Annotated in this window: 57 protein-coding genes, 1 tRNA gene and 2 rRNA genes (1 of these 60 cut by a window edge); 26 read left to right on the top strand and 34 right to left on the bottom strand. The window is 69.5% G+C overall.

Annotated elements, in window-relative coordinates; genetic code table 11:
* Window positions 1-363, bottom strand: partial view of a formimidoylglutamate deiminase gene (locus tag RTL41_RS14600; RefSeq protein ID WP_312165740.1) — the 5' portion only. 1,008 nt of this gene lie to the left of the window's left edge; only the first 363 of its 1,371 coding nucleotides appear in the window; the start codon lies at window positions 361-363; its stop codon lies off the left edge, out of view.
* 65 nt (window positions 364-428) lie between these two features.
* Between RTL41_RS14600 and hutI the strand changes: the two genes are divergently transcribed.
* The 5 genes from hutI to RTL41_RS14575 are packed head-to-tail and all read left to right on the top strand — an operon-like array spanning window position 429 to window position 6,193.
* The gene (gene hutI, locus RTL41_RS14595; protein WP_312165739.1) at window positions 429-1,634 is read left to right on the top strand and encodes an imidazolonepropionase; all 1,206 of its coding nucleotides are present in this window, start codon (window positions 429-431) and stop codon (window positions 1,632-1,634) included.
* A complete protein-coding gene (gene hutH / locus RTL41_RS14590; protein WP_409418341.1) occupies window positions 1,631-3,163 on the top strand; it encodes a histidine ammonia-lyase in 1,533 nt (510 codons plus the stop codon). The genes hutI and hutH overlap by 4 nt, the downstream gene beginning before the upstream one ends.
* Window positions 3,163-3,972 carry an N-formylglutamate deformylase gene (hutG, locus tag RTL41_RS14585; RefSeq protein ID WP_312165737.1) on the top strand — a complete coding sequence of 270 codons (810 nt, stop codon included), beginning with the start codon at window positions 3,163-3,165 and terminating at the stop codon, window positions 3,970-3,972. Before hutH ends, hutG begins: the two co-directional genes overlap by 1 nt.
* A gap of 8 nt (window positions 3,973-3,980) precedes the next feature.
* A complete protein-coding gene (gene hutU, locus RTL41_RS14580) occupies window positions 3,981-5,648 on the top strand; it encodes a urocanate hydratase (protein WP_312165736.1) in 1,668 nt (555 codons plus the stop codon).
* Window positions 5,648-6,193, top strand: coding sequence for a HutD family protein (locus tag RTL41_RS14575; RefSeq protein WP_312165735.1), 546 nt, complete (start codon window positions 5,648-5,650; stop codon window positions 6,191-6,193). Before hutU ends, RTL41_RS14575 begins: the two co-directional genes overlap by 1 nt.
* Here RTL41_RS14575 and RTL41_RS14570 read toward each other — a convergent pair.
* Together RTL41_RS14570 and RTL41_RS14565 are read right to left on the bottom strand one after the other, a co-directional pair.
* Window positions 6,190-6,633, bottom strand: a complete 444-nt coding sequence (locus RTL41_RS14570) for an FKBP-type peptidyl-prolyl cis-trans isomerase (RefSeq protein WP_312165734.1) — start codon at window positions 6,631-6,633, stop codon at window positions 6,190-6,192. The two genes, RTL41_RS14575 and RTL41_RS14570, sit on opposite strands and share 4 nt — an antisense overlap.
* A 14-nt stretch (window positions 6,634-6,647) precedes the next feature.
* Window positions 6,648-8,525, bottom strand: a complete 1,878-nt coding sequence (locus RTL41_RS14565; RefSeq protein WP_312165733.1) for a M1 family metallopeptidase — start codon at window positions 8,523-8,525, stop codon at window positions 6,648-6,650.
* Window positions 8,526-8,698: 173 nt separating this feature from the next.
* Here RTL41_RS14565 and RTL41_RS14560 point away from each other — a divergent pair, with 173 nt between their 5' ends.
* Entirely contained in the window at window positions 8,699-9,253 is a 555-nt protein-coding gene (locus tag RTL41_RS14560; protein ID WP_312165732.1) for a DUF2239 family protein, read from the top strand.
* Between the two features lie 204 nt (window positions 9,254-9,457).
* Here RTL41_RS14560 and RTL41_RS14555 read toward each other — a convergent pair whose 3' ends face one another.
* Window positions 9,458-9,826: a hypothetical protein gene (locus RTL41_RS14555; RefSeq protein WP_312165731.1), complete on the bottom strand. Its 369-nt coding sequence runs from the start codon at window positions 9,824-9,826 to the stop codon at window positions 9,458-9,460.
* A 72-nt stretch (window positions 9,827-9,898) separates the two neighbouring features.
* Here RTL41_RS14555 and RTL41_RS14550 point away from each other — a divergent pair, with 72 nt between their 5' ends.
* Window positions 9,899-10,186, top strand: a complete 288-nt coding sequence (locus tag RTL41_RS14550) for a S24/S26 family peptidase (protein WP_312165729.1) — start codon at window positions 9,899-9,901, stop codon at window positions 10,184-10,186.
* Between the two features lie 63 nt (window positions 10,187-10,249).
* A complete protein-coding gene (locus tag RTL41_RS14545) occupies window positions 10,250-10,654 on the top strand; it encodes a hypothetical protein (protein WP_312165728.1) in 405 nt (134 codons plus the stop codon).
* Here the strand turns inward: RTL41_RS14545 and RTL41_RS14540 are convergent.
* Window positions 10,651-10,830, bottom strand: a complete 180-nt coding sequence (locus RTL41_RS14540) for a hypothetical protein (protein ID WP_312165727.1) — start codon at window positions 10,828-10,830, stop codon at window positions 10,651-10,653. The two genes, RTL41_RS14545 and RTL41_RS14540, sit on opposite strands and share 4 nt — an antisense overlap.
* 121 nt (window positions 10,831-10,951) lie before the next feature.
* Here RTL41_RS14540 and RTL41_RS14535 point away from each other — a divergent pair, with 121 nt between their 5' ends.
* From RTL41_RS14535 to RTL41_RS14525, 3 genes are all read left to right on the top strand, one after another.
* Window positions 10,952-11,389 (top strand): MarR family transcriptional regulator, encoded by a 438-nt coding sequence (locus RTL41_RS14535; protein ID WP_312165726.1) that lies wholly within the window; start codon window positions 10,952-10,954, stop codon window positions 11,387-11,389.
* A complete protein-coding gene (locus RTL41_RS14530; protein ID WP_312165725.1) occupies window positions 11,386-12,819 on the top strand; it encodes an MFS transporter in 1,434 nt (477 codons plus the stop codon). The genes RTL41_RS14535 and RTL41_RS14530 overlap by 4 nt, the downstream gene beginning before the upstream one ends.
* Window positions 12,820-12,880: 61 nt before the next feature.
* Window positions 12,881-13,306 carry an OsmC family protein gene (locus RTL41_RS14525; protein WP_312165723.1) on the top strand — a complete coding sequence of 142 codons (426 nt, stop codon included), beginning with the start codon at window positions 12,881-12,883 and terminating at the stop codon, window positions 13,304-13,306.
* Here the strand turns inward: RTL41_RS14525 and RTL41_RS14520 are convergent.
* Together RTL41_RS14520 and RTL41_RS14515 are read right to left on the bottom strand one after the other, a co-directional pair.
* On the bottom strand, window positions 13,303-14,688 hold the full coding sequence (locus RTL41_RS14520; RefSeq protein WP_312165722.1) for an HWE histidine kinase domain-containing protein: 1,386 nt from the start codon (window positions 14,686-14,688) through the stop codon (window positions 13,303-13,305). The two genes, RTL41_RS14525 and RTL41_RS14520, sit on opposite strands and share 4 nt — an antisense overlap.
* Window positions 14,689-14,756: 68 nt before the next feature.
* Window positions 14,757-16,109: a dicarboxylate/amino acid:cation symporter gene (locus RTL41_RS14515; RefSeq protein WP_312165721.1), complete on the bottom strand. Its 1,353-nt coding sequence runs from the start codon at window positions 16,107-16,109 to the stop codon at window positions 14,757-14,759.
* Between the two features lie 368 nt (window positions 16,110-16,477).
* Between RTL41_RS14515 and RTL41_RS14510 the strand changes: the two genes are divergently transcribed.
* Complete coding sequence (locus RTL41_RS14510; RefSeq protein WP_312165718.1) at window positions 16,478-17,311, top strand: flagellin; 834 nt, start codon at window positions 16,478-16,480, stop codon at window positions 17,309-17,311.
* 70 nt (window positions 17,312-17,381) lie between these two features.
* On the opposite strand, the gene RTL41_RS14505 is transcribed toward RTL41_RS14510, so the two are convergent.
* A complete protein-coding gene (locus RTL41_RS14505; protein WP_312165717.1) occupies window positions 17,382-18,389 on the bottom strand; it encodes a nitronate monooxygenase family protein in 1,008 nt (335 codons plus the stop codon).
* 135 nt (window positions 18,390-18,524) lie between these two features.
* On the opposite strand from RTL41_RS14505, the gene RTL41_RS14500 reads away from it, so the two are divergent.
* A complete protein-coding gene (locus tag RTL41_RS14500) occupies window positions 18,525-19,952 on the top strand; it encodes a methylmalonyl-CoA mutase family protein (protein ID WP_312165715.1) in 1,428 nt (475 codons plus the stop codon).
* On the top strand, window positions 19,952-22,102 hold the full coding sequence (gene scpA, locus RTL41_RS14495) for a methylmalonyl-CoA mutase (RefSeq protein WP_312165712.1): 2,151 nt from the start codon (window positions 19,952-19,954) through the stop codon (window positions 22,100-22,102). The genes RTL41_RS14500 and scpA overlap by 1 nt, the downstream gene beginning before the upstream one ends.
* Window positions 22,103-22,109: 7 nt before the next feature.
* Here the strand turns inward: scpA and RTL41_RS14490 are convergent, their stop codons facing one another.
* From RTL41_RS14490 to RTL41_RS14460, 7 genes are all read right to left on the bottom strand, one after another.
* Window positions 22,110-22,478, bottom strand: a complete 369-nt coding sequence (locus RTL41_RS14490; protein WP_312165710.1) for a VOC family protein — start codon at window positions 22,476-22,478, stop codon at window positions 22,110-22,112.
* A 25-nt stretch (window positions 22,479-22,503) separates the two neighbouring features.
* Complete coding sequence (locus RTL41_RS14485) at window positions 22,504-22,935, bottom strand: DUF4112 domain-containing protein (protein WP_312165708.1); 432 nt, start codon at window positions 22,933-22,935, stop codon at window positions 22,504-22,506.
* Window positions 22,936-22,971: 36 nt separating this feature from the next.
* Window positions 22,972-23,955 (bottom strand): N-acetyl-D-Glu racemase DgcA, encoded by a 984-nt coding sequence (gene dgcA / locus RTL41_RS14480; protein WP_312165706.1) that lies wholly within the window; start codon window positions 23,953-23,955, stop codon window positions 22,972-22,974.
* The gene (locus RTL41_RS14475) at window positions 23,952-26,474 is read right to left on the bottom strand and encodes a polar localization protein TipN (protein ID WP_312165704.1); all 2,523 of its coding nucleotides are present in this window, start codon (window positions 26,472-26,474) and stop codon (window positions 23,952-23,954) included. Before RTL41_RS14475 ends, dgcA begins: the two co-directional genes overlap by 4 nt.
* A 143-nt stretch (window positions 26,475-26,617) precedes the next feature.
* Window positions 26,618-26,869, bottom strand: coding sequence for a hypothetical protein (locus RTL41_RS14470; RefSeq protein WP_312165702.1), 252 nt, complete (start codon window positions 26,867-26,869; stop codon window positions 26,618-26,620).
* Between the two features lie 93 nt (window positions 26,870-26,962).
* Window positions 26,963-27,487, bottom strand: a complete 525-nt coding sequence (locus RTL41_RS14465; RefSeq protein ID WP_312165700.1) for a methylated-DNA--[protein]-cysteine S-methyltransferase — start codon at window positions 27,485-27,487, stop codon at window positions 26,963-26,965.
* Window positions 27,471-28,967, bottom strand: a complete 1,497-nt coding sequence (locus RTL41_RS14460) for an AlkA N-terminal domain-containing protein (RefSeq protein ID WP_312165699.1) — start codon at window positions 28,965-28,967, stop codon at window positions 27,471-27,473. The genes RTL41_RS14465 and RTL41_RS14460 overlap by 17 nt, the downstream gene beginning before the upstream one ends.
* Before the next feature lie 251 nt (window positions 28,968-29,218).
* On the opposite strand from RTL41_RS14460, the gene cysD reads away from it, so the two are divergent.
* Window positions 29,219-30,148 (top strand): sulfate adenylyltransferase subunit CysD, encoded by a 930-nt coding sequence (gene cysD / locus RTL41_RS14455; RefSeq protein ID WP_312165824.1) that lies wholly within the window; start codon window positions 29,219-29,221, stop codon window positions 30,146-30,148.
* Entirely contained in the window at window positions 30,148-32,052 is a 1,905-nt protein-coding gene (cysN, locus tag RTL41_RS14450) for a sulfate adenylyltransferase subunit CysN (RefSeq protein WP_312165697.1), read from the top strand. The genes cysD and cysN overlap by 1 nt, the downstream gene beginning before the upstream one ends.
* 9 nt (window positions 32,053-32,061) lie before the next feature.
* Here cysN and RTL41_RS14445 read toward each other — a convergent pair whose 3' ends face one another.
* The 5 genes from RTL41_RS14445 to RTL41_RS14425 form a co-directional block, all read right to left on the bottom strand.
* On the bottom strand, window positions 32,062-32,295 hold the full coding sequence (locus tag RTL41_RS14445; RefSeq protein ID WP_312165695.1) for a Txe/YoeB family addiction module toxin: 234 nt from the start codon (window positions 32,293-32,295) through the stop codon (window positions 32,062-32,064).
* A 34-nt stretch (window positions 32,296-32,329) separates the two neighbouring features.
* Window positions 32,330-32,971, bottom strand: coding sequence for a carboxymuconolactone decarboxylase family protein (locus RTL41_RS14440; protein ID WP_312165694.1), 642 nt, complete (start codon window positions 32,969-32,971; stop codon window positions 32,330-32,332).
* A 5-nt stretch (window positions 32,972-32,976) separates the two neighbouring features.
* A complete protein-coding gene (locus RTL41_RS14435) occupies window positions 32,977-33,507 on the bottom strand; it encodes a VOC family protein (RefSeq protein ID WP_312165692.1) in 531 nt (176 codons plus the stop codon).
* Between the two features lie 14 nt (window positions 33,508-33,521).
* Window positions 33,522-34,541 carry an NAD(P)-dependent alcohol dehydrogenase gene (locus tag RTL41_RS14430; protein ID WP_312165690.1) on the bottom strand — a complete coding sequence of 340 codons (1,020 nt, stop codon included), beginning with the start codon at window positions 34,539-34,541 and terminating at the stop codon, window positions 33,522-33,524.
* A 77-nt stretch (window positions 34,542-34,618) separates the two neighbouring features.
* Window positions 34,619-35,779, bottom strand: a complete 1,161-nt coding sequence (locus tag RTL41_RS14425) for an MFS transporter (protein WP_312165688.1) — start codon at window positions 35,777-35,779, stop codon at window positions 34,619-34,621.
* A gap of 110 nt (window positions 35,780-35,889) precedes the next feature.
* Between RTL41_RS14425 and RTL41_RS14420 the strand changes: the two genes are divergently transcribed.
* The 4 genes from RTL41_RS14420 (at window position 35,890) to RTL41_RS14405 (ending at window position 39,687) form a co-directional block, all read left to right on the top strand.
* Entirely contained in the window at window positions 35,890-36,513 is a 624-nt protein-coding gene (locus RTL41_RS14420; protein ID WP_312165686.1) for an exopolysaccharide biosynthesis protein, read from the top strand.
* A gap of 67 nt (window positions 36,514-36,580) precedes the next feature.
* Window positions 36,581-37,852 carry an aminotransferase class III-fold pyridoxal phosphate-dependent enzyme gene (locus tag RTL41_RS14415; RefSeq protein WP_312165684.1) on the top strand — a complete coding sequence of 424 codons (1,272 nt, stop codon included), beginning with the start codon at window positions 36,581-36,583 and terminating at the stop codon, window positions 37,850-37,852.
* A gap of 25 nt (window positions 37,853-37,877) precedes the next feature.
* Window positions 37,878-39,302: an amidase family protein gene (locus tag RTL41_RS14410; protein ID WP_312165682.1), complete on the top strand. Its 1,425-nt coding sequence runs from the start codon at window positions 37,878-37,880 to the stop codon at window positions 39,300-39,302.
* A gap of 52 nt (window positions 39,303-39,354) precedes the next feature.
* On the top strand, window positions 39,355-39,687 hold the full coding sequence (locus RTL41_RS14405; protein WP_312165680.1) for a hypothetical protein: 333 nt from the start codon (window positions 39,355-39,357) through the stop codon (window positions 39,685-39,687).
* A 91-nt stretch (window positions 39,688-39,778) separates the two neighbouring features.
* Here the strand turns inward: RTL41_RS14405 and RTL41_RS14400 are convergent, their stop codons facing one another.
* The 5 genes from RTL41_RS14400 to rlmJ all read right to left on the bottom strand — a co-directional run bounded on the left by RTL41_RS14400 (window position 39,779) and on the right by rlmJ (window position 42,990).
* Window positions 39,779-40,450, bottom strand: a complete 672-nt coding sequence (locus RTL41_RS14400; RefSeq protein WP_312165679.1) for a cytochrome b/b6 domain-containing protein — start codon at window positions 40,448-40,450, stop codon at window positions 39,779-39,781.
* Between the two features lie 2 nt (window positions 40,451-40,452).
* A complete protein-coding gene (locus RTL41_RS14395) occupies window positions 40,453-40,911 on the bottom strand; it encodes a cytochrome c (RefSeq protein WP_312165677.1) in 459 nt (152 codons plus the stop codon).
* 109 nt (window positions 40,912-41,020) lie between these two features.
* A complete protein-coding gene (locus tag RTL41_RS14390; RefSeq protein WP_312165676.1) occupies window positions 41,021-41,584 on the bottom strand; it encodes a sugar transferase in 564 nt (187 codons plus the stop codon).
* Window positions 41,585-41,648: 64 nt separating this feature from the next.
* Window positions 41,649-42,089 carry a hypothetical protein gene (locus RTL41_RS14385; protein WP_312165674.1) on the bottom strand — a complete coding sequence of 147 codons (441 nt, stop codon included), beginning with the start codon at window positions 42,087-42,089 and terminating at the stop codon, window positions 41,649-41,651.
* 79 nt (window positions 42,090-42,168) lie between these two features.
* Entirely contained in the window at window positions 42,169-42,990 is an 822-nt protein-coding gene (gene rlmJ, locus RTL41_RS14380) for a 23S rRNA (adenine(2030)-N(6))-methyltransferase RlmJ (protein WP_312165672.1), read from the bottom strand.
* A gap of 94 nt (window positions 42,991-43,084) precedes the next feature.
* Between rlmJ and RTL41_RS14375 the strand changes: the two genes are divergently transcribed.
* From RTL41_RS14375 to RTL41_RS14360, 4 genes are all read left to right on the top strand, one after another.
* Window positions 43,085-44,104, top strand: a complete 1,020-nt coding sequence (locus tag RTL41_RS14375; protein ID WP_312165670.1) for a DNA topoisomerase IB — start codon at window positions 43,085-43,087, stop codon at window positions 44,102-44,104.
* 70 nt (window positions 44,105-44,174) lie between these two features.
* Entirely contained in the window at window positions 44,175-45,392 is a 1,218-nt protein-coding gene (locus RTL41_RS14370; protein WP_312165668.1) for an LLM class flavin-dependent oxidoreductase, read from the top strand.
* A 2-nt stretch (window positions 45,393-45,394) separates the two neighbouring features.
* Entirely contained in the window at window positions 45,395-46,207 is an 813-nt protein-coding gene (locus RTL41_RS14365) for an arylamine N-acetyltransferase (RefSeq protein ID WP_312165666.1), read from the top strand.
* A 96-nt stretch (window positions 46,208-46,303) separates the two neighbouring features.
* Window positions 46,304-46,507 carry a hypothetical protein gene (locus RTL41_RS14360; RefSeq protein WP_312165664.1) on the top strand — a complete coding sequence of 68 codons (204 nt, stop codon included), beginning with the start codon at window positions 46,304-46,306 and terminating at the stop codon, window positions 46,505-46,507.
* A gap of 2 nt (window positions 46,508-46,509) precedes the next feature.
* On the opposite strand, the gene RTL41_RS14355 is transcribed toward RTL41_RS14360, so the two are convergent.
* Together RTL41_RS14355 and RTL41_RS14350 are read right to left on the bottom strand one after the other, a co-directional pair.
* Entirely contained in the window at window positions 46,510-47,490 is a 981-nt protein-coding gene (locus tag RTL41_RS14355) for an aldo/keto reductase (RefSeq protein WP_312165663.1), read from the bottom strand.
* Window positions 47,491-47,556: 66 nt separating this feature from the next.
* Entirely contained in the window at window positions 47,557-47,829 is a 273-nt protein-coding gene (locus RTL41_RS14350; protein WP_312165661.1) for a hypothetical protein, read from the bottom strand.
* 329 nt (window positions 47,830-48,158) lie between these two features.
* Here RTL41_RS14350 and RTL41_RS14345 point away from each other — a divergent pair, with 329 nt between their 5' ends.
* A complete protein-coding gene (locus RTL41_RS14345) occupies window positions 48,159-48,434 on the top strand; it encodes a hypothetical protein (protein WP_312165660.1) in 276 nt (91 codons plus the stop codon).
* Window positions 48,435-48,489: 55 nt separating this feature from the next.
* Here RTL41_RS14345 and RTL41_RS14340 read toward each other — a convergent pair whose 3' ends face one another.
* Both RTL41_RS14340 and RTL41_RS14335 read right to left on the bottom strand, forming a co-directional pair.
* Window positions 48,490-48,699 (bottom strand): YbdD/YjiX family protein, encoded by a 210-nt coding sequence (locus tag RTL41_RS14340; RefSeq protein WP_312165659.1) that lies wholly within the window; start codon window positions 48,697-48,699, stop codon window positions 48,490-48,492.
* A 5-nt stretch (window positions 48,700-48,704) separates the two neighbouring features.
* Window positions 48,705-50,762 carry a carbon starvation CstA family protein gene (locus tag RTL41_RS14335; protein ID WP_312165658.1) on the bottom strand — a complete coding sequence of 686 codons (2,058 nt, stop codon included), beginning with the start codon at window positions 50,760-50,762 and terminating at the stop codon, window positions 48,705-48,707.
* A 92-nt stretch (window positions 50,763-50,854) separates the two neighbouring features.
* Here RTL41_RS14335 and RTL41_RS14330 point away from each other — a divergent pair, with 92 nt between their 5' ends.
* Window positions 50,855-51,325, top strand: coding sequence for a hypothetical protein (locus RTL41_RS14330; RefSeq protein ID WP_312165656.1), 471 nt, complete (start codon window positions 50,855-50,857; stop codon window positions 51,323-51,325).
* Here the strand turns inward: RTL41_RS14330 and RTL41_RS14325 are convergent.
* From RTL41_RS14325 to RTL41_RS14305, 5 genes are all read right to left on the bottom strand, one after another.
* A complete protein-coding gene (locus tag RTL41_RS14325; protein ID WP_312165654.1) occupies window positions 51,322-52,131 on the bottom strand; it encodes an acyl-CoA thioesterase domain-containing protein in 810 nt (269 codons plus the stop codon). The genes RTL41_RS14330 and RTL41_RS14325 overlap by 4 nt on opposite strands.
* Window positions 52,132-52,177: 46 nt before the next feature.
* Window positions 52,178-52,648 (bottom strand): hypothetical protein, encoded by a 471-nt coding sequence (locus RTL41_RS14320; RefSeq protein ID WP_312165652.1) that lies wholly within the window; start codon window positions 52,646-52,648, stop codon window positions 52,178-52,180.
* A 159-nt stretch (window positions 52,649-52,807) separates the two neighbouring features.
* A tRNA-Met gene (locus tag RTL41_RS14315) sits at window positions 52,808-52,884 on the bottom strand.
* 47 nt (window positions 52,885-52,931) lie between these two features.
* Window positions 52,932-53,046 (bottom strand): 5S ribosomal RNA (gene rrf, locus RTL41_RS14310).
* A gap of 67 nt (window positions 53,047-53,113) precedes the next feature.
* A 23S ribosomal RNA gene (locus RTL41_RS14305) occupies window positions 53,114-53,671 on the bottom strand; the annotation flags it as partial.

Here is a 53,671-nt window from a genome sequence, read left to right as displayed (position 1 = left end):
CTCGCCCACGCGCGTGAAGCCGGCCTCCAGCATCTCTGCATAGGCCAAGGCGGCGATCGCCTGCAGGTCCTCGGGCCCGATGCGCTCAAGGAAGCGGTACATCACCTCGCGCCAGGTCCAGAAGCTGTCCGCCGAAGGCCCGCGGACTTCGGCCAACCCCGCCATGCCGCGCTGGAAGGCGTGGCTATGGAGGTTCGGCATTCCCGGCAGGGCTGGGCCGTGCGCCGCTTCGTGGGCGGCCCGCGCCGCACCGGCCTCGACGGCGGCGATGACCCCGTCTCGGATCGTGAGCCGGACGTCGCGGGCCCAGCCAGCGTCCAGCAACGCGCTTTCGAACCAGATCGTTTCCGAATGATCAGCCACTGGACAAGCCTCCGCGCTCGGACTTATGTCTATACATATTAGGAGATGAGGGGAAGGAGGCCAAGATGCGATGCGATCGACTGTGGGCGAACGCCCGGCTGGCCACCCTGGCCGCCGACCGGCCCCGTCTCGGCGAGATCGAAAACGGCGTTGTCGCCGCGCTGGACGGGCGCATCCTCTATGCCGGCGAGGCGGCGCAGGCGCCGCAGTTCACCCCAGACGAAACGGTCGATTGCGAGGGGCGCTGGATCACGCCCGGCCTCATCGACCCGCACACCCACCTGGTCTTCGGCGGCGACCGCGCCCACGAGTTCGAACTGCGGCTGGCCGGCGCTTCCTATGAGGAGATCGCCCGGGCGGGCGGCGGCATCGTCTCGACCATGAAGGCCACGCGGGCGGCCAGCGAGGACGACCTCGTCGCCAGCGCCCTGCCCCGGCTCGACGCCCTGATCGCCGAGGGCCTGACCACGATCGAGGTGAAATCAGGCTACGGCCTGTCGCTGGACCACGAGTTGAAGTCGCTGCGCGCCGCGCACAAGCTCGGCCAAGTCCGTCCCGTGAACGTCAGGACGACCTTCCTCGGCGCCCACGCCCTGCCGCCGGAATATGCCGGTGATTCCGATGGTTACATCGAGGAAGTGTGCAAGCGGATGATCCCCGCCATCGCCGCCGAGGGCCTGGCCGACGCCGTGGACGCCTTCTGCGAGGGGATCGGCTTCACGGCGGAGCAGACGCGCCGCGTGTTCGAGGCGGCCAAGGCGCACGGCCTGCCGGTGAAGCTGCACGCCGAGCAGTTGTCGAACCTGCACGGCGCAGCGCTGGCCGCCGAATATGGCGCCCTGTCGGCGGATCATCTCGAGCATCTGGACAAGGACGGCGTCGCCGCCATGGCGAAGGCCGGCGTGGTCGCGACCCTGCTGCCGGGAGCCTACTATTTCGTGCGCGAGACCAAGTTGCCACCGATCGAGGAGCTACGCGCCGCCGGCGTGCCGATCGCCCTGGCCACCGACTGCAATCCGGGCACCTCGCCGCTGACGTCGCTGCTGTTGACCATGAACATGGGCGCGACCCTGTTCCGCCTCACGGTCGACGAGTGCTTGGCCGGCGTTACCCGGGAAGCCGGCCGCGCGCTCGGCATGCTGGACCAGGCCGGGTCCCTGGAAGCCGGCAAGCGCTGCGATCTCGCCATCTGGGACATCGAGCGCCCAGCCGAACTTGTCTATCGCATGGGGTTCAATCCGCTCCATGCCCGCGTGTGGAGTGGACTATGAACGACGTCGTCTTGCGACCGGGCGAGGTCAGCCTCGCGGAGTGGCGCGCGATCTATCGCGGCGCCAGCGCCAAGCTTGATCCAGCCTCCGCGCCGGCGATCGCCGCCAGCGCCGCCGCGGTCGAGCGCATCCTGGCCCGGGGCGAGCCGGTCTATGGGATCAACACCGGCTTTGGAAAGCTGGCCAGCGTCCGCATCGAGGCGGGCGATCTTGAGACCCTGCAGCGCAACATCGTCCTCTCGCACGCCGCCGGCGTCGGCGAGCCCTCGCCCGTCCCAGTCATCCGGTTGATGCTGGCCCTGAAGCTGGCGAGCCTGGCGCAAGGCGCCTCGGGCGTGCAGCCGGCGACGGTCGCCCTGCTGGAAGGCATGCTGGTGAAGGGCCTGACGCCGGTCGTTCCGGCCCAGGGCTCGGTGGGCGCCTCGGGCGACCTGGCGCCGCTGGCCCACATGGCCGCCACCATGATCGGGGTCGGCGAGATCTTCGTCGGCGAGTCACGCCTGCCTGCGGCCAAGGCGCTGGCAGAGGCCGGCCTTTCGCCGCTGACGCTGGGCCCCAAAGAAGGCTTGGCCCTGCTGAACGGCACCCAGTTCTCGACCGCCAACGCCCTGGCCGGCCTGTTCGAAGCCGAGGTGCTGTTCCGCACCGCCCTGGTCACCGGCGCGCTCTCGACCGAAGCGGCCAAGGGCTCTGACACCCCGTTCGATCCGCGCATCCACGCCCTGCGCCGCCATGCCGGCCAGATCGAGACCGCCGACGCCCTGCGCGGCCTGATGTCCGGTTCGGCGATCCGCGCCTCGCACCTCAAGGACGACGAACGCGTCCAGGACCCCTACTGCCTCCGCTGCCAGCCCCAGGTGATGGGCGCGGCGCTCGACGTGCTACGCCAGGCCGCGGCGACGCTGGGGACCGAGGCCAACGGCGTCTCCGACAATCCGCTGATCTTCCCGGACACCGATGAGGCCCTGTCCGGCGGCAACTTCCACGCCGAGCCAGTGGCCTTCGCCGCCGACATGATCGCCCTGACGGTCTGCGAGATCGGCTCATTGTCCGAACGCCGGATCGCCATGCTCGTCGATCCGGCGCTCTCGGGCCTACCGGCCTTTCTGACGCCGAAGCCCGGCCTCAACTCCGGTTTCATGATCCCGCAGGTCACCGCCGCCGCCCTGGTGTCGGAGAACAAGCAGCGGGCCTATCCGGCCAGCGTCGACTCGATCCCGACCTCGGCCAACCAGGAAGACCACGTCTCGATGGCCGCCCATGGCGCGCGGCGCCTGCTGGCGATGGTCGAGAACGCCACCGCCGTCATCGGCATCGAGTTGCTGGCGGCAGCGCAGGGCTGCGACTTCCACGCGCCCCTGACCTCCAGCCCCGCGCTGGAATCCGTCCGCGCCCTGCTACGCGGCAAGGTCCCGCACCTTACCGACGACCGCCACTTCCATCCCGATATGGAAGCCGCCAACGCGCTGGTCCGCTCGGGCGCGGTGTGCGACGCGGCCGACGGCGCCGCCCTGCCAGGCGTGGCCTAATGGACTGGCTGGAGCTTCATCGCGGCGACGCGCCACTGGTCGTCAGCTTCCCGCATACGGGAACCGAGATCCCGGCGGACGTCGAGACGCAGTTCGTCTCGCCCTGGCTGGCCCGCAAGGACGCCGACTGGTGGATCCACAGGCTCTACGGTTTCGCCCGCGAGTTGGGCGCCACCACCGTGCGCACCGCGATCAGCCGCAGCGTCATCGACGTGAACCGCGATCCCTCCGGCGCCTCGCTCTATCCCGGCCAGGCGACCACCGAGCTCTGCCCGACCACCACATTCGATGGCGAACCGCTCTATCGGAACGGCGAGCCGGACGGGGCCGAGATCGCGCGTCGCGGAAAGACCTATTTCGAGCCTTACCATGCCGCTCTGGCGGCCGAGATCGAACGGCTGCGTCAGCTCCACGGCAAGGTCGTGCTCTACGAGGCCCATTCGATCCGCTCGGTGATCCCGCGCCTGTTCGACGGCCCGCTTCCGATCTTCAACCTCGGCGCCAATTCCGGGGCGAGTTGCGACGACCGCCTGACCGCTGTGGTCGAGGCGGTCTGCGACGCCAGCCCGTTCAGCCGCGTCACCAACGGCCGCTTCAAGGGCGGCTGGACGACGCGCCACTATGGCCAGCCCCAGGACGGCGTCCACGCCATCCAGATGGAACTCGCCTGCCGCGGCTACATGGACGACCCGGCGGAGACGCCGACACCGTCCACCTGGCCCGCCCCCTATTCCGAACTCCAGGCCGCGCCGATGCGTGCGGTCCTCACCGATGTCCTGAAGGCGTGCCTCGCCTTCGCCAAAGCCTGAGCCGTTCCATGACCCGCCTCGACCCCACCCGCGTCATCCGCCCCGCCACCGGGGCCGAACTCACGGCCAAGAGCTGGCTGACCGAAGCGCCGCTGCGCATGCTGATGAACAACCTGCACCCCGACGTCGCCGAGCGGCCCGAGGAACTGGTAGTCTATGGCGGCATCGGCCGCGCGGCCCGCGACTGGGAAAGCTACGACAGGATCGTCGAGACCCTGCGACGGCTGAATGACGACGAGACCCTGCTGGTGCAGTCGGGCAAGCCGGTCGGGGTTTTCCGCACCCATGCCGACGCGCCGCGCGTGCTGATCGCCAACTCCAACCTGGTGCCGCGCTGGGCGACCTGGGACCACTTCAACGAGCTCGATCGCAAGGGCCTGGCCATGTACGGCCAGATGACCGCCGGCTCGTGGATCTATATCGGCGCCCAGGGCATCGTTCAGGGCACCTACGAGACCTTCGTGGAGATGGGCCGCCAGCACTATGCCGGCGATCTGTCGGGCAGGTGGCTGCTGACGGCCGGGCTTGGCGGCATGGGCGGCGCCCAGCCGCTGGCGGCGGTCATGGCGGGCGCCTCCTGCCTGGCCATCGAGTGCCAGCCCTCGCGGATCGAGATGCGCCTGCGCACCGGCTATCTCGACAAGGCGACGGAAGACCTTGGCGAGGCGCTGGCCTGGATCGAGCAATCCTGCGCCGACAAGACCCCGATCTCAGTCGGTCTGCTCGGCAACGCCGCAGAACTGCTGCCCGAGCTGTTCAAGCGCGGCGTGCGCCCCGATCTGCTGACCGACCAGACCTCGGCTCACGATCCGGTCAACGGCTACCTCCCCAAGGGCTGGAGCCTGGAGCGCTGGGCCGCCATGCGCGAGCAGGACCCCAAGCAGGTCGAGGAAGCCGCCCGGGCCTCAATGGCCGAGCACGTCCGCTCGATGCTGGACTTCCAGGCCGCCAGCGTCCCGACCGTCGACTACGGCAACAACATTCGCCAGATGGCCAAGGAAGAGGGCGTCGCCAACGCCTTCGATTTCCCTGGGTTCGTCCCCGCCTATATCCGCCCGCTGTTCTGCCGCGGGATCGGCCCGTTCCGCTGGGCCGCCCTGTCCGGCGATCCCGAGGACATCGCCCGCACCGACGCCAAGGTGAAGGAGCTGATCCCGGACAACCCGCACCTGCACAACTGGCTCGACATGGCCGGCAGGAAGATCAAGTTCCAGGGCCTTCCCGCCCGCATCTGCTGGGTGGGACTTGGCGACCGGCATCGCCTGGGCCTGGCCTTCAACGAGATGGTCGCCTCGGGCGAACTGAAGGCGCCGATCGTCATTGGGCGCGACCACCTGGATTCCGGCTCGGTCGCCTCCCCCAATCGCGAGACTGAAGCCATGCGCGACGGCTCTGACGCGGTTTCCGACTGGCCGCTGCTGAACGCCCTGCTCAACACCGCTTCCGGCGCGACCTGGGTCTCGCTGCATCATGGCGGCGGGGTCGGCATGGGCTTCTCCCAGCACTCGGGCATGGTGATCGTCTGCGACGGCACCGCGGCCGCCGCCAAGCGCATCGAGCGGGTGCTGTGGAACGACCCGGCCACAGGGGTCATGCGGCATGCCGACGCCGGTTACGAGATCGCCCTGGACGTCGCCCGCCAGAAAGGCCTCGACCTGCCGGGCATCCTCGGCTGATGCGGATCCTGCGGGCCGCCGATCGGAAGGCTTCCCCCTGGAAGAACGGAGGCGGCGTCACCTGGGAGGTGGCCGCCTCGCCGGCCGGCGCGCCGCTGGACGACTTTGAATGGCGCGTGAGCCTCGCCGAAGTCGCCTCGCCGGGTCCCTTCTCGAGGTTCCCGGGGATTGACCGGATCCTCACGGTGATCAGGGGTCAGGGTCTTTCGCTCGCGGTGGAAGGTCTCGGCGCGACGGCGCTCGGGGCGTCGTCCGCGCCCTACGCGTTCCCAGGCGACATCGCCGCCACCGCCGCGCTGAGCGATGGCCCCATCCGAGATCTGAACGTGATGACGCGTCGCGGGCGATGGGCCGCTCAGGTGCGGCGCATGTCCGGACCTGTCGCCCCCAAGCTGACGGCCGAGACGGTCATCTTGGTTGCGCTCACGCCGCTTGATGTCGGCGACGCGCACCTAAGCCCCGAGGACGCGATCCTGTTCGAGGGCGCCGTCCCTCCGCCGATTGGCGAAGGCGCGTTCGTCCTCGTCGAACTGCACCGCGCCTAGTTCACCACCTCGACGAGCTCGATACGAAACTCCAGCGGCGTGTTGGGCGGAATGATCTCCTTGCCCGCCGGGCCGTAGGCGTACTCGGGGGGCAGATAGATCGTCCATTCGTCGCCCGGACGCATCAGCGGCAGCACCGTCACCCATCCCGGGATCAACTGCCCCAACGGGAACGTCACCGCTCCATCCGGATCGTCTTTCGACGAGTCAAAGACGCGGCCATCCAGGAACTTGCCTTCGTATCGCACCTTGATCGTCGACGACCGCTTGGGATGAGGGCCGTTCTCCGGTCCCGATTTCAGGACCTTGTACTGAATGCCAGGGATGGTCTTGATCCCGGGCGCCTGAGCATTGCGCGCGAAGAACTCGGCATTGGCGTCCTGCGCCGCCGCCGGGGCGCCTATGGCCATTGCCAGGAAAAGACCCGCCAGTCTGTGCATGTACATCCCTCCGCTCAGCTACCGCTCACGATCCGTTGGAGGCTGGAAGCCACCGTCGGGTGATAGGTCGGCTTCGCCTTGGCGAAAATGCGCTGAGCCACTGGCTGACCCCAATCCCCCTGACGCATCAGCCCTACATAGAGCGGCCGGAGGAAGAGACCACGCCCCACCGTCGTCAGGAACGCCTCGAGCGACGGCAACGCCGGATCGTACCGGTTGGCTATCGCCAGCTCCAACCAGGCCGAACGAATATAGCTGTTCGAAGAATCCGAGAGCTTGAACGTGCTGTCCAGGTCGTCGAGCCGGCTCACAGCCAGCTCGCGAGGCAGGTTGTTCAGGAACCGCAGCCACTCCTGCGTAGTCCAGGCCGACGCGGTCAACTGCGCGGCCGGCGCTCCGCCGACGAACGCCGCGACCTGCGCATCCACGCGCGCCAGCACTTCCGATTTCACGTGCACGGCGTTGTCGGGCAGTCCCGCCGCGTAGGCCCATTGGTCAAGCTCCAGCCTGGCCTCGAGCGCCTTGTCGCCCTTGATCAGGTTGGCGCGCAGATCCGCGAGGAAGCCGGCCGTGGTCTGAGGCTGGAAGGCGTGACGATCGAAGTACGAGCTCAGATAGGCGTCCCAACGCTCTCGACCGACGGTTTGCTCGATCGTCCGCAGGAAGGTCGCGCCCTTGAAGTAGGCCAGTTGCCCGCCGACGTCGCCATAGAGCTTGGTGGCGTCAGCGGTAGGACCGCCGGCCTCGGCGATATCGGCCTGCATGCCGTCCCAGTCGAGATCAGCCTCCATCTGGGCGCGCGGCGCGCCGTACTGCGCCTCCATGATCCGGTTCTCGAAATAGGTGGTGAAGCCCTCGTTCAGCCACCCGTCCGGCCAGGTGGCGTTCGTCACCAGATTGCCCGACCAGCTATGCGCCAGTTCGTGGGCGACCAGACCCACATTCGCGCGATCCCCCGTAATGAAGGTCGGCGTCAGGAAGGTCAGCGTCGGGTTCTCCATGCCTCCGAATGGGAAGGACGGCGGCAGAACCAGCACATCGTATCGGCCCCAACGATACGGGCCATAGAGGCCCTCGGCGGTGGTCACCATCTTCTCGGTGTCGACCAGTTCGGCGGCGGCCCGATCCATCATTGACGGTTCGGTATAGACGCCGGTTCGCGGCCCCAGCTCGCGGAAGGTCAGGTCGCCGACCGCCAACGCGATGAGATAGGGCGGGACGGAGTTGTCCATGCGGAAGCGGTATGCGCGCTTTCCGGCGCCGGCCGGCTCGCCATTCGGGGTAAGGCGCTCACCGCTCATCACCGCCATCAGGTCGTCTGGAACGACGATGCGCGCGGTCCATGTCTGCCGGATGCCAGGGCTGTCCTGGGTCGGAATCCAGCTTCGGTTATTGATGTCCTGTCCCTGGCTGAAGAGATAGGGCTTGGATTTCCCGGCCGTCAGCGACGGCGCCAGCCACTGCAGCGCGCGTGCCCCGGGGCTCGACGCATAGTGAACGATGATGCGCTTGGCGCCCCTCAGTTGCACGGTCAGGGGCGCGCCAAGCTCCTCGTCGCCGGCGCCGAGCGTCCAAGGCAGATCTCGGCCCTGCGCATCCGTCACCTTCGCGATCTTCAGCTCCAGCGTATCGAGCACGATCTCGCGCGCGCCGGGCGCGGCCAGCACGTCCATGGCGGCCTGACCGCTCATCGTCCCGCTGTCGAAGTCTGCGACCAGGTCGAGATCCAGGTGGGTCACCCGCGCGATCAGTGGCCGGGCATAGGACCGCGCGTCCCTGGCGTCAGGCGTCGTCAAGACGGGAGCGACCGTCGGGTTGGCGAGCGCCTCGGAGGCCAAGGCTGCACTGGAGAGCGCCGTGGCGAAGAGAAGGGTCCGCAGGAGAATGCGCATGATTTCGACGCCCCAGGATAGCTTCGGGCTCAAGGCCCCGAGTCGGGGAGCATCCTAGCGGGCGGCCTGGGCAATTCTTCCCTTTTTGCCCCGGAACCGCGCATGAACAAGGCTTGCCTGTGCGCTTTCGGAAATTTACACCCGGGCAATAATGTTGCCCGCGGGATTCCCAGATGTCCGACAATCACACGGCGTTTGCCGGTTCTCACCAACTCGCATCCGGGACGCTTGCGGCGATAGCGCCGGCGGTGAAGGCCGCCTACGATGCTGGCGAAGCTCGTCTCCTGATCTTCAACGACGGCACAGGTCGACAGACGGATCTCGACCTCCGCGGCGATATCGATGACGTACTGGACCGCCTAGCCACGCCGTCCGAACCCACCCCGAAGGCAGCCGCTCGGGGCCGCCCGAGACTTGGGGTGATCGCGCGGGAAGTCACTCTGCTGCCCAGCCATTGGGAATGGCTGGCGAGCCAGCGCGGCGGTGCGTCAGCCGCCCTTCGCCGGCTCGTGGATCAGGCGCGTCGGTCGGGCGCAGGGGTCGATCACGACGCCATGGAAGCGGCGCAACGTGTGATGACCGCCCTGGCCGGCGACTTGAGCGGGTTCGAGGAGGCTGATCGCGCCTTCTATGCAAAGGACAAGGCGCTGTTCTGGGAGCTCAGCGAACCTTGGCCCGCCGACGTCCGCTCCTACGTTCGGCTGTTGGCAGGTCGAGCTCTCGGATAGATTTGCCGCTCCCTCGACGATCACCGTCCCCGCGAACTAGCCGCCGCCTGCTGCGCAAGAAGCGTGTCGACCGCCAGTTGTCGCGCGAGATCGCAGGCCACGAGATCGGCCCCTCGTGCGACGTACCCCGCCTCAAGGTCAGCGATCGAGGGCGCGGGCGATAGCGTGTGGAGCTTGCAGGGCCGCATCGCCGCTTCGGGTATGTCAACGCGCGGAGACGCAGCCTTCCAGGCTCGGGGCGAGCCGGCACAGCTCGTGGTCAGCATTGCGCAGACGAGCAGCCCGATCTGTTGAGAGCGCCGCATTTGCATCCTCCGCTTTGGCGGCTTCGACGGAATAGAGGCGGGCCATGTCGGCGACGTCGGCCTGTCGGCGCACAACGACATCGACGCGCGCGGCGGACTGGCGAGCAAGATCGGCCTCTACTGCGGCGACCTGGGCTTGCGCGATCGCTGCAACCGCCTTGCCTCGCTCGGCGTCGCGGCCGTGGAGCTGCCCCTTCAGATAAATCGCCGAGATCAACAGCAAGACCACCCCGACGCCGCCGGCGGCGAGCCAAAGGCGCAACGTCATCGGATCAGTCCCACGGCGTAGCCCTGTGGAGTCTTGGTCAATACCTGCCGGCGATTGGCAGGTGCGAAGCTGATGTGGGTCCATTCGATGCGCGGGCTGGCCGACGACGGGGCCCTGATCTACTTCGAGGATCAGCGCAGTTCCCCCAGCCCCGACATGCTGGGCCAGGTGGTGGTGGTCGAGACCGACACCGACGAGGTGCTGGTCAAGCGCCTGCTGCGCGGATCGGGGCCTGGGCTCTACGATCTGGAGAGCGTCGCCGGCCCCACGCGCCACGACGCGCGCCTGCGCTGGGCCGCGCACATCACCGCGATCATTCCGCCCTATCAGGCGCGGCGGATCATCATCAGCGAGGGCTAGTTCCAACCGCCTTGATGGCGACATTCGCTTGATGAGGATATGTATGTAATATACATTCTCCTCATGGGATCGCTCGAAATCCACCGCCTCATCGCCGCCGAGACCGCGGCCGAGGCCACGTTGCTCGAACTCCAGGGCCGTGAACTGGGCCGCCACCGCGGGGTGTCGTGGTCCGGCATGGCCGCGGAGCCCCAGCCGCGCTCGCCCGAGGCGATTGAAGCCCGCGCCCAGGCCCGCCTCGCCCTCCGCGACGCCTGGCGCCGGAGCTCCGAGGGCGCGTTCATCAGCGCCGTGGCCGACTGCCAGGCCGCGGCGCGCGCGGCCTTCACGACCGCCGAACGCGCCCGCGCCGGCGCCGCCCGGGGCGAACCGGCCGAGTGGCGGCTCCAGGTCCTCGAGGACTTGGCGGCCCAGGCGCGCGCCCTCGCCGCCGGCCTCCGCCAGGCCCGCCGCGCGGCCGGCCGCTAGAGCATTCTCCGCCTCGCCGATCTCCAGGACCGCTGTTCGCGACGGGCTCTGATTTCGTCGTGCAACAGGTCGGCCAGATCCAGCATCTGCTCGCGCGACAGCTTCCGCGTCGCGCCGCGCACCTCGGCGGTGAGTTGCGCCATCTGCGCCAAAGGCAAACCTCGCTCGGTGTTCATGGCCTTCTGCCTCCGAGAGACAGCCCCACAACCTCAAACGGCGAACGACGTTACGCGTTCCCGTTTACCGTGCGCTCCGACTTGACTCGCAATAGATAGTTCGGCAACCTAACTATTATTCATGCCGAACACTCCCGACACGCTCGCCCTCGCCGACAGCCTCCGCGCGCCGCTGCTCCGGGTCGCCCGCCGCCTGCGCCAGGAGGCGCAGCGCGTCGGCAGCTCGGCGCTCGACGCCCTCATCCTCGGCCACGTCCGACGCAACCCCGGCATCGGGGTCAGCGACCTGGCCGACGCCGAGCAGATGTCCCGCCCCAGCATGAGCAGCCACGTCAAACGCCTCGAGGCGGCCGGCTGGATTCTCCGAAGCGACCACTCCGAGGACGGCCGCCGCTCGGGCTTCGAGATCACGCCGCAGGGCCAGGCCCAGCTCGACGCGGTCCGCCAGCGCCGCAACGACTGGCTGGCCGAGCGCCTGGCGCGCCTCTCGCCCGAGGCCCGCGACGCCCTGGCCGCGGCCAACGAGCCCCTCCTCGAACTGCTGAGCCTCGACCAATGAGCCCCGTCGACGAACCGCTGGGCGAGGCGGGCGGCACGGCGGCCTCGCGCGGCTGGCTGATCCCGGCCATCATCGGCTCGGCGCTGCTGATGCAGACCATGAACGCCACGGTCATCGCCAACGCCCTCCCGACCATGGCCGTCGCCCTGGACGAGCCGCCCCTGCGCCTCAACCTCGCGATCACCATGTTCCTGCTGGCCTCGGCGGTTTTCCTGCCGATCAGCGGCTGGGTGGCCGACAAGTTCGGGGCCAAGCGCATCTTCATGGTCTCGATGGTGCTGTTCGCGCTGTCCTCGGCCGCCTGCGGCTTCGCCCAGGACCTCACCCAGCTCGTCGTCGCCCGGATCTTCCAGGGCATGGGCGGGGCGATGATGGCCCCGGTCGGCCGCCTGGTCCTGCTGCGCACCACCCCCAAGGAGGAACTGGTCGGCGCCATGTCGGTCATGACCATGCCGGCCCTGCTGGGCCCGGTCATCGGCCCGATCGTCGGCGGCGCCATCGTCACCTTCGCCGACTGGCGCTGGATCTTCTTCCTGAGCATCCCCGTGGCCGTCGTCGGCGTGCTGCTGGTCATGCGCTACGTGCCCAACGTCAAGGAACAGGAGGTCTCGCCGATCGACTGGAAGGGCACCCTGCTGACCGGCCTTGGCCTCGCCGGCCTGATCTTCGGGTTCGAGAACCTGGGCCGCGGCCTGCTGCCCGACGCCCTCGTCGCGACCATGTTCCTCGGCGGCGCGGCCGCCCTGGTCGTCTACTGGCGCCACGCGCGCGGCAATCCGCACGCCATCCTCGATCTCTCGGTCTTCCGCCTGCAGACCTTCCGCGCCTCCGTCGTCGGCGGGGCCTTCATGCGCATCGCCATGGGCGCGACGCCGTTCATGCTCGCCATGCTGTTGCAGATCGGGTTCGGCCTCTCCGCCATCCAGGCCGGCCTGATGACCTTCATCTCCGCGGCCGGCGCCCTGGTGATGAAGACCACCGCCCCGCCCATCCTGCGCCGCTTCGGCTTCCGCAGCGTGCTGCTGGTCAACGCCGTCATCGTCGCCGTCAGCTTCGTCGCCTACGGCCTGTTCACGCCGACCACGCCCCACTGGCTGGTCATGGCGATCCTGGCGGTCGGCGGCTTCTTCCGCTCGCTGCACTTCACCAGCCTGAACGGCCTGGCCTTCGCCGACATCGGCCAGGACCGCATGAGCCGCGCCTCCACCACCTCGTCCATGGTCCAGCAGCTCGTCCAGTCCGTCGGCATCGGCCTGGCCGCCACGCTGATGCACTTCTTCATGGTCGCCCGCGGAGACGATCACCTGACCGCCGCGGCGATCTCGCCGGCCTTCGTGGTGATCGGGCTCATCACCCTGATCTCGCTGGCCTTCTTCATCCCCCTGCCCCGCGACGCCGGCGACGAGATGAACGGCCGCGCCCAGCGGTGATCCAATCGCCGCCTGCGACGTTAATCCGTCTCCCAGGGGCGATCCCATTCAGGAGACGAAAATGATCCGCAAAGCACGCGCGGTCTGGCGCGGAACCGGCCGTGACGGCGACGGCGACCTGACCACCGATTCCGGGGTGCTCTCGGCGACGCCCTACAGCTTCAAGACCCGCTTCGAGGACACCCCCGGCACGAACCCCGAGGAGCTGATCGCCGCAGCCCACGCCGGCTGCTTCACCATGCAGCTCGCCTTCCTGATCCAGCGCGCCGGTTCGGCCGCCGAGGAGCTCTCCACCGAGGCGGCGGTGTCCCTCGTGCCCGACGGCGAGGGCTTCAAGATCGACCGCTCGGCCCTCACCCTGCACGCCAAGGTGCCGGGCATGAACCAGGTCAAGTTCGACGAGCTCGCGCGCGCGGCCGAGAAGACCTGCCCGGTCTCACGGCTGCTCAACGCGCAGATCACCCTGGAGACGACGCTGGAATCCTAGCGCCGAGCCAACGGCGTGCTCATCCGGCACTCCGCGCCCTCCGGCGGGAAGGTCAGCTCGACCGACCCGCCATAGGCCTGCAGCGCGCTGAGCGTCAGGCGCGTGCCGAACCCCGTCCGCTCGGGCGGCGTCACCGGCGGCCCTCCGCGCTCGCGCCAGTGCAAGGTCAGGTTATCGCCCTCGACGCCCCAGACGATGCGGACGCGGCCCGCCCCCGACAAGGCGCCGTACTTGGCCGCGTTGGTGGCCAGTTCGTTCAGGACCATCACCAGATTGACCGCCATCTCCGGCCCCAGCGGCGCCGGCGTCTCCACGCCGATGATCTCGAATCCCTCGGCCGAGAACGGCGCCAGCGCCGCCTCGATGACGTCCCGCAGATCGGCCGCCTCCCAGACGTTGCGGGTCAACAGGTCGTGCCCGCGCGCCAGCGACTGGAGGCGGCTGTCGAACGCCGCGCGGAAGGCGACCGGGTCGGTGGGCGCGCTGCGCATGGTCTGGGACGCGATGGCCTGCACCGCCGCCAGGTTGTTCTTCACCCGGTGGTTCAGTTCGCCCAGCAGCAGGTCCTGCCGCTGCCGCGCCGCGACCTGGGCCGAGATGTCCTGCGAGGTTCCGATGACGTGGGTCGGGCGGCCTTCCGCGTCGAACGAGACCCGCGCGGCGCCGCGCACCCAGACCGCCGACCCGCGCGCCCCGGCGCTGGTGGTGCGGTGCTCGACGACGTAGTGCCCGTCGTTCTCGCCGGCCAGGGCCGCCTCATAGGCGATCCGCGTCGCCGGAAAGTCCTCGGGATGAACCGCGGCCGCATAGGTCGCGTAGTTGATGTCGCCTTCGGCCGGCATGCCGAACATCCTGCGCGTGCGGCTGTCCCATTCGACGCGGTCGGCCGCCACGTCGTACTCCCAGAGGCCAAGCTCGGTGGCGTTCAGCGCCAGGGTCAGCCGGGCGCCCTGCCGCTCGGCTTCGACCTGGGCGCGATGCCGCTCGGTGATGTCGATGATGATGAAGGCGACCTGCCCCGCCTCGTCCGGCAGCGGCGAGAACGTTCCGAGGAACCAGCCCTGACGCCCGCTGGGAAAACGGAAGGAATATTCGAGGGTCTCGGCCTGGCCGCTGGCCAGCACCCGATGCAGGACGTTCAAGCGGCCGATCACCTGGTCGGCGGTGACGCCCAGCTCCCGGCCGGTGCGCCCGTCCAGGCCGCCCTCGGCGCAGCCGTAGAACTCGCAGGCCCCACGGTTGGCCATCACGAAGCGGTAGTCGTCCTCCAAGGGCGCGACGACGCCCGCGATGACCGCGGAAGCGTCGAGCATCGCCTTGAGCAGAGCTTCGCCGCCGCCGCCGGCGCTCGGCCAGCGGCCCTCCCGCTCATCGTCGGCCATATGCCCTCCGCCCCGCTTGAGACCCGATCCTAGCGTGGTTCTCTCGTGTGGACAGGCGGCGATCGGCGTCAGGCGGCCTGCTGCGTCGTTTGGTCCGGTTCGGCCGGCAGGTCCCCGGAGGCGGCGTTGTAGACCTCCAGGTCCAGTATGCCCTGCTGCTTGGCGACCAGGGTCGGCACCAGCGCCTGCCCGGCCACGTTGGTGGCGGTCCGGCCCATGTCCAGGATGGGATCGATGGCCAGCAGCAGCCCGACGCCCTCCAGCGGCAGCCCCAGGGTCGACAGGGTCAGGGTCAGCATCACCACCGCCCCGGTCAGGCCCGCCGTCGCCGCCGACCCGATCACCGAGACGAAGACGATCAGGAAGTAGTCGCTGAGCGCCAGCGGCACATTGTAGAACTGCGCCACGAAGATCGCGGCCACGGCCGGATAGATCGCCGCGCACCCGTCCATCTTCGTCGTCGCGCCCAGCGGCACGGCGAAGGCGGCGTACGACCGCGGCACCCCCAGCGCGCTCTCCGCCACGGTCTGGGTGACCGGCAGCGTGCCGATCGAGGACCGCGACACGAAGCCGAGCTGGATGGCCGGCCAGGCCCCGGCGAAGAACTTCAGCGGATTGAGCCCATTGGCGGCCAGCAAGGCCGGGTAGACCACGAACATGACCAGCGCCAGGCCGACATAGACCGCCAGCGCGAACGCGCCCAACTGGGCCAGGGCGTCCCAGCCATAGTGCCCGACGGCGTTGCCGAACAGGCCGATCGTGCCGATCGGCGTCAGGCGGATCACCCACCAGAGCACCTTGCGGACGATGGCCAGGGCCGAGGCGTTGAACGCCAGGAACGGCTCGGCCGCCGCGCCCGACTTCAGCGCCGCCACCCCCATCACCAGCGAGATCACCACGATCTGCAGCACGTTGAACGACAGCGACGTCTTCGCCGCGCCGTCGCTGAGCGTGGTCGAAGCGGCGATCCCCAGGATGTTCGACGGAACCAGCCCGGTCAGGAAGTCCAGCCAGGACCCGCTGGTGTGCGGGGCGCCCGCCGCCGCGGCCGCGACGGTGGTGTTGAGGCCGGGCTTCAGCACCAGCCCCAGCAGGATGCCGATGCTGACGGCGATCAGCGCGGTCAGGGCGAACCAGAACAGGGTCCGCCAGACCAGCGCCGCGGCGTTCTGGAGCTGGCGCAGATTGGCGATGCTGGCGACGATGGCCGTGAACACCAGGGGCGGCACCAGCACGCGCAGCAGTTGGACGAAGATCGAGCCCGCCATCCGCAGGGCTTCCGAAAGGCCATGCCCCGGCTGCCCGGCCTCCACGCCCAGATGGCGCGCCAGCAGGCCCAGGGCCAGGCCGAGCGTCATGCCGGCCAGAACCTGAAATCCAAAGGAGGCGAAGATCCCGCCCCGTTTGCGCGCCTGCGCCATGAACCGCTCCTGCTGAAAATCGCGCGGAGCATGGTCGGGAGGGCGCCCCCACGCCAGCGGTTTGAGCTTTTTCTGTCCTTAGAAAAGCTGAAAGCGGTCGGATCGACCCGCCGTGGGCGCCGACCGGCAGATCCTGCCCAGTTCGCAGCGCATTTTTTGCCCAGTCGGGACGGCAGAATTTACCGTGTCGCTGGCCAAGCGCCGCGCCGCGCCCCCTTGCAGAACAGGGGTTCTCGGAAAAACTTCATAATGATCAATGGGTAAATCTTAACGCCGCAAACTGGCCCGCCCCTTGCTCGGGGTCTTCCCAGGCAAAATGCCTCTGGCAGTCAAAATGACGCCGGTCTCCGAGAAAAGGAACCACGTGTATGTCGATGAATTCGGTCAACACCAATAAAGGCGCGATGATCGCGCTTCAAAACCTGAACGCCACCAACAAGGACCTTGGCACCGTTCAGAACCGGATCAACACCGGTCTGAAGATCTCCACCGCCAAGGACAACGGCGCCATCTGGGCCATCGCCCAGAACCAGCGCGCCGAATCCGCCTCCCTCAATTCGGTCATCTCGTCGCTGCAACGCGGCCAGTCGGTGGCTGACGTCGCCATGTCGGCCGGCACCGCCATCTCGGACATCCTCGTCCAGATGAAGGAAAAGGTCCTGGCGGCGACCGAAGCGGGCCTGTCGACCGCCTCCAAGGCGGCGCTCAGCGACGAATACAAGTCGCTGCGCGACCAGATCGACACGATCGCCAACAACGCCACCTTCGACGGCGTGAACCTGATCTCGACGACCTCGGTCAACAGCTCGAGCATCAAGGCGATCGCCAACGCCGACGCGACCGCGACCATCGACATCGATCACGTCGTGCTGTCGAAGTCGAACGCCAAGATCGCCGCCACCCTGGAAACCCTGACCTCGGGCGTGACCTCGGCGGACGTGACGGAAGTCGAAGAGGCCATCCAGGACGTCTCCTCGGCCCTGTCCAAGCTCGGCACCGGCGCCAAGGCGCTCGACACCCACATGACCAACGTCATGAAGCTCCAGGACACCCTGGACGCCGGGGTCGGCAACCTGGTCGACGCCGACCTGGCGAAGGAAAGCGCGCGGCTGCAAGCCCTGCAGACCAAGCAGCAGCTTGGCGTGCAGGCCCTCAGCATCGCCAACCAGTCGTCGAGCACCCTGCTCGGACTGTTCCGATAGGCCCTACGAACGCATCGCGTTCAAAGGCGGCGGCGGGAAGGGAAACCTTCCCGCCGCTTTCGTTTGGGGCCTACTCCGCCGCCATCGCCAGGGCGCTGCCCCGGGTCAGCGAGGTCTTCGCCGCCAGCGCGGCCTTGGCGGCCTCGTATTCGGCGGCCAGGCGATCGATCATGTCGCCGGCGCTGGGGATGTCCTTGACCGCGCCGATGCCCTGGCCGCAGCCCCAGATGTCCTTCCAGGCCTTGGCCTTCTGATTGCCGCCCGAACCGAAGCTCATCTTCGACGGATCCGATTGCGGCAGGTTGTCCGGGTCGAGGCCGGCCGCCTCGATCGACGGGCGCAGATAGTTGCCGTGCACGCCGGTGAACAGGTTCGAATAGACGATGTCGTCGCCGCGGCTGGCCACGATCATGTCCTTGTAGCCCTGGACCGCATTGGCCTCCTTGGTCGCGATGAAGGCCGAGCCGATATAGGCCAGGTCCGCGCCCATGGCCTGGGCCCCCAGGATCGCCGCGCCGTTGGCGATGGAGCCCGACAGCGCGATCGGGCCGTCGAACCACTCGCGCAGCTCCTGCACCAGGGCGAAGGGCGACAGGTGGCCGGCGTGGCCGCCGGCGCCGGCGGCGACCGGGATCAGGCCGTCGGCCCCCTTCTCCACCGCCTTGCGCGCGAAGCGGTCGTTGATCACGTCGTGCAGCACGACGCCGCCATAGGAGTGGATCGCCTGGTTCACGTCTTCGCGCGCGCCCAGCGAGGTGATGGTCACCGGAACCTTGTACTTCACCGCCATTTCGACGTCGTGTTCGAGGCGGTCGTTGGTCTTGTGGACGATCTGGTTCATCGCGAACGGCGCCGAGGGACGGTCGGGATTCTTCCGGTCCCAGTCGGCCAGTTCCTCGGTGATCTGGGCCAGCCATTCGTCGAGCTGGCTGGCCGGACGCGCGTTCAGGGCCGGGAACGAGCCGACGATGCCGGCCTTGCACTGGGCGATCACGAGTTCCGGACCGGAGATGATGAACAGCGGCGAACCGATCACGGGAATCCGCAGGCGCTCGGCGAGAACGGGAGGCAAGGCCATGGAGGTCGTCCTTATGAGTGGCGTCGATCTAATTTTTACAGCGTACACACAAACTTTCACGGCGTGCAAGCGCCGCCGCCTGATGACCCCGCGTGAACTTGACGCGTCGCCGGGACAGGTCGCAATGACAGGCTGATGACCGACACCCTGATCGCGCCAGGCGCCTTCCCGCCCGCCACCGCCGCCGACTGGCGCGCCCTGGTGGAAAAGACCCTGAAGGACGCCCCCTTCGACAGTCTCCAGCGCCGGACGCTCGAGGGGCTGCCGATCGCGCCACTGTACGAGGCGGCCACCGCCGCCCCGGCCTTCACGCCCCGCCCGCACGACGCGGACCGCCCCTGGGACCTGCGCACGCCGATCGCCCATCCCGACCCCGGCCGGGCCCGCGCCGATCTCCTGACCGACCTCGAGGGCGGCGCGGCCTCGGCCCTGGTCGTCATCGACCCGAGCGGCGCGAACGGCGTGGCCGTCGGCTCCGGCGCCGACCTCGCCGCGGCGCTCGACGGCGTTCTGCTCGAACTCGCCCCCGTCGCTCTCGACGCCGGCTTCCTCGGCCCCAAGACCGCCGATTGGCTCTCCGGCGTCGCCAAGGGCTCGCCGACCGCCCTGCTGCTCTTCCACATGGATCCGCTGAGCGCCTTCGCCGCCGCCGGCGAAAGCCCCGGCCCCGTCGAGAGCCACCTGGTCTCGGCCGCCACGGTCGGCGCGCGCCTGGCCGAATCCTATCCCAAGGCCGGGCTGTTCCTGGCGTCCGGCCGGGTCGTCCACGAGGCCGGCGGCGGCGAGGCCGGCGAACTCGCCTTCATGCTGGCCGCCGCGCTGGCCTACGCCAAGGCGCTGGTGCGGGCGGGCATGCCGATGGACCAGGCGTTCGGCGCCGTCCATCTGGGTCTCTCGGCCGACGCGGACTACTTCGCCACCCTCGCCAAGCTGCGCGCCGCGCGGGTGCTCTGGACCCGGCTGACGAGCGCCTGCGGCGTCGACGTTCCGGCGCGCATCGAGGCGCGGTCGTCCCGCCGCATGCTGGCCGTGCAGGACCCCTGGACCAACATGCTCCGCCTGACCTCGGCGGCGTTCGGCGCGGCCGTCGGCGGCGCCGACGCGGTGGTGCTGGGCGCCTTCACCGACGCCATCGGCCTGCCCACCGCCTTCGCCCGCCGCCAGAGCCGCAACGCGCAACTGGTGCTGATGGAGGAGGCGCACCTGGGCCGGGTCGCCGATCCGGCCGCGGGCTCGGGCTATGTCGAGGCCCTGACCGACGAGATGGCCCGCGCCGCCTGGACCGCGTTCCAGGCCATCGAGGCCCAGGGCGGCGTGATCGGCGCCCTGACCTCCGGGCATGTCGCCGCCGAGGTCGCCGCCGTGTGCGCCGCGCGCAACGCGGCCGGCCCGCCCAGGATCGTCGGCGTCACCGCCTTTCCCCCGACCCAGGACGCCCCGGTCGAGGTCGAACGGCCGACACCGCGCCCGGTCGATGCGCCCTCGCCCCGCCTGCCGGGACCGGACGGCCATTGCCCGCCGCTCGCCCCCATCCGTCTCGCCGCGCCGCACGAGGCCGCCTGATGAGCCAGTTTCCCGATTTCGCCGCCCTCCCCTTCGACGCCGACCGCGGCGCGCGCGCGGCCGTGGCCGGCCCCGCCTGGGACACCCCGGAAGGCATCGCCGTTCGCCCGTCCTACGGCCCGGCCGACGTCGCGGGCCTGGCGAGCGGCTATCCGGGCCTGGCGCCGTTCCTGCGCGGCCCCTATCCGACCATGTACCTCACCAACCCGTGGACCATCCGCCAGTATGCGGGCTTCTCCACGGCCGAGGACTCCAACGCCTTCTATCGCCGCAACCTGGCCGCCGGTCAGATGGGCCTCTCGGTCGCCTTCGACCTGGCCACGCACCGGGGCTATGACAGCGACCACCCGCGGGTGAAGGGCGACGTCGGGATGGCCGGGGTGGCCATCGACTCGATCCTCGACATGCGCACGCTGTTCGACGGCATCCCGCTCGACAAGATGAGCGTCTCGATGACCATGAACGGCGCGGTGCTGCCGATCCTGGCGCTCTATGTCGTGGCCGCCGAGGAACAGGGCGTCGCGCACGCCAAGCTCTCGGGCACGATCCAGAACGACATCCTCAAGGAGTTCCTGGTCCGGAACACCTATATCTATCCGCCCGCGCCCTCGATGCGGATCATTTCCGACATCTTTTCATATACTTCGCGCGAAATGCCGAAGTTCAACTCGATCTCGATCAGCGGCTATCACATCCAGGAGGCCGGCGCGACGCTGGACCTGGAACTGGCCTACACCCTGGCCGACGGCATCGAATACGTGCGCGCCGGCGTCGCCGCCGGCATGAGCGTCGACCAGTTCGCGCCGCGCCTGTCGTTCTTCTGGAACGCCGGCATGAACGCCTTCATGGAGATCGCCAAGCAGCGGGCCGGCCGCCTGCTCTGGGCCAAGCTCATGAAGGAGGAGTTCGACCCCAAGGACTCCCGCTCCCTGTCCCTGCGCGCCCATACCCAGACCAGCGGCTGGAGCCTGGCCGCCCACGACGTCTACAACAACGTGCCGCGCACCCTGGTCGAGGCCATCGCCGCCACCGGCGGCCAGACCCAGAGCCTGCACACCAACTCCCTGGACGAGGCCCTGGCCCTGCCGACCGACTTCTCGGCCCGGATCGCGCGCAACACCCAGCTCTTCCTGCAGTTGGAAAGCGGCCAGACCCGCGTCGTCGACCCGTGGGGCGGCTCCTACTATGTCGAGCGGCTGACCGCCGACCTCGCCGCCCGCGCCCTGGAGCACATCGCCGAGGTCGAGGCCCTGGGCGGCATGGCCAGGGCCATCGAGGACGGCCTGCCCAAGCGCCGCATCGAGGAGGCCTCGGCCCGCACCCAGGCCCGCATCGACGCGGGCCGCCAGAGCGTCGTCGGCGTCAATCGCTACAAGCCCGACGTCGCCGACGAGATCCCCATGCTCAAGGTCGACAACTCCGCGGTGCGCGAACGCCAGCTTGAAAAGCTCCAGCGCCTGCGCGCCGAGCGCGACCCCGCCGCGGTCGAGGCGGCGCTGAGCGCCCTGACCCACGGCGCCGCCGGCAACGGCAACCTGCTCGAACTGTCGGTCAATGCGGCCCGCGCCAAGGCTACGGTCGGCGAGATCAGCCTGGCGCTGGAGAAGGTGTTCGGCCGGCACGCCGCCGAGGCGTCGGCGGTCACCGGCGTCTATCTGCGCGAAGCCGGCGCCACGCCCCAGGCCAGCCGCGCCAAGGCGATGTCCGAGGCCTTCCGCCAGGCCGACGGCCGCAAGCCGCGGGTGATGATCGCCAAGATGGGCCAGGACGGCCACGACCGCGGCCAGAAGGTGATCGCCTCGGGCTTCGCCGACCTCGGCTTCGACGTCGACATCGGCAACCTGTTCCAGACCCCCGCGGAGGCCGCCGCCCAGGCGGTGGCCGAGAACGTCCATGTCGTCGGCGCCAGCTCGCTGGCCGCCGGCCACCTGACCCTGGTGCCGGAATTGAAGGACGAACTGGCCAGGCTAGGGCGGCCGGACATCCTGGTCGTGGTCGGCGGCGTCATCCCGCCCGAAGACTTCCAGGCCCTTCGCGACGCCGGCGTCGCGGCGATCTTCACCCCCGGCACCGTGGTGCCCGAGGCGGCGATCGAAGTCCTGGAGCGCCTCAACGAACAGATGGGCTACGCCCAGCTCGAAAAGGCCTGACGCCGCTTCAGCCCGAGCCGATCATCACCAGGTTGCCCTCGCTGTCGCGCAGCAGGGCGTAACGCTCCCTGGGCGCCCAGGGCGCATCGATCGGCTCCTGGTCGAAGACGACGCCACGGCCCTTCAGTTCGCCATAGGCCGCGTCCACGTCGGCGACCACCAGGACGAGGCTGGGCTGCTCGCCCGGGGCTTCGTCGGGGCGCTTCTCGAACAGGATCCTGGTGGGCGAGCCGGCGACCTCGAACTCGATCCAGCGCCAGCCGCTGCCGTATTGCTGGTCGGTCGCCAGCACCAGCCCCATGACGTCGCGATAGAAGGCCACGGCGCGGTCCTGATCGCTGACCGGCAGGCCCGAGAACTTCACGTGCTTGAACATCACACTCCTCCGCCGTCCCGAGCGACTAAGGAACCTTGGGCGCCGCCCGCACCGACCGCCCCTGGCGGCTGCGCCGGCCGTACCAGGTCGGCGGCAGCTCCGAGGCGCCGTGCCGCGCCTCGATGTCCTTCTGCAGCGCGCCGGCCGCCATCAGGTGGCCCGGAAAAAGGGTGTCGACCGCCCAGCCGATCACCGGCGGAACCGAGGCGGCCGAGTCGAGGACCAGATAGGCCGCCATCCGCGCCAGGGTCGGCAGCGAGGCCCGCGCCGTGAAGCCGTGATACATCAGCAGCGCGCCGGCGCCGACGCTGTAGGCCGTCCCCACGCCGGGAACCCAGGCCAGCACCCCGTCGAGGCCGACGCCCACCGGCCCGATCCCGACCAATCGGTCGGACAGGCGCTTGATCCGCTCCGCCGCCCGCCAGGCCCCGTGGGCGCGTTCCTTGTCGTCAGCCATCACGCTTCAACGTCATCGCCAATGTAAGGCTCCACGCTAGCCCCAAAGCTCGGGCGGCGGCGGAAAAATCAGCGAGCCGTCGAAGACCAGCCCCGGCTCGCGGTCCCGGGCCAGCAACAGCGGCCCGTCCAGGTCGGCGACCTCCGCGCCCTGGGCGACGATCATCGCCGGCGCCATGGCCAGGGACGTGGCCACCATGCAGCCGGCCATCAGTTCGAGCCCCAGCCGCCGCGCCTCATCCACCACCGCCAGCGCCTCGGTCAGGCCGCCGGCCTTGTCGAGCTTGACGTTGATCGCGCCATAGCGCCGCGCGCACGCGGCCAGCTCCTGGCGGGTATGCAGGCTCTCGTCGGCGCACAGCGTCACCGGGCTGGCCCAGCCCTCCAGCGCCGCATCCTCCCCGGCCTTCAGCGGCTGCTCGATCATCTTGACGTCGAGGCGCGCGAACTCCGGGGCCAGCCGCACGAGATCGTCGAACGACAGCCCCTCGTTGCCGTCGACGATCAGCCGGGTCTTGGGCGCGACAGCCCGCACCGCGGCCACCCGGTCGAGGTCGCCGGGGCCGCCGATCTTCAGCTTCAGGAACGGCCGGCGGGCCAGCGGCCGCGCCGCCTCGGCCATGGCCTGCGGCGTGTCCAGGCTGATGGTGTAACAGGTCTTCACCGGGTCGAGCCGCGCGCGGCCCGCCGCCCGCCAGGCCGGCACGCCGCTCAGCTTGGCCTCCAGGTCCCACAAGGCGCAGTCGACGGCGTTGCGGGCCGCGCCGGCGGGGATCAGGTCCTGCAGCGCCTGGCGCGTCAGGCCAGCTTCCAGGGCAGGGCGCAACGCCTCGATCTTGGCCAGCTCGCCTTCGACGCTCTCGCCGTAGCGGGCATAGGGAACCGCTTCCCCACGCCCGATCGCGCCGGCCTCGGAAAGCTCGACGACGATGACATGGGCCTCGGTCTTCGCTCCCCGGGCGATCACGAACGCGCCGGCCAGCGGCCAGCGCTCGTCGCGGACCGCGAGGCTGCGGCTCAAGTCAGGTCGCCGGCCGCCGCGTCGAACAGCAGGTAGGTCCGGCCGGCCTCGGAGCTCAGCAGGGTCTCGATCAGGAAGCCCTCCGGGTCGCGCTCGGCGGCGTCCTCCAGCAGTTCGTGGTAGCGGGCCAGGTAGCTCAGGACCTGCCGCTTGAGCAGGTCGTCGGTGAGCAGCTTGCGGGTCAGGCGCCGGGTCGCGGCGGGGGCCAGCTTGCGCACCACCGCCCGCGCGCCGTCGAGGTCGCGCACCTGCAAGGCGACCGCCAGTTCGTGAATCCGGCTGCGCGGCAGCAGGGCGGTGGGGTCGATGCCCATGGCCCCGATCTCTGCAGCCAGGGTTTCCTCCAGCGGCGGATGCCGGACCTCCTCGGCCTCATCCGGCTCTTCGAGCGAGGACAGCAGGTCCCTCCAGGTCCAGCCCTCGCCGGCCGGGTCTTCGTGACGCCCCGCGGCCTGTTCGAAGACCGTCGCGAACTCGGTGTCGGTGGCCGTCGGCGTCAGCCGCAGGCGCGGCCGGATCTCCTTGGCGGCCTTGTCGGCCACGGGCGGCGGCGGGATCGGCTCGTTGAGCTCCAGCTCGTCGTGGTCGTCGGCGGGGGCTTCGGCCGCCTCGGCCTCCACGACCGGCGCAGCTTCCTTGGCCAGGCTGGCGCGCAGCGACACGCGCTCGGGACGCTCGCGCGGCGCCGGCGGCGTCAGGCTGGCGGAGGTGGCCACCGAGCCCATCAGGCGGACGGCCTCGCTCAGCATGTCGTAGTTGCGGCGCACCCGCTCCTGGAAGGCCTCGTCGATCGCCTGGGTCTCGTCGGCGGTGCGCCGGGCGTGGTCCATCAGGTCGTCGATGCTCTCGGCGACGGCCATGCGGACCTCTTCTGCCCGGTCGCGGGCGGCGGCGGGCAGCTTGGTCGCCCGGTCCTCGATCTCGCCCAGCATGCCGGTCAGTTCGTCGAGGGCGGCGCGGGCCGCGCGGGCGCCCTCGTCCAGCTTGCGGGTCGTGGCCGCGCCGGCCTGCTCGACCATCTGGGCCGATTGTTCGATCAGCGCCCGGGCCTCGGCCAGCCGCGCCTCGAACACCTTGTTGGCCTGCTGCCCGGCGGTGAAGGCCGCTTCCGACAACTGGTCGACCTGGTCGCGCGCGGTCTCGGCGTGCCGCGCGGCGGCCTGGCGGGTCTCCTCGGCCGCCTGGGTCATGGCGGCGATGGTGGCGCGGGTCTGCTCCTCCAGGCGCGCGCGCTCGGCGGCGGCGGCCCGGGCCACAGCTTCGACCGAGTGCAGCGTGGACTGGCCGAACTCGTCGCGCTCGGCCTTGGCGGTCTCCGCCAGGTCGCGGAACTGGTCGGCAGCCTCGGACATCAGTTGGCGCAGGGCTTCGCCGCCCTTCACCGCCCGGTCGCCCATCTCGGCGGCCGACAGCCGCGCCTGGGCGATGAACTCGGCAAGCTGGGCCGCGTGGGTTTCGGCCTGGGCCGAGAAGCCCTCCTGGTCGGCGCGCAGCGCGTGCGCGGCGGTGACTAGGCTGGCGCGCTGCTCGGTCAGGCCCTTCTCGACCGAGCCGATCTGCTCGGTGACGCCCAGCCCGGCCGTTTCCAGGCGGGCGATGTGGCGGGTCAGGTCCTCGGCGGCGGTGCGCGCCACGTCGCTGGTCTCGCCGGCGGCGGCGGCCAGGTCGGCGGCGCGGGCCGCCAGCGAAGCCTCGGCCTCACGCAACTGCGCCTCGGCCAGGTCGGAGGCCTCGCCGACCATCTTGGCCTGGCGGGTGATGGCGTCGGCCACGGCGGCGGCCTGGGCGTCGAGCGTCTGGGCCAGGCCGCCCAGCTCGGTGCGCTCGCGGCCGAGCGTCTCGGACAGGCCCTGGGCGGTGCGCGCGGCGTTGGCCGCGGCGGCGGCGAGCCCTTCGCTCTCGCCGGCCAAGGCCTGGCGCAGCACGATGATGGTGTCGCGGGCCTCCTGGGCGGCGGCGCCGGCGCGGGCGATCTCGTCGCGCATGGCCTGGACCAGGTCGATGGTCTGCGCGCCGGCCGCCATGGCCGGGGTCGTCATCTCGTCGGCCAGCGCCTTGGTGCGGCGCGCCTCGGCGCCCAGAAGCTGCCCCTGGCGGACCATATAGGCCAGCACCCAGACCAGGGCGGCCGGGCCGATCGCCAGCAGGGCGAAGACCACCATCGCGAAGGGCTCGAAGTCGAAGGGCGCCACCGAGCGGCGATAGCCCCAGGCGAAGGCGATAGGCGCGCAGGCCCACAGCACCGACACCACGAAGGCGGTCAGGTAGATGGTCCAGCCCGACGAGGCGGAGACGCTCGTGGCCGGCGTCAGCGGGATGCGCGGCGTCGTGGCGGCCCGCGCAGTCAGCGGCGTGGCCGCCTTGGCCTCGACCGCCAGATCTCCGACCGGCGGCGGGGCGAAGGAAAACGCCTGGTCCGCCTCGGCCTCGGCGATGGCGGCCGCAGGTTCGGGCGCGGCCGCGCCTTCGCCGTCAAGCGATTGGAAATCGACCGGTTGATGCCGCTTCTTGATCTTCATGGCCCGTCGTAAGCGGCCTTCCACCCCTGCCGACAGGACGTGCAACCACACGCACGCCCCATCATTGCGCCCAGGATCGAAGGATTACCGACGAACGCCCGCGAGGCAAAGCACTGATCGGAGGGAATCGTCGCAGGCCGGACCTAGATTCGCAGCGTCCGCGCTCGGGTTTCGGGACAGATCTCGCGCGCCAGGCCGGGGCTCTTGCCCACCTTGACCACCACCCTGGGGGCCGGCGCGGCGGCGGTGTTGCGGCTCGTCGTGCGCGCGATGGTGCGCTCCGCAGGGGCAGGCTTTTCCACCTGTTGCGCGTCCAGGGCGACCCCGAAATGCGAATAGGCCGCAGCGGAAGACGACACCACCACGGCGGCCACGATCTCGGTCAAGGTTTGCATCGGAACTCTCCCGTACGTCCGATACGATTCCAGCGAGCGTTGTTATACGGCAGCCGCCTCGATCGAGCGATGCATCGGAACATGAAATTTCGGTCATGTGACGAAGGCCGCGCCTTCGTGGCTGAGCAGCCAGTGCTTGCGCTCCAGCCCGCCGCCATAGCCGGTCAGGGTTCCGTCGGACCCGATCACCCGATGGCACGGCACGACGATCGACACCGGGTTGGCCCCGTTGGCCAGGCCCACGGCCCGGACCGCCTTGGGATTGCCGATCCGCTCGGCCAGGCCCTTGTAGGTCAGGGTTTCGCCGGCCGGGATCGTGCAGAGCGCGGTCCAGACGGCGCGCTGGAAGTCCGTGCCGCCGGTACGCCATCGAATGCTCGCCAGCGCGGTCAGGTCGCCCTCGAAATAGGCGTCGAGCGCCGAGCGGACGGCCGCCGGCGCCGGGCCGGCGACCAGGTCCGTGGGCGCGTTCTGACGCCTCAGCAGCGTCGTCAGCCGCGCCTCGTGCGTGGTCCAGTCGAAGGCCCGCAGATAGCCCGCGGCGTCGGTGACCAGCAGGCCCTCGCCGACCGGCGTGGCCATGCGGTCGAGATGGAGGACTTCAGGCGGCTTTGGCATGCTTGGATTCCGAGGGGTTCTTGGGGTCGGCGGCCCACAGGTGCGAGGCGGCGTAGGCGCGCCAGGGCCGCCAGCGTTCGGCGCGGGCCAGCAGCTCGGCCGGCGACGGACGCACGCCGCCGGGCCCCTCCAGCGCGCGCATCAGCCCGATGTCGGCGCTGGGAAAGGCGTCCGGCTCGCGCAGGGCGCGCATGGCGATGTACTGGGCCGTCCACTCGCCGACGCCCGGCAAGGCCCGCAGGGCGGCGACCGCCTCGTCCAGGCTGCGGCGCATGCCGAAGAGTTCGGGATCGACGGCGGCGGCCGCGGCCAGGCCGATCAACGCCCGCCCCCGCGCCCGCGGCATCGCCAGGGTTTCCACATCCGCCAGGGCCAGGCTCGCCGGCTCGGGGAAGAAGTGGGTCAGCCCCAGGGCGCCCGCCGCCTCGTCCTCCAGCCGCGCGCCGTGCAGGGCGGTGATCTTGCCCGCCAGCATCCGCGCGGCGTGGACGGTGATCTGCTGGCCCAGCACCGCGCGCACGGCCAGCTCGAAGCCGTCCCAGGCCCCCGGCGCGCGCAGGCCCGGCCGCGCGGCGACCAGCGGCGCCAGGTCCGGGTCCTCCGACAGGTGGGCCTCGATCACGGCGGGATCGGCGGCCAGGTCGAACACCCGGCGGATCCGGGCGATGACCGCCGGCCAGGCCTCGACCCTGGGAAAGCGCAGGGTGACCTTCAGGCAGGCGCCCTCGCCCGGCTCGACCATCACCACGCCCCGGGCCTGGCCGACGCTGAGCGTGCGCGCATAGCGGCCGTCGCGGACCGCCTCGACGCCCGGGATGGCCCGCGCCGTCAGGAAGGCCAGCATGGCGTCCCAGTCGTAGGGGGCGCGATAGGGCAGCCGGATAGTCGCGCCGCCCCCCTCGCCCGCCGCCACGTCCGCGCCGCCCAGCCGGCGCAGCTTGGCCGGCGGGCGGTCGAAGAGCTGCTGGAAGGTCTCGTTGAAGCGCCGCACGCTGCCGAAGCCGGCGGCCATCGCCACCTCGGCCATCGGCAGGCGGGTCTCGTGCAGCAGTTGCTTGGCCAGCAGCACCCGCCGCGTCTGGGCCACGGCGATGGGCGAGGCGCCCACATGCTGCTGGAACAGCCGCCGCAACTGGCGCTCGCCGACGCCCAGCCGCTCGGCCAGGCTGTCGACGTCGCCGTTGTCCAGGGAGCCGGCCTCGATCAGGGCCAGGGCGCGCGAGACGGTGTTCGAGGTCCCGCGCCACGAGCCCAGGTCCGGCGAGGTCTCCGGCCGGCAGCGCAGGCAGGGCCGGAACCCCGCCTCCTGGGCGGCCGCGGCCGAACGGTAGAACCGCATGTTCTCGCGCTTGGGCGTCCGCGCCGGGCAGATCGGCCGGCAATAGATACCGGTGCTGGTCACGCCGCTGAAGATGCGCCCGTCGAAGCGGGCGTCGCGCATCTGGAAGGCGCGGTAGCAGGCGTCGTCATCCATATCCATGGCGCGATGATCGGCCTATGAGCGGCGCATGTCTCGCGGTTTTCGGACATGACCGGTCTTCGCCTGGCGGTTTTCGGACGGCTCCATTTTCCTCGTCGGCCTGTCAGTAAATCTCTATCGTCATCGGTCCTCGGGTCCCGTAAGCCGTCGCTCAGGGCCAATCCGCGCGGTGCGCCAGCAGCGACGGGCGGACTTTTTCGTTGTTAGAATTCAGGGTGAGGCCCGAGGTTCACGTGCAAGGTACAGCCCTGATGCAGGCCAAGGCGCCCGCGATCGCCCCCGAAACGCTGACCCATCTTCAGCGCCTGGAGGCCGAGAGCATCCACATCATGCGCGAGGTGGCGGCCGAGGCCGAGCGCCCGGTGATGCTCTATTCGATCGGCAAGGACTCCGCCGTCATGCTGCACCTGGCGGCCAAGGCGTTCTATCCGTCCAAGCCGCCCTTCCCGCTGCTGCACGTCGATACGACCTGGAAGTTCCAGGCGATGTACGAAATGCGCGAACGCATGGCCAAGGAGCTCGGCTTCGAGCTGCTGGTCCACAAGAACCCCGAGGCCGTCGAGCGCAACATCAACCCGTTCGACCACGGCAGCGCGCTGCACACCGACATCTGGAAGACCGAGGGCCTGAAGCAGGCGCTGGACAAGTACGGCTTCGACGCGGCCTTCGGCGGCGCGCGCCGCGACGAGGAGAAGTCCCGCGCCAAGGAGCGCATCTTCTCGTTCCGCTCGGCCCAGCACCGCTGGGATCCCAAGAACCAGCGGCCCGAACTCTGGCGGCTCTACAACACCCGCAAGAACCCCGGCGAGAGCATTCGGGTGTTCCCGATCTCCAACTGGACCGAGCTGGACATCTGGCAATACATTCACCTTGAGAACATCCCGATCGTGCCGCTGTACTTCTCGGACGTGCGGCCGGTGGTGGATCGCGACGGCACGCTGATCATGGTCGACGACGAGCGGATGCCGCTGCGGCCGGGCGAGACGCCGATGATGAAATCGGTGCGGTTCCGCACTCTGGGCTGCTACCCGCTGACCGGCGCGGTCGAGTCCACTGCGGCCACGCTGCCTGAAATCATTCAGGAAATGCTGCTGACCACGACCTCGGAGCGCCAGGGCCGGATGATCGACCACGACCAGGCCGCCTCGATGGAGAAGAAGAAGCAGGAGGGCTACTTCTGATGGCCCACCAGTCCGCGCTCATCGCCGAAGACATCGAGGCCTACCTCTCCGCGCACGAGCGCAAGAGCCTGCTGCGGTTCCTGACCTGCGGCTCGGTGGACGACGGCAAGTCGACCCTGATCGGCCGCCTGCTCTATGACTCGAAGATGATCTTCGAGGACCAGTTGGCCGCGCTCGAAGCAGACTCCAAGAAAGTCGGCACCCAGGGCGGCGACATCGACTTCGCCCTGCTGGTCGACGGCCTGGCCGCCGAGCGCGAACAGGGCATCACCATTGACGTCGCCTATCGATTCTTCTCGACCGACAAGCGCAAGTTCATCGTCGCCGACACGCCCGGCCATGAGCAATACACGCGCAACATGGTCACCGGCGCCTCGACCGCCGACGCCGCGGTCATCCTGATCGACGCGCGCAAGGGCGTGCTGACCCAGACCCGCCGGCACTCCTACCTGGTCTCGCTGCTGGGCATCCGGCACGTGGTCCTGGCGGTCAACAAGATGGATCTGGTGGGCTGGGATCGGCAGGTTTACGACGCGATCCTGCAGGAATATGCCGATTTCGCCGCCCAGATCGGCATCAAGGACTACACCGCAATCCCCATGTCCGCCTTGAAAGGCGACAACATCACCACCCGCAGCGAGGCCGCGCCCTGGTACGAGGGGCCGGCCCTGATGCCGCTGCTGGAGACCCTGCCGGTCGAGGACGACCTGCGCGAGCAGCCGTTCCGCATGCCGGTGCAGTGGGTGAACCGCCCGAACCTGGATTTCCGTGGCTTTTCAGGGCTGATCTCGACCGGCACGGTGCGTCCGGGCGACAGGATCAAGGCCCTGCCCTCGGGCCGCGAGAGCGTTATCGACCGTATCGTCACGTTTCGCGGCGACCTTGACGAAGCGGTGGCCGGGCAGTCGGTCACCCTGACCCTGAAGGACGAGATCGACATCTCGCGCGGGGACGTCGTCGCCGAGGCCGGATCGCCGCCGCCGGTGGCCGACCAGTTCGAGGCGACCATCGTCTGGATGGACGACGAGGCGATGCTGCCGGGCCGGCCCTACCTGCTGAAGGTCGGCACCCGCGTGGTGTCGGCCCAGGTCACCGAGCCGAAGTACAAGGTCAATGTGAACACCCTGGAGCACCTGGCCGCCAAGCGGCTGGAGCTCAACGAGATCGGGGTCTGCAACCTCTCGCTCGACGCGCCGATCGCCTTCGACGCCTATGGCGAGAACCACGACCTGGGCGGCTTCATCCTGATCGACCGGATCTCCAACCGCACGGTCGGGGCCGGGATGCTGCATTTCGCCCTGCGGCGCAGCCAGAACATCCATTGGCAGGCGCTGGACGTCGACAAGGCGAGCCGCGCGGCGCTGAAGGGCCAGCGCGGGCGGGTGGTCTGGCTGACCGGCCTGTCGGGCTCGGGCAAGTCGACGATCGCCAACCTGGTCGAAAAGCGCCTGCACGCCGACGGGCGCCACACCTACCTGCTCGACGGCGACAATGTCCGCCACGGCCTCAACAAGGACCTCGGCTTCACCGACGAGGACCGGGTCGAGAACATCCGCCGGGTGGCTGAGGTCGCCAAGCTGATGGTCGACGCCGGCCTGATCGTGCTGGTCTCGTTCATCTCGCCGTTCCGGGCCGAGCGCCGGCTGGCGCGCGACCTGCAGGCCGAGGGCGATTTCGTCGAGGTCTATGTCGACACCCCGCTGGCGGTGGCCGAGAGCCGCGACGTGAAGGGCCTCTACAAGAAGGCCCGGGCCGGCGAGCTGAAGAACTTCACCGGCATCGACAGCCCCTACGAGCCGCCCGAGCACGCCGAGATCGTCATCGACACCACCGCGATGTCGGCGACCCAGGCGGCCGAGCAGATCGTGGCCTGGCTGGAAGGCGAGCTCGACTACTCGATCTAGGGGCGGCGTTCAGGGGCGGCCGGAGTAGTGGAAGCGGCATTGGGCGACTTCCAGTTGCTGGGCTTCGCCCTTGCCGGTCGCCCGGTAGACCAGCCGGTCCTCAAGGGTGATACGCCGCGACCACCAGCCATGGAGATCGCCGCGCAGCGGCTCGGGCTTGCCCATCCCCTTGAACGGCGAGCGCATGCACTCCTTGAGAAGGCCGTTCAGGCGATCCGGCGTATTGGGATCCGATATGTACAACTAGACGTACAACTTCACGCGTCGGGCGACGGGATCACCCTGGCCGCCGGCCGATGTCGAGGAAGTCGGCGCCGCTGAAGTCCTCGGGGGCGGCGATCTCGACGATCGGATCGTCGCGGTCGTCCCATTCGGTGCGCAGGGCCCGGCTCATCACCGCGTGCATGTCGTAGAGGCAGGTGATGTAGGTCAGCTCCAGGATCTCCTCGTCGGAGAGGAAGGCCTTGAGGGCGGCGAACACCGGCTCGGGCGTGCGCCCGCCCTGGGCCAGGCAGTCGGCATAGGCCAGCACCGCCCGCTCATCGGCGGTGTAGCAGTCGGCCACCTGCCAGTGGGGCACGGCGGCGATGCGCTCCTCCGAAACCTTGAGACCCCGCAGCGACTTGCAGTGCTGGGAGAACACGAACTGGCTGCCCTTGGCCCAGCCGACCCGGGTCTGGGCCAGTTCGCGCAGCACCGGGTCGAGCTTGCGCTCGGGGCTGCGATAGAGCGCAAAGCCGCGGTTGGCGTGTTCGAGCACGTCGGGGACCAGGGCGAACACCGTCCACCAGTCGCCGGTGGTGCCGGTCGAGGTGCCCGGCTCGGCCACCGGATCGCGGTCGCCGAACAGGAGGTCATAGGTGCGCTGGACGACCTTGGACTCGGCCTCGGCGCGGCGGACCTGGCGCAGGCGCGGCATGCTCCTTAAGCCTCCACGCCGACCGCGCGGGCCGGCTTGTGCTTCACGTCGGCGGGGCCGAAGGCCTTGGTGGTCGCCGCCAGCTCCAGCATGATCCCGTTGGGGTCGGTGAAATAGACCGAACGGAAGAAGACGCCCTCGTGCTTCTCGGCGCTGACGCCCATCGGGCTGTCGTCGTGATTGACCACCATGTTCGGCAGCACCTGCACCCCGGCGGCGACCAGCCGCTGGCGATATTCGTCCAGCTTCTCCTCGGGCACGTTGAAGGCGACGTGGTTCATCGAGCCGATCGCCGACTTCGGCTCCTCCGGGAACCGCTTGACCGAGGCGACGCCCGGCGCTGCCGGCGGCGCGTCGGGCCACCAGAAGAAGGCGACGGAGTCGCCGCCCCCGCAGTCGAAGAAGAAGTGCTGGCCGCCGTCCGGCAGGGCCACCGTCTTGTAGAGCGGCATGCCGAGGATCTCGGTGTAGAACTTCACCGTCTCCTCCATGTCCCGGCAGACCAGCGCCAGGTGGTTGATGCCCGTCGTACGCATCTCCACGCCTCCGTCTAGAATTGCAGGACGATCTTGCCGAAGTGCTCGCCGCCCTGCATGGCGGCGAACGCCTTCGCGGCGTCCGTCCACGGGAAAACCTTGTCGACCACCGGTTCGATCCGGTGGAGTTCGATGGCCCGGCACATGGCCTCGAACATCTCGCGCGAGCCGACCGACAGGCCCTGCAGCCGGGCGCTGTTGCCGATCAGGACGCCGGGGTTGACGCCCTCGCCGGCCCCGGCGACGACGCCGATGACGGCGATGTGGCCGCCGATGCGGACGGCCTTCAGGCTCTGCTGGATGGTGCCGGCGCCGCCGACCTCCATGATGAAGTCGGCCCCGACCCCGCCGGTCGCCGCGCGCACCGCGGCGGCCCAGTCGGGCGTGGTGCGGTAGTTCACCAGATGATCGGCGCCCATCGCCTTGGCCCGGGCCAGCTTCTCGTCGGAGGACGAGGTGATCACCGTGCGGTAGCCCGCCGCCTTGGCGAACTGCAGGCCGAAGATCGAGACCCCGCCCGTGCCTTGCAGCACCACCGTGTCGCCGGGCTCCAGCCGCGCGTCCTCGAAGAGGCCGCGCCAGGCGGTCAGCGCCGCGCACGGCAGGGTCGCCACCTGCTGGTCGGTGAGGAAATCGGGGACCTTGGAGACGCCCTCCTGGCTGAACACCGCCAGCTCGCGCCCGGCCCCGGGGACCGGGAAGCCCAAGGCCGAGCTCAGCTTCTCCAGGGTCGGGCGCCCAGCGTTCCAGTTCTGGAAGAACAGGGTCGAGACGCGGTCGCCGACCGCGACGCGGGTGACGCCGGGACCGACCGCCTCGACCACCCCGCAGCCGTCCGAGAACGGAGTGATGGTCCCGCCGGCGGTGGCCGAACCGCGGCTGTAGAGGCCGCTGACCATCAGCATGTCGCGATAGTTCAGCGACACGGCCTTCATGCGCACCAGCACCTGGCCGTGGCCGGGCGCGGGATCGGGCGCCTCGACCACCCTGAGCTGGTCAGGTCCCCACGGCGCTGAGACTTCCAAGGCCCGCATGCATCCTCCCCAGGACTATGTGGGGGGATTAGTCGCCCCTTCTTTGCGGCCTGCAAGACTGTCGTCGGGGAAGGTGGTCAGGCGTCCAGGCGCTTGACGCCATAGAGACGGACCGCGCCGACCAGGCCGAGCGCCGACATGGCGGCCATGGCCAGGTAGCCCTTGGCGCCGGCCAGATCGAACAGCCAGCCCGAGCCGATGGTGGCCGCCCCCATCAGCAAGCCGCCGGAAAGCGCGGAGTTGATGGTCTGGGCGGCCGAGGCGTTGGCCGGGGTCGAGAGCCGCTCGACCAGTTGCAGCGAGGCCAGGAAGGTCGCGGCGTAGGTGAAGGTGTGCAGGGCCTGGAGCGGCAGGACCAGCCACAGCGGCGGCGAGAAGGCCAGCGCCGTCCAGCGGATCAGGGCGGCGGCCCCGCCGATGACCAGCAGGTTGCGCGGCCCGATCCGGCGCCGCCACGGCTCCATGAACCACATGAAGGCGACCTCGACCGCCACGGCCAGGCCCCAGAGCAGGCCGGTCGCGCTTTCCGGCAACCCCTGCTGTTTCCAGGACAGGGTCGAGAACGAGTAATAGAAGGCGTGGGCCGACTGGATCAGGCCGACCGACACCACCGCCAGCATGAAATTGCGGTCGCGCAGCAGGTCGCCGAGGCCGGCGAGCCGCTCGGAGAGGCGGCTGGCCTGGCCGCCTTCGCGCACCGGATCGGGCGGCAGCAGCCCGCGCGCGGCGCCGGCCGCCAGCATGGCCGCGGCGGTGATCCAGACCAGGACCAGCTCGGGCGAGTAGCGGGCCAGCAGCGCGCCGACCACGACATTGGCGACGATGAAGGCGACCGAGCCGATGCCGCGCGGCCAGCCGTAGTTGAAGCCGTCCCGGCCCGCCCGCCGGAAGACGATGACGTCGGTCAGCGGGATCATGGTCGAGAGGATGGTGTTGGCCAGGAACCAGATCGCGAACCACCAGGCGAAGCCGAACGGCGCGGCCAGCAGCCCGTAGGCCAGGGCCGTGGCCAGCCCCATCAGGATCAGCGGCGTGCGGCGCAGGGCGAAGCTGTCGGCCCACATGGCGATGGCCGGCGCCGTCACCGCCCGCGCCAGCATCGGCGCGGAGAGGATCAGGCCGATCTCGGCGCCGCTGAGGCCGCGCGAGGCGAACCACACCGGAATGTAGGGCGAGCTGGCGCCCGTCCCCACGAACAGGGCCGCATAGAAGAGACCAAGGCGAAGCGGCTGCGACATCCGCCATCCCGCTTAAGCGAGTCGCCGCCAACAATCCCGTGACTTCGGGCGTTTCGCGCGCGGCTTTCCCTTCCGCAACGGCGCCGAGCCGTGCTAGCGCGAAGCTTGCAATGTCCGAACACCGCAAAGCCGCGAGCGTATCCGAACTCCTCGATCTGATCGCGGAGCGTCCGGGGCGCGAGGTGTCGGTCGGCGACCTGCTCGACACCTTCGGCGACCGCGCCTTCGGGGCGCTGATGTTCGTGTTCGCAGCGCCGCTGGTGCTGCCGATGCCGCCGGGGGTCTCGGCGCTGCTGGGCGCGCCGCTGATCTTCATCACCTTCCAGTGGACCATGGGCCGCAAGACGCTGTGGCTGCCCAAGGTGATGCTGTCGCGGACCATGAGCATGGCCGACTTCCGCGCCCTGACCCTGAAGCTGAAGCCGCACCTGGCGCGGCTGGAGCGGCGGCTGCGGCCGCGCCTGACCTTCATGTACAACCCGCTGGGCGACCGGCTGGTCGGCGCCCTGTGCTTCGTGCTGTCGCTGATCGTCTTCCTGCCGATTCCGTTCGGCAACATGCTGCCCTCGTTCGCGATCGCCGCCTTCGCCATCGGCGGGGCCGAGCGCGACGGAGTGGCCGCGCTGATCGGCTGGATCGCGGCGATCCTGTCGGTGCTGGTGCTGGTGGTGCTGTCGAAGGCGATCGTCGCGGCGATCATCGCCTTCTTCGCCACCCTGCTCGGGATGTTCTGATCGGCGTTGCCGACGCGCCGCGGCGGGTTAAGGTCTGAGCCAGGCCTTCGTCGACGGAGAACTTCCCATGACGCGCAGCCATGACAGAGCCCTGCGGGACCGCGCCGCCGCGGTGATCCCCGGGGGCATGTACGGCCACCAGGCGGTCGGGCTGCTGCCCGACGACTATCCGCAGTTCTTCTCCCGAGCCGAGGGGGCCCACATCTGGGACGCGGACGGCAACCGCTATCTCGACCTGATGTGCGCCTATGGGCCCAACCTGTTCGGCTATGGCCACCCGGAGATCGACGCGGCCTATGTGCGCCAGTTGGGGATCGGCGACACCCTGACCGGGCCGACCGAGCTGATGGTGCGGCTGGCCGAGGAGATGACCGGCATGGTCAGCCACGCGGCCTGGGCCATGTTCTGCAAGAACGGCACCGACGCCACGACCATGGCGCTGATGACCGCGCGGGCGCACACCAGGCGCAAGACGATCGTGCGGGCCAAGGGCGCCTATCACGGCGCGGCGCCCTGGTGCACGCCACGGCCGGCGGGCACCACCGACACCGACCGCGCCCACCAACTGTTCTACGACTACAACGACGTCGCCAGCCTGGAGGCGGCGGTGGCGGAGGCGGGCGAGGACCTGGCCGCGATCTTCGCCGCGCCGTTCAAGCACGACGCCTTCATCGACCAGGCGCCGCCGGACCTGGCCTACGCCAGGCGGGCGCGGGAGCTGGCCGACCAGACCGGGGCGCTGCTGATCGTCGACGACGTGCGGGCGGGCCTGCGGGTGGCGCGCGATTGCTCGTGGGCGGTGCTGGGGATCGAGCCGGACCTGTCGACCTGGGGCAAGTGCATCGCCAACGGCCATCCGATCTCGGCGCTGCTGGGATCGGAGAAGGCGCGCAGGGCGGCGGCCTCGATCTATGTCACCGGCTCGTTCTGGTATCAGGCCGCGCCGATGGCGGCGGCGCTGGAGACGCTGCGGCTGGTGCGCGCCACCGACTATCTGGAACGCATCGTCGCCATGGGCGAGCGGCTGTCGGCGGGGCTGGCCGAGCGCGCCGCCGCGGCGGGGTTTGGCCTGCGCTGCACCGGCCCGGGGCAGATGCCGCTCTACCTGTTCGACGAGGACCCGGACCTGCGCAAGGGCTTCTTCTTCGTCTCGCAGATGCTGAGCCGGGGCGTCTACCTGCACCCGTGGCACAACATGTTCCTCTGCGCGGCGATGACCGAGGCCGACATCGACGGGGTGCTGAACGCCGCCGAGGACGCCTTCAAGGCGCTGAAACGCGAGGCGCCGGGCCTGGCGCCGGTCGAGAAGCTGGCCTTCCTGGCCGGCGGGCAAAGATAAGAAAATCAAAAGGGCGGGAATGAGGATGGACGATTTCTCCGAGCACGACGGCCTGGCCCTGGCGGCCCTGGTGGCCAAGGGCGAGGTGACGCCGCTGGAGCTGGTGGACGCGGCCATCGAGCGGGTCGAGCGGCACAACCCGGCCCTGAACGCCGTGGTCTACAAGGCCTATGACGAGGCGCGGAAGGCGGCGCAGGGGCCCCTGCCCGACGGGCCGTTCAAGGGCGTGCCGTTCCTGATCAAGGACCTGGGCGTGCCGGTGGCCGGCTGGCCGCGCAGCTATGGCAGCCGCTTCGCCGCCGGCTGGGTCGACCAGGACGACTGCGGCCTGACCCGGCGCTATCGGGAGTCCGGCGTCGTGCTGCTGGGCAAGACCAACACGCCGGAATACGGCATCACCGGAGTGACCGAGGGCGCCTATCTGGGCGCCTGCCGCAATCCCTGGAATCCCGACCACGTCTCGGGCGGGTCGTCGGGGGGCGCGGCCTCGGCGGTGGCGAGCGGCATGGTCCCGCTGGCCCACGCCAGCGACGGGCTCGGCTCGATCCGCATCCCGGCCGCCTGCTGCGGGCTGGTGGGGCTGAAGGTCACGCGCGACCGCAACCCGAACCTGCCGGACGGCGACAACTACGCCATGGGCTTCTCGGTCGACCATGTGGTGACGCGGACGGTGCGCGACAGCGCCGCCATGCTGGACGTCACCGGCCGCCCCGAGCCGGGCGCGCCGTTCGAGGCGCCGCATAAGGAGCGGCCCTACATGGAGGAGATCGAGCTCAGCCCCGGCCGCCTGCGCATCGCCTGGTCCTCGGAGACCCCGTCGGGCCGGCCGATCGACCCGCAGGTCCAGGCGGCGCTGGAACGCACCGCCGCCCTGCTGAAGGGCCTGGGCCACGAGGTGGTCGAGCAGGGCCTGGGCATCGACTACCGGGCGCTCTACACCGCCCGCGGCCCGGTCTCGGGCGCCAACTTCGCGGCCAATATCGCGCGGCTGTCGGCCATGCTGGGCCGCGAGCCGCAGGAGCACGAGCTGGAGCCGCTGACCTGGGCGGCGCTGAAGAGCGGGCGCAAGGTGACCGGCGAGCAGGCCTTCCGCGGCTGGCAGGACCTGCGCGACCTCAACCGCAAGACGCTGATGTTCTTCGAGGACTACGACGTCTATCTCTGCCCGGTGCTGGGCACGCCGGTGCCGCCGGTCGGGCTGATCGACCCGGTGGCGGTCGATCCGAAGGAGCTGAACAGGCGCCAGAGCAAGGCCTTTCCCTACACCCCGCCGTTCAATTTCTCGGGCCAGCCGTCGCTGTCGCTGCCGCTGGAGATGGACGATGCGGGCCTGCCGATCGGCATGATGTTCACCGCCCGCTTCGCCGACGAGGCGACCCTGCTGCGGCTGGCGGCGCAACTGGAGAAGGAAGCGCCCTGGAAGGGGCGGCGCCCTGCGCTCTGGGGGTAGAAAGCGTCGCACCTCCCGCGTTAGCTTGGGGCCAGGATTCTAGGAGTATTCCATGAGCGACCGGATCGAACGGCCCTGGGCCCTGATGCGCCACCACGCGGGCTGGGCCGACGTCTTCCACATCGAGAGCGAGACGGCCGACTCGATCACCGGCTTCTATCCCGACCGCGAGACCGTCGGCCCGCCGGTGAACTACAGCGTGCGCGCGGTGCTGGCCCGCTTCCCGACCATGGAGGCGGCCCGCGCGGCCCGCGAGGGGGCGGTGCTGGAATGGCGCAAGCACGACGCCGGCGTGCGCGAAGCCGAAGACAAGCTGCGCGCGGCCGAGAGGGCGCGCGAGGACGCCTGGCTCAACTGCCTGCGCGGCGCCGCCAACGGCGGTTGAGGCGAAGCCTTACAGGCGTCATCCCGGCTGAAGCGAAGCGGTCCCGGCCTTCGGTCTGCGACTGAAACCGGGATGACGCCAGGGTCGAGTTTCAGAACCGCAGGCCCTTGGCGATGGCCCAGGCGACCAGCGCCGCCAGCGCGATCCCGACCAGCAGCCGCCAGAGCGCGGCGGGGCGCAGGGCCTCGCCCTGGAACGGGCGCTTGCCGGTGATCATGGCGCCGACCAGGTTCTGGCGCTTCCAGACCCCGTAGAAGCCGATCGCGACGATGTGCAGGGCGACCAGCGCCTGGAGCACGCGGAAGACGGTCTCGTGCAGCTCGGCGGCGGCGCGGCTGGCGTCGAAGCTGACCAGGTGCGACAGCGGCCCCGATTCCAGGCCGTCGATGTCGCTGGCGAACAGGCCGAGCCCGACCTGCACCAGCATCACCGCCAGCATGGCCAGGACGCTCCAGGCGCCGAGGGGATTGTGGCCGGCGCCGTCGCTGGGGCTGCGGGCGCCGAGCGTGCGGGCATAGGCGAGCGTCGCCTTCGGCCCCCGCAGGAAATGGGCGAACCGCGCGGTCGAGCCGCCGGCCACGCCCCACCACAGGCGAAAGACCAGCAGGCCGATGACGCCGTAGCCGGACCACCGGTGCAGTTGCATGTTCTCGCCGGCGGTGAACCAGGAGACCAGCAGCAGGACGACCAGCGCCCAGTGGAAGAGACGGGTGGGCAGGTCCCAGAGCGGGCGCGGCGGCCCCGCCGCGGCGTCGGAGGCCATGGCTACTTCTCGACGCGATAGACGTCGTGGCAGGCCTTGCAGGTTCCGCCGGTGGCGCGGAACTGCGCCTTGATGGCGTCGATGTTCCCGCTCGCCGAGACGGTCTGCAGCTTGCCGGCCTCGGTCTGGAAGTTGGCGGCGGCGGTCGCGAACTTGGCGGAGTCGGTCCAGATGTTGGGCTTGGCCTCGGTCTTGAAGCCGGCCTCCGGGCCCGAACCCTTGGGGAACCACTTGGGAACCTGCGCGGCCTGGGCGTTGACGATCTGCGCGTTGGTCGCGATCAGCCTGGCGTCCGGCGAGCCCTTCTTGAGTTCGTCGCTGATCGCCTTGAACGCCGCGCCGACCTTCTTGTAGCCGGCCTGGCGGGTGGCGATGGCGGTCTCGGCGGCGGACGCGGCGAGCGCGCCGGTGGCGCCGAGCGCGAGAACCAGGGCGATGGCGAGGGGCTTGGCGGCGGTCATCGTCGAACCTCTGCGTGGATGGTCGGGACAGAAGGGGAAAGACTGGGCGCCCGCGGCGCGGGCGTCAACCGACCATGACCAGCGCTGATTGCGCGATTGTTTCAGGCGCCTAGTGCCGGACCCCGCGGGCCGAAACCGCCGCCGCCAGCGTGATGGCGATGATCCTGATGTCGAGCAGCATCCCCCGGCGCGCCAGATACTCGGCGTCCAGCCTGGCCTTGTCGGTGTTCGGAAGGTCGTCGCGGCCGTTGATCTGGGCCCAGCCGGTGACGCCGGGCCGCAGGGTCTCGACGCCGGCGGCGGTGCGCAGGGCCACCAGGTCGTCCTGGTTGAACAGGGCCGGCCGCGGGCCGACCAGGCTCATATGGCCGACCAGCACGCTCCAGAGCTGGGGCAGTTCGTCCAGGCTCGAGCGGCGCAGGAAGCGGCCGAGCGGCGTGATCCAGGCGTCCGGGTTCTCCAGCAGATGGGTCGCGACGTTGGGCGCGCCGGTCCGCATGGTGCGGAACTTCGGCATCTTGAAGATCACGTTGAAGCGTCCGACGCGGCTGGACCAGTGCAGCGCCGGGCCGGGGCTGTCCAGGCGCACGGCCAGCGCGATCGCCGCCAGCAGCGGCGAGAGCACGATCAGTCCGGCCAGGGCCGCCAGCATATCGAAGGCCCGCTTGGCCACGCACGTTCCCCTCGCCGTCTGCAACGGGCCAGGGATAGCCCGGCGCGGCGGCCCGCGCCAAGGGTCAGGCTTCGGAGGGCGGCTCGCTGACCGGGCGGACCTTGGTGCGGGTCTTGGGCGCGAGGTCGGCCACGGGCTCGGCTTGCGGCGCCGGTTCGACCGCCTCCGCCACCGCGTCGGCGACCTCGAGGCTGGTCTCGACGACTTCGGTGGCGACAGCCTGAGCGGCCTCGACGGCTTCGATGACGACGGGCTCGGGCTCAGGCTCGACGACCTGGGCCTCCGGCGCGGGGAGATCGATCTCCACCGGCGCCGATCGGGCGGGGGCGAGCAGCGCTTCGAGATTGGCGCGGTCGCCCCAGCGGGTCATCCACCAGTAGGCCACGCCCGCGGAGGCCGCGCCGGCGAACAGGAACCAGAGCGGCGAGGCCGCGCCGACGGGCACGAAGAGCGCCTTCTGGGTATCGAGGGATGCAGGCCCCTCTTCGATCACGGTAAGAGCCATGGAAACGCCTCCAAACAGCCAGGGTTTGTGCGATGCAGCAAACCCTACCCCGACTTTTCGCAGGCGCAAAATGAAGGTTTTAGGCGGTCCAGACCTGGGCCTTGCCGCCGGAGCCGAGCCGGCTGACCGTCCACTCGCAGATCTCCTTCAGCGGGACGTCGAAGCCCTCGGGCGCATTGGCGATCACCAGGGCGCAGCCGTTCATCTTCATCGGGTCGGTCAGCGGCCGCATGCGCGCCTCGGCCACCAGCAGCGGGCCGTCATAGGCGTCCTCGGCCTCGCGCAGGAAGGCGTCGAAGGTCTCCAAGTCCTTGACCGGCAGCCAGACCATCACCACCGCCGCGGGGTTCCTGCGGGTCAGGGCGCCCAGGGCCGCGGCGCAGCGTTCGTAGTCGTCGCTCTTCTCGAACGGCGGGTCGATGAGCACGAGCGCCGCGCCCTCCCTGGGCAGGCGGGCGGCGACCTCGACATAGCCGTCGGCGCAGGCGGTCCGGGCGGCGGGCCAACTGCGCAGCGCCTCGCCCAGGGCCGAGTGCTCCTGGGGTCGCAGTTCGCAGCCGAGATAGGCGTCGCCCTTGCGCAGGGCGGCGGCGACCAGCAGCGGCGAGCCGGGATAGAGGTTGGCCTCCTCCCCGCCGTTGAGGCGAACCACCGCCTGGCGCAGCGGCCGCAGGGCCGGCGGCAGGTCGGGCGCGCGCATCAGCTCGACGATGCCGGCCCTGGCCTCGCCCGAACGCTGGGCCTCGTCGCCGGCGAGGTCGTAGAGGCCGCGGCCGGCGTGGGTGTCGAAGACGCTGAGCGGGCCAGGCGACGCCTGCATGCGGGCCAGCAGGTCGAGCAGGGCGGCGTGCTTGACCAGGTCGGCGAAGTTCCCGGCGTGGAAGGCGTGACGATAGTTCAAGGCGGCGTCCTTGCGAGGGAACCGGGCCGTCGCGGCCCATGTTTGAGCGACGGTGCTTCCTGCCACGTCCGGCCACCATCTCCAAAGGCGCTCCATGCCCCTCGACGCAGCCCCGCCGCCGGCGGGCGGCCTTGTCTATGTGAACGACCACGATCCGGGGCTGAGCCGCGTGGCGACGGCGACGGGCTTTGCGTACCGCGACGCGAACGGCGAGCCGGTGACCGACGAGGCGACGCTGGAGCGCATCCGCGCGCTGGTGCTGCCGCCGGCCTGGACTGACGTGTGGATCTGTTCGCGGGCGCGCGGGCATGTCCAGGCCACGGGCCGCGACGCGCGGGGCCGCAAGCAGTACCGCTATCACGACGCCTGGCGGCTGGCGCAGAGCCAGGAGAAGTTCGAGCGGCTGATCGCCTTCGGGCGCGCCCTGCCCAAGCTGCGCAAGCAGGTCGAGGCCGACCTGCGCCGCCGCGGCCTGCCGCGTGAGAAGGTGCTGGCGGCGGTGGTGGCGCTGATGGAGCTGACCCTGATCCGGGTCGGCAACAACGAGTACGCCAAGACCAACAAGAGCTTCGGCCTGACCACCCTGCGCGACCGGCATGCGGAGATCAGCAGCGGCGGCGCGATCTTCGAGTTCCGGGGCAAGAGCGGGAAGATCCATCGCACCGGCTTTCGCGACCGGCGGCTGGCGCGGATCGTCAAGGCCTGCCAGGACGTGCCGGGCCAGCGGCTGTTCCAGTACGTGGACGAGGCCGGCGAGCGGCGCGCGGTGGAGTCCAGCGACGTCAACGACTACATCCGCGCGGCGATGGGCGAAGGTTTCTCGGCCAAGGACATCCGCACCTGGGCCGGGACGCTGTACGCGGCGCGCGGCCTGGTCGAGCAGCCGCCGGCCAAGGACGCCGCCGAGGCCAGGCGGCGCGTCGTGACGACGGTGAAGGCCGCCGCCGCCCTGCTGGGCAACACGGCCGCCGTATGCCGCAGCTCCTACATCCACCCGCTGGTGCTGGAGACCTACGAACGGGGCGCCCTGCCGCTGAAGAAGGGGCGGTCCGACCGGGCCTTCGAGCTGTCGGTGCTGCGCTTTCTGGAGGCCGCGCAAGAAGCCGCCCGCTGACGGCACGTCACCCTGGCGCTGCTTGCGAAATGGGGGTTAGCCTCACGCCAAACGGCCAAGGGAGGGCCACATGCTCGGAAACAAGCTCCGCTTCGGGGCCTTCATCGCGCCTTTCCATCCGCTTGACGAGAACCCGACCCTGGCCATCCAGCGCGACCTGGAACTGGTGCAGTGGATGGACCAGCTCGGATACGAGGAAGCCTGGATCGGCGAGCATCACTCGGCCGCCTACGAACTGATCGCCAGCCCGGAGGTGTTCATCGCCGCCGCGGCCGAGCGCACCAAGCACATCCGGCTGGGCACCGGGGTCTCGTCCCTGCCCTATCACCACCCGATGATGCTGGCCGACCGGATCAACCAGCTCGACCACATGACCCGCGGGCGGGTGATGTTCGGGGTCGGGCCAGGGGCGCTGGTCTCCGACGCCTTCATGATGGGCATTCCAGTGGCCAAGCAGCGCGACCGCATGGACGAGGCGCTGGACGTGCTGGTCCCGCTGCTGCGCGGCGAGGCGGTGACCCACGAGAGCGACTGGTTCAGCCTGGTCAATGCGCGCCTGCAGATGACGCCCTATTCGCGGCCCTCGGTCGAGATCGCGGTGGCCAGCCAGGTCTCGCCGACCGGGGCGCGGGCGGCGGGCAAGCATGGAGCGGGGCTGCTGTCGCTGGGCGCCACGACCACGGCGGGCTTCAACGCGCTGGCCGCCAACTGGGGCATCGCCGAGGACATCGCCAGGGAGAACGGCCAGACCATGGACCGCAGCCGCTGGCGGCTGGTCGGCCAGATGCACATCGCCGAGACCAAGGACAAGGCGATCGAGCAGATCCGCTTCGGGCTGGAGAAGTGGATCTATTACTTCAAGGAGATCGCCAACCTGCCGATGGTGCCCGACGACTTCAAGGGCGACCCGGTCGAGGCCTATCTGGCGCTGGGCCAGGCGGTGGTGGGCACGCCCGACGAGGCGATCGAGCGGCTGCAGCAACTGGTCGACGAGAGCGGCGGGTTCGGCTGCTTCCTGCTGATGGCGCATAACTGGGCGCGCTGGGAGGACACCAGGCGGTCCTACGAGCTGATCGCGCGCTATGTGGTCCCGCACTTCCAGCAGTTGAACGTCAACCGGCAGGCCTCGATGGACTGGGTGCGCAGCAACAAGACCGAATTCACCTCGCAGACCCGTGCGGCGGTGGGCGCCCGAATCGTCTCGCACATGATGGAAAAGGGTGCCGACAACATCCGGCCCGAGATCGTCGCCATGATCCAGGGCGCGGCGACGCCGGCCAAGGAGTAGAGTTGAAGCTTCAGGCCTATCTCGACCGCATCGGTTTCGCCGGCGTCCCGCGCGTGGACGCCGCGACGCTGAAGGCGATGCAGCGTCTGCACCTGCGCACGATCCCTTACGAGAACTTCGACGTCCAGTTGGGTCGGCCGATGACGCTCGATCCGCAGGCCGCGTTCGACAAGCTGGTCACCCGCCGGCGGGGCGGCTGGTGCTACGAGATGAACGGCCTCTTGGCCGCAATGCTGCGCGAGGTCGGCTTTCAGGTGACGGAGATGGCCGGAGCCGTGCTGCGCGGCGAGCGTGGCCCGGCCTCGCACGCCAACCACCTGGTGCTTCGCGTCGACCTCGACCAGCCGTACATCGCCGATGTCGGCTTCGGCGACGCGCTGCTGGAGGCCGCGCCGCTGGCGTTCGGACCGCATCGCTGCGCCGGCTTCGACTTTTCATTCGAGGCGCTGGGCGACGGCTGGCTGCGATTCCACAACCACCCGATGGGCGGCGCGGCCTATTACGATTTCCGCAACGAGCCGGCCGACCGCGAGGAGCTGGCCGGCATGTGCCGCTGGTTGAGCACCTCGCCGGACTCGGTGTTCACCCAGACCGCATTCGCCTTCCGACACGAACAGGACGGCGTCGCCGTGCTGCGCGGCCGGACGATCAACTTCATCCAGCCCGGCGGGAAAAGCCTGCGGTTCATTGATTCGGCGGATGAATTCGCAACGATCCTGCGAGATCGCTTCGAGCTCGACATTCCCGAGGCCCGCGATCTGTGGCCCACCGTCTGCGCCCGCCACGAGGAGCTGTTCGGCGCCCTGACCGCCTAACGGTTCCCTACCGGAGCGGTCATAAAAGCGTGCCTGGACATCCGGCGGCGGCGACGTCAAATCCGGTCCTGGGAAGGGGCTAACTGGAGCGACGCCATGACCGATCTTTCCCTGCCGCCCTCCGTAACCGTCAGCCCCACCATCGTCGGCGTTTCCGTGCTGACGGACGATGGGGTGACCGTCCAGGTGAGCCTGCCGCGCCCACGCGGGCTGCACGACCTGCCGATCGAGGAAGTCGCCGACCGCGCCCGCCGCATGGCGCAGGATGCGCTGCGGGCGGCCGCGACGAGCCTCGGTTAAGCCTAGCCCTCGGTGTCGACCGACGCCTGCATGGCGGGCGCATAGCGCGGACCGCTGACGGTCTGCGGGTTCACCAGTTCCTCGACCCTGGCCAGGACGTCGGCCGGCAGCCGGATCGCGGCGGCGGCGGCGTTCTCGCGCATGTGGTCGGGATTGGTCGTACCGGGAATCGGCACCAGGGTCTCGTCCTTGGCCAGCAGCCAGGCCAGGCAGAGCTGGGCCGGCGTGCAGCCCGCCTCCCGCGCCAGGGCCGCGAAGCTCTCGAACATCTTCAGATTGGCGGCGAAGGCCTCGCCCTGGAAACGCGGCATGGCCTTGCGGAAGTCGCCGTCCTCCAGCGCCGACGGATCGCTGATCCCGCCGGCCAGGAAACCGCGGCCGACCGGGCTGAAGGCGACGAAGGTGACGCCGAGCTCGCGGCAGGCGTCGAGCACCGCGATCTCGGGATTGCGGGTCCAGGGCGAATATTCGGTCTGGAGCGCGGTGATCGGATGCACCGCATGCGCCCGGCGCAGGGTCGGGGCGGAGACCTCCGAGAGGCCGATCGCGCGGATCTTGCCTTCCTTGACCAGGTCGGCCAGGGCGCCGACGCTGTCCTCGATCGGGACGCGCTTGTCCCAGCGGTGCAGGTAGTAGAGGTCGATGACGTCGGTCTGCAGGCGCTTAAGACTGCCCTCGCAGGTGGCCTTCAGGACGTCGGGATGGCCGTTGAGCTCGCGCTGGTCGCCGTTGGTGAGGCCGCATTTCGAGGCCAGCACATAGTCGCCGCGCCGGTCCTTCAGGACCTCGCCGACCAGGGTCTCGTTGTGGCCGACGCCATATACGGCGGCGGTGTCGAGGAAGGTGTAGCCGGCGTCCAGCGCCCCCTTCAGCACCCGTTCGGCCTGTTCGCGCGGCGGGGGCGAGCCGTAGGCGTGCGAGAGGCTCATGCAGCCCAGCCCGATGGCCGAGACGTCGAAGTCGCCGAGTTTGCGCTGATCCATGCCGTGCTCCCGTTCCCTACTGGTCGAGTGGGAGAAAGCGTCAGGCGCGGCGCGCGGTCAACCGCCTTACGGCGTGACGGTCATCTTGATGACGATGCGGCCGGGATTGGCGAGGGCGAAGGCCTCGGGCACCTCGACCTGGGCGGCCAGCTTCACCGCCTCGGCGGCCGGCGCGCCGTCGGCGTCCAGCGCCTTGCAGTCGGTCAGGTTCGCGCCGGTGACCTGGCAATCCACCAGCACCGCCTGGGGCGCGGCGGGCGCCACCGGGGCGATGGGCGCGGCCGGCGAAACGTAGGAGCTCGAGATCACGGCGGCGGCGGCGAGAACGGACAGGAACATGGGACCTCGGCTGTTAACGAAGGTTACTCAATGGTGAAGCCCCGCCGATGGCAAGTGTTTCATTTCGGGGCCTTCGCGATTGTCCACCGCAATCGCCGTGCCCGAAGACCGACGTTCCGGCCGCCGGACCGGATTCCAGGCGCCGGGCGCCCATTCAGGTTGCAGCGCAACACCGCGCTATTGCACCGCACAATATTTGCTTGAATCCTCGCCCGGCAAAGGGCAGGAAAAAGTCAGGCGAAGCGGTCGCATCTGGATTTGAACCGCCGCCCTATAAGGGAAACGTCGGGAGGTGGTTGGCTCCAACCCCTTTCCGGGAACTAGTGATTATGATCCGTACTCTTGCTCTGACCGCGCTGGCCGCTTTCGCCGTCACCGCCCCCGCTCAAGCCGCTTCGGTCAGCGTCCCGCTGGCCGGTAAGTCCCAAGCCCAGGTTGAAGCCGACGTGGCCAAGGCGGCGCGCGCCGTCTGCTTCCGCGCCACCCGCAGCGAAACCCTGGCCCTCGACGCCTATTCGCGCTGCGTGAAGGAGACCGTGAAGGTCAGCCTCGACACCTATGCGACCGCCCAGGCCCCGTCGAACTCGGCCCTGGCCGCGCGCTAAGCGCACCTCCCAGTCCATGTAGCAAAGGCCGGCGGAAACGCCGGCCTTTCGCATTTCAGCAGCAGCGGAACCCGCCGCGGGCACCGCCGCCATAGCGGGCGTCCTGGCGGTCGCGGAAGAACTCGGCCCGGGTCATCGGCGCCTGGTCCGGATGGGTCGTGGCCAGGTGCTCGACATAGGTCTCGTAGTTCGGCACCCCGACCATGAGGCGCGCGCCGTCGCAGACGCACTGGGCGAACCGGGCGAAGGGGTTGGGCGCGGCCATGCCCCCTACTCCGCCGCGATGGCGTCGGGATTGATCTCCCGCGCCGTCCAGCCGTCGGCCCGATAGGCCTTCAGGCAGGCCGTGATCCCGAACCAGATCATGCTCAGCACCACGGCGATGAACACCGCGCAGAGCGCCGCGTCGATGCGGTCGTTCCAGACGATCTTGCTCATGTCGGCCATGGTCTTGGCCGGGGCCAGGACCTCGCCGGCGGCCAGGGCCTCGCCGTACTTGCGGGCGTGGGACAGGAAGCCGATGGCCGGGTCGGGCGAGGCGAGCTTCTGGAAGCCCGCGGTCAGGGTGCAGATGCACAGCCACGCCGCCGGGATGACGGTGACGAAGGCGTAGCGGTGCCGCTTCATCTTGAAGATCACCACGGTGGCCATGATCAGGGCGATCGCCGCCAGCATCTGGTTGGAGATCCCGAACAGTGGCCAGAGCGTGTTCACCCCGCCCAGCGGATCGGTCACCCCCTGGTGCAGGAAGAAGCCCCAGGCCGCGACGCAAAGGCCGGTGGCCGTGAGGTTGGCCGTCCAGGAAGAGGTCTCCTTGAACTTCGGGATGAAGGTCCCGAGCAGGTCCTGCAGCATGAAGCGCCCGGCCCGGGTGCCGGCGTCGACGGCGGTGAGGATGAACAGCGCCTCGAACAGGATGGCGAAGTGGTACCAGAAGGCCATCATCGCCTTGCCGCCCAGCACGTGGGAGAAGATGTGCGCCATGCCGACCGCCAGGGTCGGGGCGCCGCCGGCGCGCGAGATGATCGTCGTCTCGCCGACGTCCCTGGCGGTCTGCTCGATGAGCTCGGGCGAGATCGGATGGCCCATGGCGCCGACCGCGGCCGAGGCGCTCTGCGCGGTGGTCCCGATCACCGCGGCCGGGCTGTTCATCGTGAAGTAGACGCCGGGGTCGAGGATCGAGGCGGCGATGATCGCCATGATCGCCACGAAGCTTTCCATCAGCATGCCGCCATAGCCGATGAAGCGGGAATTGACCTCGTTGTCGATCAGCTTGGGCGTGGTGCCCGAGGAGATCAGGGCGTGGAAGCCCGAGACCGCGCCGCAGGCGATGGTGATGAACAGGAACGGGAACAGCGTGCCTGACCAGACCGGCCCGCCGCCGGCGGCGAACTGGGTGACGGCCGGCATCTGCAGGTTCGGCCGCATGATGACGATGCCGATGGCCAGCGCCAGGATCGCCCCGATCTTCAGGAAGGTCGACAGGTAGTCGCGCGGGGCCAGCAGCAGCCAGACCGGCAGCACGGCGGCGACGGCGCCATAGGCGATGAGGATCCAGGAGAGCTGCAGGCCGGTCAGGGTGAACATCGCCGCCAGCTCGGGCGAGGCGGCGACCTTCTGGCCGCCGACGATGGCCAGGATCAGCATGACGAAGCCGAAGACCGAGACCTCGGCGATCCGGCCCGGCCGGATGAAGCGCATGTAGACGCCCATGGCGATGGCGATCGGCACGGTGGCGGCGACGGTGAAGGTTCCCCACGGGCTGGCGGTCAGCGCCTTGACCACGATCAGGGCCAGCACCGCCAGGATGATCACCATGATCATGAAGGCGCCGAACAGGGCGATGACGCCGGGGATCGGGCCCAGCTCCTCGCGGATCAGCTCGCCCAGCGACTTGCCGTCGCGGCGCATGGAGATGACCAGGACCAGGAAGTCCTGCACCGCTCCGGCCAGCACCACGCCGGTCAGGATCCAGAGCACGCCGGGCAGGTAGCCCATCTGCGCGGCCAGCACCGGCCCGACCAGCGGCCCCGCCCCGGCGATGGCCGCGAAGTGGTGCCCGAACAGCACGTAGCGATTGGTCGGCACATAGTCCAAGCCGTCGTTGCGGGTGATCGCAGGCGTCGGCCGGGCCGGGTCCAGGCGCATCACGCGCTCGGCGATGTAGAGGCTGTAGTAGCGGTAGGCGACGAGATAGACGCAGAGCGCCGCGGTCAGGATCCACAGGGCGTTGACGTTCTCGCCCCGCGCCGTCGCCAGGACCGCCAGCGACACCGCGCCGATCGCGGCCAGCAGGGCCCAGGGCCCGTGTTTTCGAACCAGTTCCACGCCACGTCTCCTCCCCTGCCGCGCCCGCACTCGGCGCCCGCCTAGCCCTACAACCGATTGAGCCCGGGCGTGAACCTCTCTAGGACGCCGATATGATCAAGCCGCAGATCAGCGCCGCCCTGGCCGGCGCCCTGGACGTCGTGGCCGAGGGCTGCGCCGGCCTGCTCGATCCCTGGTGGGTGTTCGGCAGCGCCGGCATGGCGCTGGTCGGCGTCCCCGGCCTGACGCCGCCGGACGTCGACCTGATCGTCAGCCCGCGCGACGCGGCCACGCTGATGGCCCGGTGGGACGCCGAGCCGCTGGCGGCCGCGGCCTCGCCGCTGTTTCGCTCGCAGGTCTTCGCCAAGGCGCAGGTCGCGGCCCTGCCGATCGAGATCATGGCCGGGTTCGAGTCTTTCTCGGACGGCCGCTGGAGCCCGGTGATCCCCTCGACACGGGTGGAGATCGCCTGGAACGGCCGGCGGCTGTTCACGCCCGCCGCCGCCGAGCAGGCGGCCATCTGCCGCCGCTTCGGCCGCCCGAAGGACCTGGCGCGGGTCGCCGCGCTCGAGGCGCTGGCCTAGCCTTCCCGCACCCGCACGATCAGCGACTGGCTGGCGGTGGCCATCAGCTCGCCGTCCTGGGCGAACAGGTACATCGCGCCATGGCCGAAGCCGCCATGCACGCCGGTGATGCGGATGTCGCACAGCACCCACTCGGTCGGCACGATCCGGCGATAGCGGATGGTGTTGTCCAGGCTGTTGCCGCCGGCGTTGAGGCCCAGCGCATTGCCGACCGCGCCGGGGATGAAGTCGGCCATGATCGCCAGCATGCCGGCGTCGATCGCCACGCCGTCGCGCGGCCGGATCCAGAGCAGCAGCCGGCCGTCGTCGCCGCCGTCGCCGGCGTCGGTGCCGCCGTAGCGGCCCTTGGCCACCCGGACCTCGATGCGGCTGTGCAGGTCATCGCCGCCGCCGCGCCAGTGGTCGGCAGGCTCGCAGGCCTCCGGCGCCGCCACCTCGGGCATCGACAGCCATTGGCGCGAGATCTCGCTGGGCCGCGCGCCCAGCGCGGCGTTGACCGTCAGGATCTCCTTGTCGCCGACGTGGCTGATCACGCGGGCCTGGCTGTTGTACTTGCCCGCGGCCGGCACCCAGACGTCGAGATCCACCACGCTGGGCGGCCGGGCATAGGACAGGTACTGCGCCGTCGCCCAGATCACCGGCCGCTCGCAGGTGCGCTCCAGCGCGGTGATCGCCGAGGCCATGCCGACCCCGCCGAACATGAAGAGGTTGTCGCGGGGCCCGACGCAGACCGCCGGGGTCAGCGGCAGGTACCAGCGGTGCGGATTGTGGGTGGCTCGGAGATCAAAGAAGGTCGGCGCGCTCATGGCGCACTCCATGAGATCACCTGCGCCTTAGCGCAAGCCCGTTCCGTCAGCGAGACGCCGCGGCGGCCTCGGCCTCGTTGCGCAGGCGCCGATCGGCCTCTTTCATGAGCGCCTCGGTCGACTGGTTGGCCGCCTCGCGGGCGCGGATCTCGTCGACCAGGCGCTGGTTGGCGTTCTGGCCGTGCAGCGCATAGAGGAAGGCGCCGAAGCCGGCGACCGCCGCCACGGTCAGCACCAGGGCGGCGATGGCGGCGATGCCGGTCCAGGCCCTGGACTGCTGTCCGGGCGGCGCCGGCTTCAGATAGGCCGCGCCGATGAACACCACGCCGGCCAGGAAGGTCGCGCAGCCGCCGGTGTGGATCATCGCCCGCTGGCCGACCAGGTCGACATTGGCCACCACGCTGGGCGCCAGGCCGATCAGGCGGTTGCCCTCGGTGAGCTGCGAGACCTCGATCGTGCCGGCGAAGACGACCTGGGCCAGGCCCAGTATGGCGAGGATCCATCCGGCGATGATCATGAGAAGGCTCCAACGAGGCTACTGGCCCGCGAATCCTTGCGGGCGGTCGAAGTCTACGCTGTGCGCAACAGAATGCGGCGATGAAAGGACGCCGCGCCGGGCGGCCGAACCGCAGGCACGAAAAAACCCTCCGGCGAAAGCGCGGGAGGGTTGGAAACTTGGGTGCGGGGACAGGATTTGAACCTGTGACCTTCAGGTTATGAGCCTGACGAGCTACCGGGCTGCTCCACCCCGCGTCAGGGTGTTTTGTGTATTGAAGGGTTTGACTGCATCCGTTTGGTAGACCTGGCGGCGACCTACTCTCCCGCGCCTTAAGACGAAGTACCATTGGCCCAGAGAGGCTTAACGACCGAGTTCGGGATGGGATCGGGTGGGGACCTCTCGGCATAACCACCAGGTCAACGAAACGGATGTGTTTTTGAGAAGACATCAATCAAAGCGCGTTAGTCATGAGTTTGACTAAGAACGATCAAGCCGATCGAGCGATTAGTACCAGTAAGCTGCATGCCTCGCGGCACTTCCACACCTGGCCTATCAACGTGGTGGTCTACCACGGCTCTCGGCGAAGCCTTGTTTTGAGGTTAGTTTCCCGCTTAGATGCTTTCAGCGGTTATCTATTCCACACTTAGCTACCCTGCTGCGCAGCTGGCGCCACGACAGGTCCACCAGAGGTGTGTCCATCCCGGTCCTCTCGTACTAGGGACAGATCCTCTCAAGCTTCGTACACCCACGGCAGATAGGGACCAAACTGTCTCACGACGTTCTGAACCCAGCTCACGTACCACTTTAATCGGCGAACAGCCGAACCCTTGGGACCTGCTCCAGCCCCAGGATGTGATGAGCCGACATCGAGGTGCCAAACTTTGCCGTCGCTGTGGACGCTTGGGCAAAATCAGCCTGTTATCCCTAGAGTACCTTTTATTCGTTGAGCGATGGCCCTTCCACGCAGAACCACCGGATCACTATGGCCGACTTTCGTCTCTGCTCGACTTGTCAGTCTCGCAGTCAGGCGGGCTTATGCCA

The organism is Phenylobacterium sp. (genome assembly GCF_031984885.1).
Classification (GTDB): Bacteria; Pseudomonadota; Alphaproteobacteria; order Caulobacterales; family Caulobacteraceae; genus Phenylobacterium.
The sequence above is the reverse complement of the archived record's forward strand: the minus strand, read 5'-3'. Positions and strand labels throughout refer to the sequence as shown.

Excerpts from the sequence above, each read along its gene's own strand:
- hutI (WP_312165739.1), top strand. The coding sequence starts at position 429 with ATGCGATGCGATCGACTGTGGGCGAACGCCCGGCTGGCCACCCTGGCC.
- hutH (WP_409418341.1), top strand. The coding sequence starts at position 1,631 with ATGAACGACGTCGTCTTGCGACCGGGCGAGGTCAGCCTCGCGGAGTGG.
- hutG (WP_312165737.1), top strand. The coding sequence starts at position 3,163 with ATGGACTGGCTGGAGCTTCATCGCGGCGACGCGCCACTGGTCGTCAGC.
- hutU (WP_312165736.1), top strand. The coding sequence starts at position 3,981 with ATGACCCGCCTCGACCCCACCCGCGTCATCCGCCCCGCCACCGGGGCC.
- RTL41_RS14575 (WP_312165735.1), top strand. The coding sequence starts at position 5,648 with ATGCGGATCCTGCGGGCCGCCGATCGGAAGGCTTCCCCCTGGAAGAAC.
- RTL41_RS14570 (WP_312165734.1), bottom strand. The coding sequence starts at position 6,633 with ATGCACAGACTGGCGGGTCTTTTCCTGGCAATGGCCATAGGCGCCCCG.
- RTL41_RS14565 (WP_312165733.1), bottom strand. The coding sequence starts at position 8,525 with ATGCGCATTCTCCTGCGGACCCTTCTCTTCGCCACGGCGCTCTCCAGT.
- RTL41_RS14560 (WP_312165732.1), top strand. The coding sequence starts at position 8,699 with ATGTCCGACAATCACACGGCGTTTGCCGGTTCTCACCAACTCGCATCC.
- RTL41_RS14555 (WP_312165731.1), bottom strand. The coding sequence starts at position 9,826 with ATGACGTTGCGCCTTTGGCTCGCCGCCGGCGGCGTCGGGGTGGTCTTG.
- RTL41_RS14550 (WP_312165729.1), top strand. The coding sequence starts at position 9,899 with ATGTGGGTCCATTCGATGCGCGGGCTGGCCGACGACGGGGCCCTGATC.
- RTL41_RS14545 (WP_312165728.1), top strand. The coding sequence starts at position 10,250 with ATGGGATCGCTCGAAATCCACCGCCTCATCGCCGCCGAGACCGCGGCC.
- RTL41_RS14540 (WP_312165727.1), bottom strand. The coding sequence starts at position 10,830 with ATGAACACCGAGCGAGGTTTGCCTTTGGCGCAGATGGCGCAACTCACC.
- RTL41_RS14535 (WP_312165726.1), top strand. The coding sequence starts at position 10,952 with ATGCCGAACACTCCCGACACGCTCGCCCTCGCCGACAGCCTCCGCGCG.
- RTL41_RS14530 (WP_312165725.1), top strand. The coding sequence starts at position 11,386 with ATGAGCCCCGTCGACGAACCGCTGGGCGAGGCGGGCGGCACGGCGGCC.
- RTL41_RS14525 (WP_312165723.1), top strand. The coding sequence starts at position 12,881 with ATGATCCGCAAAGCACGCGCGGTCTGGCGCGGAACCGGCCGTGACGGC.
- RTL41_RS14520 (WP_312165722.1), bottom strand. The coding sequence starts at position 14,688 with ATGGCCGACGATGAGCGGGAGGGCCGCTGGCCGAGCGCCGGCGGCGGC.
- RTL41_RS14515 (WP_312165721.1), bottom strand. The coding sequence starts at position 16,109 with ATGGCGCAGGCGCGCAAACGGGGCGGGATCTTCGCCTCCTTTGGATTT.
- RTL41_RS14510 (WP_312165718.1), top strand. The coding sequence starts at position 16,478 with ATGTCGATGAATTCGGTCAACACCAATAAAGGCGCGATGATCGCGCTT.
- RTL41_RS14505 (WP_312165717.1), bottom strand. The coding sequence starts at position 18,389 with ATGGCCTTGCCTCCCGTTCTCGCCGAGCGCCTGCGGATTCCCGTGATC.
- RTL41_RS14500 (WP_312165715.1), top strand. The coding sequence starts at position 18,525 with ATGACCGACACCCTGATCGCGCCAGGCGCCTTCCCGCCCGCCACCGCC.
- scpA (WP_312165712.1), top strand. The coding sequence starts at position 19,952 with ATGAGCCAGTTTCCCGATTTCGCCGCCCTCCCCTTCGACGCCGACCGC.
- RTL41_RS14490 (WP_312165710.1), bottom strand. The coding sequence starts at position 22,478 with ATGTTCAAGCACGTGAAGTTCTCGGGCCTGCCGGTCAGCGATCAGGAC.
- RTL41_RS14485 (WP_312165708.1), bottom strand. The coding sequence starts at position 22,935 with ATGGCTGACGACAAGGAACGCGCCCACGGGGCCTGGCGGGCGGCGGAG.
- RTL41_RS14475 (WP_312165704.1), bottom strand. The coding sequence starts at position 26,474 with ATGAAGATCAAGAAGCGGCATCAACCGGTCGATTTCCAATCGCTTGAC.
- RTL41_RS14470 (WP_312165702.1), bottom strand. The coding sequence starts at position 26,869 with ATGCAAACCTTGACCGAGATCGTGGCCGCCGTGGTGGTGTCGTCTTCC.
- RTL41_RS14465 (WP_312165700.1), bottom strand. The coding sequence starts at position 27,487 with ATGCCAAAGCCGCCTGAAGTCCTCCATCTCGACCGCATGGCCACGCCG.
- RTL41_RS14460 (WP_312165699.1), bottom strand. The coding sequence starts at position 28,967 with ATGGATATGGATGACGACGCCTGCTACCGCGCCTTCCAGATGCGCGAC.
- cysD (WP_312165824.1), top strand. The coding sequence starts at position 29,219 with ATGCAGGCCAAGGCGCCCGCGATCGCCCCCGAAACGCTGACCCATCTT.
- cysN (WP_312165697.1), top strand. The coding sequence starts at position 30,148 with ATGGCCCACCAGTCCGCGCTCATCGCCGAAGACATCGAGGCCTACCTC.
- RTL41_RS14440 (WP_312165694.1), bottom strand. The coding sequence starts at position 32,971 with ATGCCGCGCCTGCGCCAGGTCCGCCGCGCCGAGGCCGAGTCCAAGGTC.
- RTL41_RS14435 (WP_312165692.1), bottom strand. The coding sequence starts at position 33,507 with ATGCGTACGACGGGCATCAACCACCTGGCGCTGGTCTGCCGGGACATG.
- RTL41_RS14430 (WP_312165690.1), bottom strand. The coding sequence starts at position 34,541 with ATGCGGGCCTTGGAAGTCTCAGCGCCGTGGGGACCTGACCAGCTCAGG.
- RTL41_RS14425 (WP_312165688.1), bottom strand. The coding sequence starts at position 35,779 with ATGTCGCAGCCGCTTCGCCTTGGTCTCTTCTATGCGGCCCTGTTCGTG.
- RTL41_RS14420 (WP_312165686.1), top strand. The coding sequence starts at position 35,890 with ATGTCCGAACACCGCAAAGCCGCGAGCGTATCCGAACTCCTCGATCTG.
- RTL41_RS14415 (WP_312165684.1), top strand. The coding sequence starts at position 36,581 with ATGACGCGCAGCCATGACAGAGCCCTGCGGGACCGCGCCGCCGCGGTG.
- RTL41_RS14410 (WP_312165682.1), top strand. The coding sequence starts at position 37,878 with ATGGACGATTTCTCCGAGCACGACGGCCTGGCCCTGGCGGCCCTGGTG.
- RTL41_RS14405 (WP_312165680.1), top strand. The coding sequence starts at position 39,355 with ATGAGCGACCGGATCGAACGGCCCTGGGCCCTGATGCGCCACCACGCG.
- RTL41_RS14400 (WP_312165679.1), bottom strand. The coding sequence starts at position 40,450 with ATGGCCTCCGACGCCGCGGCGGGGCCGCCGCGCCCGCTCTGGGACCTG.
- RTL41_RS14395 (WP_312165677.1), bottom strand. The coding sequence starts at position 40,911 with ATGACCGCCGCCAAGCCCCTCGCCATCGCCCTGGTTCTCGCGCTCGGC.
- RTL41_RS14385 (WP_312165674.1), bottom strand. The coding sequence starts at position 42,089 with ATGGCTCTTACCGTGATCGAAGAGGGGCCTGCATCCCTCGATACCCAG.
- RTL41_RS14375 (WP_312165670.1), top strand. The coding sequence starts at position 43,085 with ATGCCCCTCGACGCAGCCCCGCCGCCGGCGGGCGGCCTTGTCTATGTG.
- RTL41_RS14370 (WP_312165668.1), top strand. The coding sequence starts at position 44,175 with ATGCTCGGAAACAAGCTCCGCTTCGGGGCCTTCATCGCGCCTTTCCAT.
- RTL41_RS14360 (WP_312165664.1), top strand. The coding sequence starts at position 46,304 with ATGACCGATCTTTCCCTGCCGCCCTCCGTAACCGTCAGCCCCACCATC.
- RTL41_RS14355 (WP_312165663.1), bottom strand. The coding sequence starts at position 47,490 with ATGGATCAGCGCAAACTCGGCGACTTCGACGTCTCGGCCATCGGGCTG.
- RTL41_RS14350 (WP_312165661.1), bottom strand. The coding sequence starts at position 47,829 with ATGTTCCTGTCCGTTCTCGCCGCCGCCGCCGTGATCTCGAGCTCCTAC.
- RTL41_RS14345 (WP_312165660.1), top strand. The coding sequence starts at position 48,159 with ATGATCCGTACTCTTGCTCTGACCGCGCTGGCCGCTTTCGCCGTCACC.
- RTL41_RS14340 (WP_312165659.1), bottom strand. The coding sequence starts at position 48,699 with ATGGCCGCGCCCAACCCCTTCGCCCGGTTCGCCCAGTGCGTCTGCGAC.
- RTL41_RS14330 (WP_312165656.1), top strand. The coding sequence starts at position 50,855 with ATGATCAAGCCGCAGATCAGCGCCGCCCTGGCCGGCGCCCTGGACGTC.
- RTL41_RS14325 (WP_312165654.1), bottom strand. The coding sequence starts at position 52,131 with ATGAGCGCGCCGACCTTCTTTGATCTCCGAGCCACCCACAATCCGCAC.
- RTL41_RS14320 (WP_312165652.1), bottom strand. The coding sequence starts at position 52,648 with ATGATCATCGCCGGATGGATCCTCGCCATACTGGGCCTGGCCCAGGTC.